At 54.6% G+C, this 56,918-nt stretch carries 56 protein-coding genes, 1 other RNA gene and 1 pseudogene (1 of these 58 running past the window's edge); 27 read left to right on the top strand and 31 right to left on the bottom strand.

The genetic code is table 11. The features are described from left to right. Positions 1-214: transposase (locus H7F11_RS02590; protein ID WP_413773184.1), on the bottom strand; the 214-nt coding region annotated here is incomplete at its 3' end. Between the two features lie 259 nt (positions 215-473). Here H7F11_RS02590 and H7F11_RS02595 point away from each other — a divergent pair. Next, positions 474-1,559, top strand: a pseudogene (locus H7F11_RS02595) (IS630 family transposase). Here the strand turns inward: H7F11_RS02595 and H7F11_RS02600 are convergent. Both H7F11_RS02600 and H7F11_RS02605 read right to left on the bottom strand, forming a co-directional pair. Then, complete coding sequence (locus H7F11_RS02600) at positions 1,551-2,255, bottom strand: ATP-binding protein (RefSeq protein WP_193651050.1); 705 nt, start codon at positions 2,253-2,255, stop codon at positions 1,551-1,553. The pseudogene H7F11_RS02595 and the gene H7F11_RS02600 sit on opposite strands and share 9 nt — an antisense overlap. Positions 2,256-2,392: 137 nt before the next feature. Further along, a complete protein-coding gene (locus tag H7F11_RS02605) occupies positions 2,393-2,899 on the bottom strand; it encodes a hypothetical protein (protein ID WP_227485206.1) in 507 nt (168 codons plus the stop codon). 401 nt (positions 2,900-3,300) lie between these two features. On the opposite strand from H7F11_RS02605, the gene tnpA reads away from it, so the two are divergent. The 9 genes from tnpA to H7F11_RS02650 all read left to right on the top strand — a co-directional run bounded on the left by tnpA (position 3,301) and on the right by H7F11_RS02650 (position 12,751). Continuing rightward, the gene (gene tnpA, locus H7F11_RS02610) at positions 3,301-3,732 is read left to right on the top strand and encodes an IS200/IS605 family transposase (RefSeq protein ID WP_193649316.1); all 432 of its coding nucleotides are present in this window, start codon (positions 3,301-3,303) and stop codon (positions 3,730-3,732) included. Positions 3,733-3,884: 152 nt separating this feature from the next. Next, positions 3,885-4,769: a shikimate dehydrogenase gene (locus H7F11_RS02615; protein WP_193649725.1), complete on the top strand. Its 885-nt coding sequence runs from the start codon at positions 3,885-3,887 to the stop codon at positions 4,767-4,769. Further along, positions 4,739-6,457 (top strand): type IV-A pilus assembly ATPase PilB, encoded by a 1,719-nt coding sequence (gene pilB, locus H7F11_RS02620; RefSeq protein ID WP_193649726.1) that lies wholly within the window; start codon positions 4,739-4,741, stop codon positions 6,455-6,457. Before H7F11_RS02615 ends, pilB begins: the two co-directional genes overlap by 31 nt. A 32-nt stretch (positions 6,458-6,489) precedes the next feature. Next, positions 6,490-8,103 carry a two-component system sensor histidine kinase NtrB gene (locus tag H7F11_RS02625; protein ID WP_193649727.1) on the top strand — a complete coding sequence of 538 codons (1,614 nt, stop codon included), beginning with the start codon at positions 6,490-6,492 and terminating at the stop codon, positions 8,101-8,103. Beyond that, entirely contained in the window at positions 8,103-9,458 is a 1,356-nt protein-coding gene (locus H7F11_RS02630; protein WP_193649728.1) for a sigma-54-dependent transcriptional regulator, read from the top strand. Before H7F11_RS02625 ends, H7F11_RS02630 begins: the two co-directional genes overlap by 1 nt. Beyond that, complete coding sequence (locus tag H7F11_RS02635) at positions 9,455-10,255, top strand: prepilin peptidase (protein ID WP_193649729.1); 801 nt, start codon at positions 9,455-9,457, stop codon at positions 10,253-10,255. The genes H7F11_RS02630 and H7F11_RS02635 overlap by 4 nt, the downstream gene beginning before the upstream one ends. A gap of 6 nt (positions 10,256-10,261) precedes the next feature. Continuing rightward, the gene (gene coaE, locus H7F11_RS02640) at positions 10,262-10,870 is read left to right on the top strand and encodes a dephospho-CoA kinase (protein ID WP_193649730.1); all 609 of its coding nucleotides are present in this window, start codon (positions 10,262-10,264) and stop codon (positions 10,868-10,870) included. A gap of 95 nt (positions 10,871-10,965) precedes the next feature. Beyond that, positions 10,966-11,712, top strand: a complete 747-nt coding sequence (gene zapD / locus H7F11_RS02645; RefSeq protein WP_193649731.1) for a cell division protein ZapD — start codon at positions 10,966-10,968, stop codon at positions 11,710-11,712. 34 nt (positions 11,713-11,746) lie between these two features. Next, positions 11,747-12,751, top strand: a complete 1,005-nt coding sequence (locus H7F11_RS02650) for a class 1 fructose-bisphosphatase (RefSeq protein WP_193649732.1) — start codon at positions 11,747-11,749, stop codon at positions 12,749-12,751. Positions 12,752-12,840: 89 nt separating this feature from the next. Here H7F11_RS02650 and H7F11_RS02655 read toward each other — a convergent pair whose 3' ends face one another. Further along, complete coding sequence (locus H7F11_RS02655) at positions 12,841-13,587, bottom strand: complement resistance protein TraT (protein WP_193649733.1); 747 nt, start codon at positions 13,585-13,587, stop codon at positions 12,841-12,843. A gap of 312 nt (positions 13,588-13,899) precedes the next feature. On the opposite strand from H7F11_RS02655, the gene H7F11_RS02660 reads away from it, so the two are divergent. Continuing rightward, the gene (locus H7F11_RS02660; protein WP_193649734.1) at positions 13,900-14,319 is read left to right on the top strand and encodes a ClpXP protease specificity-enhancing factor; all 420 of its coding nucleotides are present in this window, start codon (positions 13,900-13,902) and stop codon (positions 14,317-14,319) included. Beyond that, complete coding sequence (locus H7F11_RS02665; RefSeq protein ID WP_193649735.1) at positions 14,316-14,996, top strand: transglycosylase SLT domain-containing protein; 681 nt, start codon at positions 14,316-14,318, stop codon at positions 14,994-14,996. Before H7F11_RS02660 ends, H7F11_RS02665 begins: the two co-directional genes overlap by 4 nt. Here H7F11_RS02665 and H7F11_RS02670 read toward each other — a convergent pair. The 6 genes from H7F11_RS02670 to aroQ are packed head-to-tail and all read right to left on the bottom strand — an operon-like array spanning position 14,978 to position 19,027. Then, positions 14,978-15,220, bottom strand: a complete 243-nt coding sequence (locus H7F11_RS02670) for a helix-turn-helix domain-containing protein (protein WP_010641203.1) — start codon at positions 15,218-15,220, stop codon at positions 14,978-14,980. The two genes, H7F11_RS02665 and H7F11_RS02670, sit on opposite strands and share 19 nt — an antisense overlap. 11 nt (positions 15,221-15,231) lie before the next feature. Continuing rightward, a complete protein-coding gene (locus H7F11_RS02675) occupies positions 15,232-15,864 on the bottom strand; it encodes a zinc-ribbon and DUF3426 domain-containing protein (protein WP_193649736.1) in 633 nt (210 codons plus the stop codon). Between the two features lie 3 nt (positions 15,865-15,867). Then, positions 15,868-16,746 (bottom strand): 50S ribosomal protein L11 methyltransferase, encoded by an 879-nt coding sequence (prmA, locus tag H7F11_RS02680; protein WP_193649737.1) that lies wholly within the window; start codon positions 16,744-16,746, stop codon positions 15,868-15,870. Next, on the bottom strand, positions 16,743-18,089 hold the full coding sequence (gene accC, locus H7F11_RS02685; protein WP_193649738.1) for an acetyl-CoA carboxylase biotin carboxylase subunit: 1,347 nt from the start codon (positions 18,087-18,089) through the stop codon (positions 16,743-16,745). Before accC ends, prmA begins: the two co-directional genes overlap by 4 nt. 1 nt (position 18,090) lies before the next feature. After that, entirely contained in the window at positions 18,091-18,561 is a 471-nt protein-coding gene (accB, locus tag H7F11_RS02690) for an acetyl-CoA carboxylase biotin carboxyl carrier protein (RefSeq protein WP_193649739.1), read from the bottom strand. A 19-nt stretch (positions 18,562-18,580) separates the two neighbouring features. Then, positions 18,581-19,027: a type II 3-dehydroquinate dehydratase gene (aroQ, locus tag H7F11_RS02695; protein WP_413773186.1), complete on the bottom strand. Its 447-nt coding sequence runs from the start codon at positions 19,025-19,027 to the stop codon at positions 18,581-18,583. A gap of 247 nt (positions 19,028-19,274) precedes the next feature. Here aroQ and H7F11_RS02700 point away from each other — a divergent pair, with 247 nt between their 5' ends. Both H7F11_RS02700 and H7F11_RS02705 read left to right on the top strand, forming a co-directional pair. Then, positions 19,275-20,132 (top strand): diiron oxygenase, encoded by an 858-nt coding sequence (locus H7F11_RS02700; protein ID WP_193649741.1) that lies wholly within the window; start codon positions 19,275-19,277, stop codon positions 20,130-20,132. Positions 20,133-20,192: 60 nt separating this feature from the next. Then, on the top strand, positions 20,193-20,576 hold the full coding sequence (locus tag H7F11_RS02705) for a hypothetical protein (protein ID WP_227485207.1): 384 nt from the start codon (positions 20,193-20,195) through the stop codon (positions 20,574-20,576). A 16-nt stretch (positions 20,577-20,592) separates the two neighbouring features. Here H7F11_RS02705 and ftsZ read toward each other — a convergent pair whose 3' ends face one another. The 17 genes from ftsZ to rnpB form a co-directional block, all read right to left on the bottom strand. Then, positions 20,593-21,771 carry a cell division protein FtsZ gene (ftsZ, locus tag H7F11_RS02710; protein WP_193649743.1) on the bottom strand — a complete coding sequence of 393 codons (1,179 nt, stop codon included), beginning with the start codon at positions 21,769-21,771 and terminating at the stop codon, positions 20,593-20,595. A 41-nt stretch (positions 21,772-21,812) separates the two neighbouring features. Continuing rightward, positions 21,813-23,102: a cell division protein FtsA gene (gene ftsA, locus H7F11_RS02715; RefSeq protein ID WP_193649744.1), complete on the bottom strand. Its 1,290-nt coding sequence runs from the start codon at positions 23,100-23,102 to the stop codon at positions 21,813-21,815. 30 nt (positions 23,103-23,132) lie between these two features. Further along, entirely contained in the window at positions 23,133-23,984 is an 852-nt protein-coding gene (locus H7F11_RS02720; protein WP_193649745.1) for a cell division protein FtsQ/DivIB, read from the bottom strand. After that, complete coding sequence (locus tag H7F11_RS02725) at positions 23,977-24,903, bottom strand: D-alanine--D-alanine ligase (RefSeq protein WP_193649746.1); 927 nt, start codon at positions 24,901-24,903, stop codon at positions 23,977-23,979. The genes H7F11_RS02720 and H7F11_RS02725 overlap by 8 nt, the downstream gene beginning before the upstream one ends. Further along, positions 24,896-25,783: a UDP-N-acetylmuramate dehydrogenase gene (gene murB / locus H7F11_RS02730; RefSeq protein WP_193649747.1), complete on the bottom strand. Its 888-nt coding sequence runs from the start codon at positions 25,781-25,783 to the stop codon at positions 24,896-24,898. Before murB ends, H7F11_RS02725 begins: the two co-directional genes overlap by 8 nt. Then, the gene (murC, locus tag H7F11_RS02735) at positions 25,780-27,174 is read right to left on the bottom strand and encodes a UDP-N-acetylmuramate--L-alanine ligase (RefSeq protein WP_193649748.1); all 1,395 of its coding nucleotides are present in this window, start codon (positions 27,172-27,174) and stop codon (positions 25,780-25,782) included. The genes murB and murC overlap by 4 nt, the downstream gene beginning before the upstream one ends. Further along, complete coding sequence (gene murG, locus H7F11_RS02740; RefSeq protein ID WP_193649749.1) at positions 27,167-28,249, bottom strand: undecaprenyldiphospho-muramoylpentapeptide beta-N-acetylglucosaminyltransferase; 1,083 nt, start codon at positions 28,247-28,249, stop codon at positions 27,167-27,169. Before murG ends, murC begins: the two co-directional genes overlap by 8 nt. Beyond that, positions 28,242-29,429, bottom strand: coding sequence for a putative lipid II flippase FtsW (gene ftsW, locus H7F11_RS02745; RefSeq protein WP_193649750.1), 1,188 nt, complete (start codon positions 29,427-29,429; stop codon positions 28,242-28,244). The genes murG and ftsW overlap by 8 nt, the downstream gene beginning before the upstream one ends. Next, positions 29,426-30,775, bottom strand: a complete 1,350-nt coding sequence (gene murD / locus H7F11_RS02750) for a UDP-N-acetylmuramoyl-L-alanine--D-glutamate ligase (RefSeq protein WP_193649751.1) — start codon at positions 30,773-30,775, stop codon at positions 29,426-29,428. Before murD ends, ftsW begins: the two co-directional genes overlap by 4 nt. Position 30,776: 1 nt before the next feature. Then, positions 30,777-31,859, bottom strand: a complete 1,083-nt coding sequence (mraY, locus tag H7F11_RS02755) for a phospho-N-acetylmuramoyl-pentapeptide-transferase (RefSeq protein ID WP_193649752.1) — start codon at positions 31,857-31,859, stop codon at positions 30,777-30,779. Then, a complete protein-coding gene (locus tag H7F11_RS02760) occupies positions 31,859-33,211 on the bottom strand; it encodes a UDP-N-acetylmuramoyl-tripeptide--D-alanyl-D-alanine ligase (RefSeq protein WP_193649753.1) in 1,353 nt (450 codons plus the stop codon). Before H7F11_RS02760 ends, mraY begins: the two co-directional genes overlap by 1 nt. Beyond that, positions 33,208-34,659, bottom strand: coding sequence for a UDP-N-acetylmuramoyl-L-alanyl-D-glutamate--2,6-diaminopimelate ligase (locus H7F11_RS02765; protein WP_193649754.1), 1,452 nt, complete (start codon positions 34,657-34,659; stop codon positions 33,208-33,210). The genes H7F11_RS02760 and H7F11_RS02765 overlap by 4 nt, the downstream gene beginning before the upstream one ends. Beyond that, positions 34,646-36,424, bottom strand: a complete 1,779-nt coding sequence (locus H7F11_RS02770; RefSeq protein WP_193649755.1) for a peptidoglycan D,D-transpeptidase FtsI family protein — start codon at positions 36,422-36,424, stop codon at positions 34,646-34,648. The genes H7F11_RS02765 and H7F11_RS02770 overlap by 14 nt, the downstream gene beginning before the upstream one ends. Further along, positions 36,421-36,684, bottom strand: a complete 264-nt coding sequence (ftsL, locus tag H7F11_RS02775; RefSeq protein WP_193649756.1) for a cell division protein FtsL — start codon at positions 36,682-36,684, stop codon at positions 36,421-36,423. Before ftsL ends, H7F11_RS02770 begins: the two co-directional genes overlap by 4 nt. After that, positions 36,674-37,633 (bottom strand): 16S rRNA (cytosine(1402)-N(4))-methyltransferase RsmH, encoded by a 960-nt coding sequence (gene rsmH, locus H7F11_RS02780; RefSeq protein WP_193649757.1) that lies wholly within the window; start codon positions 37,631-37,633, stop codon positions 36,674-36,676. Before rsmH ends, ftsL begins: the two co-directional genes overlap by 11 nt. Next, a complete protein-coding gene (gene mraZ / locus H7F11_RS02785) occupies positions 37,630-38,085 on the bottom strand; it encodes a division/cell wall cluster transcriptional repressor MraZ (protein WP_024893345.1) in 456 nt (151 codons plus the stop codon). Before mraZ ends, rsmH begins: the two co-directional genes overlap by 4 nt. Positions 38,086-38,406: 321 nt before the next feature. Next, positions 38,407-38,751: RNase P RNA component class A (gene rnpB / locus H7F11_RS02790), an RNA gene on the bottom strand. Between the two features lie 137 nt (positions 38,752-38,888). On the opposite strand from rnpB, the gene H7F11_RS02795 reads away from it, so the two are divergent. Next, the gene (locus H7F11_RS02795; RefSeq protein ID WP_193649758.1) at positions 38,889-39,155 is read left to right on the top strand and encodes a hypothetical protein; all 267 of its coding nucleotides are present in this window, start codon (positions 38,889-38,891) and stop codon (positions 39,153-39,155) included. Here H7F11_RS02795 and H7F11_RS02800 read toward each other — a convergent pair. From H7F11_RS02800 to H7F11_RS02810, 3 genes are read right to left on the bottom strand one after another with little or no spacing between them, the layout of a single operon-like run. Next, complete coding sequence (locus H7F11_RS02800; RefSeq protein ID WP_193649759.1) at positions 39,127-40,467, bottom strand: CCA tRNA nucleotidyltransferase; 1,341 nt, start codon at positions 40,465-40,467, stop codon at positions 39,127-39,129. The two genes, H7F11_RS02795 and H7F11_RS02800, sit on opposite strands and share 29 nt — an antisense overlap. Before the next feature lie 4 nt (positions 40,468-40,471). After that, positions 40,472-42,205 carry an AMP-dependent synthetase/ligase gene (locus H7F11_RS02805; RefSeq protein WP_193649760.1) on the bottom strand — a complete coding sequence of 578 codons (1,734 nt, stop codon included), beginning with the start codon at positions 42,203-42,205 and terminating at the stop codon, positions 40,472-40,474. Between the two features lies 1 nt (position 42,206). Continuing rightward, complete coding sequence (locus H7F11_RS02810) at positions 42,207-42,827, bottom strand: glutathione S-transferase N-terminal domain-containing protein (RefSeq protein WP_193649761.1); 621 nt, start codon at positions 42,825-42,827, stop codon at positions 42,207-42,209. A 292-nt stretch (positions 42,828-43,119) separates the two neighbouring features. On the opposite strand from H7F11_RS02810, the gene lpxC reads away from it, so the two are divergent. After that, entirely contained in the window at positions 43,120-44,034 is a 915-nt protein-coding gene (lpxC, locus tag H7F11_RS02815) for a UDP-3-O-acyl-N-acetylglucosamine deacetylase (protein WP_193649762.1), read from the top strand. On the opposite strand, the gene H7F11_RS02820 is transcribed toward lpxC, so the two are convergent. Beyond that, entirely contained in the window at positions 43,974-44,489 is a 516-nt protein-coding gene (locus tag H7F11_RS02820; RefSeq protein ID WP_193649763.1) for a DciA family protein, read from the bottom strand. The genes lpxC and H7F11_RS02820 overlap by 61 nt on opposite strands. A 50-nt stretch (positions 44,490-44,539) precedes the next feature. On the opposite strand from H7F11_RS02820, the gene secA reads away from it, so the two are divergent. The 11 genes in view from secA to H7F11_RS02875 are tightly spaced (at most 22 nt apart) and all read left to right on the top strand, a layout consistent with a single transcriptional unit that may run on beyond the window. Next, positions 44,540-47,296 carry a preprotein translocase subunit SecA gene (gene secA, locus H7F11_RS02825; RefSeq protein WP_193649764.1) on the top strand — a complete coding sequence of 919 codons (2,757 nt, stop codon included), beginning with the start codon at positions 44,540-44,542 and terminating at the stop codon, positions 47,294-47,296. Between the two features lie 9 nt (positions 47,297-47,305). Next, positions 47,306-48,532 (top strand): bifunctional glutamate N-acetyltransferase/amino-acid acetyltransferase ArgJ, encoded by a 1,227-nt coding sequence (argJ, locus tag H7F11_RS02830; RefSeq protein WP_193649765.1) that lies wholly within the window; start codon positions 47,306-47,308, stop codon positions 48,530-48,532. Next, a complete protein-coding gene (locus tag H7F11_RS02835; protein WP_193649766.1) occupies positions 48,532-49,521 on the top strand; it encodes a Nudix family hydrolase in 990 nt (329 codons plus the stop codon). Before argJ ends, H7F11_RS02835 begins: the two co-directional genes overlap by 1 nt. Then, positions 49,522-50,490 (top strand): glycosyltransferase family 2 protein, encoded by a 969-nt coding sequence (locus H7F11_RS02840; protein ID WP_193649767.1) that lies wholly within the window; start codon positions 49,522-49,524, stop codon positions 50,488-50,490. Beyond that, positions 50,490-51,206, top strand: a complete 717-nt coding sequence (locus H7F11_RS02845) for a polysaccharide deacetylase family protein (RefSeq protein WP_193649768.1) — start codon at positions 50,490-50,492, stop codon at positions 51,204-51,206. Before H7F11_RS02840 ends, H7F11_RS02845 begins: the two co-directional genes overlap by 1 nt. After that, entirely contained in the window at positions 51,203-52,282 is a 1,080-nt protein-coding gene (locus H7F11_RS02850; protein WP_193649769.1) for a glycosyltransferase family 4 protein, read from the top strand. Before H7F11_RS02845 ends, H7F11_RS02850 begins: the two co-directional genes overlap by 4 nt. 22 nt (positions 52,283-52,304) lie before the next feature. Beyond that, entirely contained in the window at positions 52,305-53,399 is a 1,095-nt protein-coding gene (locus tag H7F11_RS02855) for a glycosyltransferase family 9 protein (protein ID WP_193649770.1), read from the top strand. Beyond that, complete coding sequence (locus tag H7F11_RS02860) at positions 53,396-54,586, top strand: O-antigen ligase family protein (RefSeq protein ID WP_193649771.1); 1,191 nt, start codon at positions 53,396-53,398, stop codon at positions 54,584-54,586. The genes H7F11_RS02855 and H7F11_RS02860 overlap by 4 nt, the downstream gene beginning before the upstream one ends. Before the next feature lie 11 nt (positions 54,587-54,597). After that, on the top strand, positions 54,598-55,353 hold the full coding sequence (locus tag H7F11_RS02865) for a glycosyltransferase family 2 protein (RefSeq protein WP_319803335.1): 756 nt from the start codon (positions 54,598-54,600) through the stop codon (positions 55,351-55,353). After that, on the top strand, positions 55,350-56,411 hold the full coding sequence (waaC, locus tag H7F11_RS02870; RefSeq protein WP_193649772.1) for a lipopolysaccharide heptosyltransferase I: 1,062 nt from the start codon (positions 55,350-55,352) through the stop codon (positions 56,409-56,411). The genes H7F11_RS02865 and waaC overlap by 4 nt, the downstream gene beginning before the upstream one ends. Further along, on the top strand, positions 56,408-56,918 hold the 5' portion of the coding sequence (locus H7F11_RS02875; protein ID WP_193649773.1) for a protein tyrosine phosphatase. It continues 170 nt past the right edge of the window; 511 of the gene's 681 nt are visible here — the first part of the coding sequence; the start codon lies at positions 56,408-56,410; its stop codon lies off the right edge, out of view. The genes waaC and H7F11_RS02875 overlap by 4 nt, the downstream gene beginning before the upstream one ends.

Raw genomic sequence — 56,918 nt, forward strand, 5'->3', positions numbered from 1 at the left:
CGTTGGCATAGCCGTAGACCAGAATCGCCAGGAGGGTGGCCGGGTGATAGGCCTTATGGCCACGACCCGCATATTGTTGGACCAGCAGCGAGAGATCGAGCTGATCAATGACTTCCACGATAAATCGCGCCAGGTGCCCTTCCGGAAGCCAGTCGTCCATGGAGGGGGGCAGAAGATAATCGGTCTTGCGGTCAGCATCGAGGAAGTGGGCCATAAAATCACTCATCACATTGAATCATAAGTAATTATACGATAATTTTAGGCAAAATGAAAGTCCGACAAGCTGCTAGTGTCGCCAGAATCGGTGCCGGATCTGCTAGGCCAGTGGTTTCCAGGATAACCCGCTTAAACGGCGGTAGTTCTTCGCGCTGGCGAGCGGCAAATAGCGCTAGTGTAGTGTTGCATTCTTGGTGAACCTTAAGGTTAATGATGATAAAATAGCTCCATGTTGAGGGTATGAATGGAGTCGAGCCTTGCGAGTTGCGCCCACAGTCATTTTAACCAGCGAAGAGCTGTCCGAGTTGTCCCGTATAGTCGCCTCCCGATTAAGCAGTGTCCGCTTGTCATTACGGGCACGGATGATATTGCTGGCGGCAGAGGGCTTGCAGAACAAAGAAATTGCGGAGCGCCTGGGGGTGGATCGCCTGCAAGTCGCACGTTGGCGCAAGCGTTATCTGGAACACCGCTTGTCGGGTATTGAACGCGATTTACCGCGCGGCGCCCCTCCGGTGAAAGTGGATGTGGCCCGCCTGGTAGAATTGACCACGCAGAGTAAGCCGGAAGCGATGACCCATTGGAGTACGCGCAGGATGGCGGCAGAACTGGGTGTCAGTGCCGCCAGTGTGTCTCGGCATTGGCGCAAGCATGGCCTCAAGCCTCATCTGCTGCGTGGTTTCAAGGTGTCACGAGACCCGCATTTTGTGGAAAAGCTGGAAGATATTGTGGGGTTGTATATGTCTCCCCCGGAGCATGCCTTGGTGCTCTGCGTGGATGAAAAAAGTCAGGTACAGGCCCTGGACCGGACCCAACCGGGACTCCCCCTCAAAAAGGGCCGCGCAGAAAGGATGACCCACGACTACAAACGTAATGGCACTACGACCTTGTTTGCCGCACTCAACGTGCTGGATGGTCAGGTCATCGGACAGTGTTAACAGCGCCATACCCATGTGGAATGGCTGAAGTTCCTGAAGAAAATTGATCGGCAGACGCCCAAGGACAAGGCTCTGCATTTGATCGCCGACAACTATGCGACCCATAAACGCCCGGTAGTACAGGCGTGGCTCGACAAGCACCCGCGTATTCACATGCACTTTACGCCCACTTCGGCATCCTGGCTCAACATGGTCGAGCGTTTCTTTCGGGATATCACGACCCAGCGGTTACGTCGTGGGGTGTTCACCAGTGTCTCCGAACTCATCCAGGCCATTGAGGGGTACATCGACCACCACAACACCCATCACAAACCCTTCATCTGGACCAAAACCGCCCGCGACATCCTGCAAAAGGTCATTCGCGCCAACAGCCACTTAAGCAGCAAACAGAATGCAACACTACACTAGTGGGAAAGTGAGCATAACGAGGAGACCTCCTTCAGGATGGTTGCTGAGGGATACGTCCCCACCTTGATGGCGCATCAATCGCTCGACAATAGTCAGACCGAGCCCAGTATTTGCGCCCTTGCCGGCCATAAAAAAGGGCTTGGTCACATCCGCTATTAAATGGGCTGGGATGCCTGAACCATGGTCACGGATTTTTACGATCACCCGATTCAGAGACCGGTCTACTATGAGTTGGATTTCTACCGGCCCAAGTCCGTGCTGTACAACATTTTCCAGAATATTGCTGAAAATCCTTTCGCAACCCGTTTTACCCAGATGTAGATCAGGAACCGGGACCGCTTGCAAGGACACGTCAATCGCGTGGATTTCCTGAAAGCGTTCTATGGTATTCACTATCAAAGTGACCAAATTGGTGGGCTCCAGTTTTTCTTCGGTCCCTTCCCGAACATAAGCTATAACGCGCTGAATGATCTCAACCATTTCACGAACGTTTTCGATAAGATCGTCGCGCAGGTCCGATTGACTTTTCTCAAGGAGCTCCACGGCAAGGCGCATGCGCGTGAGTGGTGTACGCAGGTCGTGGGAAACCCCCACCAGCACCAGTTCCCGCTCATCAATCAACGCATCAATTTCCGTAACAAGACGGTTGAAACGCTCAATCAACTGACGGATATCACGCGGTCCTCGCGCAATCAACGTGGATTTTTTTCACCGTGCCGGAATTTTTCCAAGCGGTCGACCAGACGAATCAGTGGACGCGTACTCTGGCGCGCGGCCAAGAAACCACCGATCAAGAAGACCAGCAGAATCGCTAACAATTGGATCCAAGGCAGCTATTTAGGAATGGCTTCGCGCATAGGCAACTTGACTTCTACAGCGCGTGGCCCAGCCCAGAACAAGCGGATAACATGTTGTGCGGGATCGGCCTCAATACGCATACTCGACCCCAGGATGCCCCTTAAATTTTGTGAGACCTGAATCAGGAATGGATTCGGCTGAGGTTGCGGCACAGGAAATTTGTCAGGATGACTAATGGGCATGTGCACACATTCGTCCGCCCCAGCGTCGAGAACGGATATGCAATCTCTTGTGCCGCCGTACTGGAAAAGAAAAAGCAACGGCGCATCAAAACCCCAGGATCTCATTCGATGAATCAATGGCTCACTATTCTGTGAGCCAAAAATCAGGCACGCACCAGGCAGGGGCATATTTTTAGGAGGAGGACCATACACCGCCGTTTTGTTCAGATGACGGAGGTCAAAGCCTCTATCCCGTAAATAGTCTGCGAGCAGCGCGGATTGGATATCTGTACAATTCACCAGCCAGAGTAATGGGTTCATTACACCACCATCCTTTCTGTCATTGAAACCCAAATTGCCTGTATGGACTGCTAGAAGAAAACGCATGCACGCGCTGTTTTTGCGCCGACGAGAGCAGCGCATCCAACTTTGTGGTCACTCGCGCCACTATCTGACCAATCATTTGGCGATCCTCCTCCAAGGCCCGGGAAAGGTCTGGAATATCCTGTTCGTGATTTCCGGTGGTAATCGCGTTGTGTAGGGCTGCACCATGTAAGAGTGACCGCTGAAACTGCCGTCGATATTGCAACCAATAGCTCCGTTTAACCAAAAATAGGAAATCCCCCGGCTCTGCCGGGGTGACAGTAGATGTTTGACATATAGGGGAGTCCATCGGAGAACCGACGTTGTGAGCCGCCAAGCACACGATGAAGGAGAAACCGATGGACGAAGGATTGAGCCTAAGGCACAGCAAGTGGGAGTGCAAATATCACATAGTATTTATTCCGAAGTGCCGACGTAGGGTGTTGTACGGTCAGTTACGGAATGATCTTGGGGAGGTATTTCGGGCTTTGGCCCGGCATAAGGAAAGCCGGATAGAAGAAGGGCATCTGATGGTAGACCATGTTCATATGCTGATTTCGATACCGCCGAAGTACGCAGTATCCAGTGTGGTGGGTTACATCAAGGGCAAGAGCGCGATCCATATAGCGCGGACTTACGGTGAACGGAAGCGTAATTTCGTGGGCCAGCATTTTTGGGCGCGTGGGTATTTTGTATCGACGGTGGGTAGAGATGAGGCGATGATTCGAGATTATATTCGCCATCAGGAAAAAGAGGATGAACGAGTAGATCAGTTGAACATATGGAGTTGATCCGGGCCACCCAGTGGTGGCGCCAAAACTGAGGGGCCGCGTTAGCGTCCCCGTTTTAAGCCGCTTTGAGCGGCTCACGAACTAAAGCTCCCGGCTTTGCCGGGAGATATTTACTTTAAGTGCTGCAGCATTGGGTTCATGAGGAGCAGATTTTGGTAACAGCAGTAGAAACATGGCATCCCGGCGGAGAAACTGCCGTCTACGGAATCATTGGTGACCCGGTAAAACACAGTTTGTCCCCCTGGATGCATCGGCTGTTTGCGCAACAACTGGGGATCGACATGGTGTATGTGCCATTTCCCGTGATGGCTGCTGACTTGCCCAAAGCGCTCAAAGGATTGGCGGCAGCTGGTGTATTGGGACTCAATGTCACGGTGCCGCATAAAGAATCCACAAAGATTCTGATGGACGAACTCAGTCCAGCCGCAGAGCAGATTGGTGCAGTGAATACGGTGCATTATAGAGCGGGCCGTTTTATGGGAGACAATACCGATGCCGTTGGATTTCAGCGGGCTTTGGAGCGTCATGCGGGGGACAGTTGGCGCTCTGGCCCCGTTCTGGTAATTGGGGCGGGTGGGGCAGCCCGGGCCATTATTTATGCCTTGGGAACGGCTGGCTGCCCCGCTATTTATGTGGCCAACCGCCATGCCGAACGCGCCGAAAAACTGGTGGCTGAATTTCCCCAATTCCCCTTGCATCCGCTTCCACTGGAACGGCAACGCATTGCCCGGATTTTGCCGCAGACACTGTTACTGGTGAATACCAGCGCCTTGGGTTTGCATGGGGAAGGTCATCCGGAACTGAATCTGGAATTGTTGCCAAATCATGGCAATGTGTACGATGTCGTCTATAACCCCTTGGAAACCCCATTGTTACGCGTAGCTCGACAATATGGGCGATGTGCAATTGACGGACTGGGTATGCTGGTGGAACAGGGAGCTGAAAGCTTCCGGATCTGGACGGGTGTTTTGCCGCAAACCCAAGCTGTGGAGGATACATTACGTCGATGGCTGCAAACCCGGAACAAATTGCTTTAACGCCCGTATTGCGGGCACTGGTCAGTAATGGGCTGGGTAATGAGGCGCAATTGGTCTCTCTTGCCAGTGATCCCGGGCGGGGGAAAAAACCATTGCTGTTTTATGCGGTAGAAAAAGGTGCTGTTTCTGCGCCAGCGCTGATGGCACACCTATCGCAGCGCTACAATATGCCGATGCTTGACCTGGATGCGGTCATGATTGATGACCTGTTGGTGCGCCGGATTGATAAAAACCTGATGAGCCGTTATTTCGTTCTGCCCCTATCCAAGCGTGGCGAGACTCTCTATCTGGCGATGGCAGATCCGACCGACTTCAAAGCTGTTGAAGATATCAAGTTCAATACTGGTTTGCAGGTTGTGCCGATACTCGTGGAAGCCAACAAGCTGATGCGCGCGGTACACCTGGCCAATAATGCCGGAACAGGAATTGATGATGTATTCCTTGAAAAGTCACCAGATGTTGATGCGGATGGTGCCCAGGAAGAATTTGATTTATCCAAGGATAGCGACGGAACTGTGGAGGATGCACCGGTGGTGCGTTTTGTGCAGCAACTGCTTTTGGACGCAATTCAGCGTGGCGTATCGGATATTCATCTGGAACCCTATGAAAAGGATTTCCGGGTGCGTTACCGCCTGGATGGGGTGTTGCAGGACGCTTTGCATCCACCATTGGCTATGCGGGATGGGGTTACGTCGCGGCTGAAGATTCTTTGTCGTCTGGATATTTCGGAGCGGCGTTTGCCTCAGGATGGACGCTTACGGGTGCGCGTGCCTCCTGCTCGGGTCATTGATTTTCGCGTGTCTTTCTTGCCAACCAGTTTCGGGGAAACCATTGTCCTGCGTCTTCTGGATCCTGCCAGTTCCAGGGTACCCATCGAACAACTGGGTTTTTTACCTGAACAACGCAAAGCCTTTGAGGAGGCTATTCACCGCCCCTATGGCATGATTCTGGTAACAGGACCTACTGGCTCTGGTAAAACCACGACTTTATACACCGCATTGAACATTCTCAATACTGGTGACTGCAATATCAGTACGGCGGAAGATCCGGTAGAAATTCCGGTGTATGGTATCAATCAGGTGAATATCAATGAGCGGATCGGCTTGAATTTTGCCGCTGCCCTGCGTTCATTTTTACGTCAGGATCCTGATATTATCATGGTCGGTGAGGTGCGTGATCTGGAAACCGCAGAAACTGCGATAAAGGCTGCCCAGACCGGACATTTGGTCTTGGCCACGCTCCATACCAATGATGCACCTCAGAGCCTGACTCGCCTGGAGAATATGGGTATTCCTACTTACAACATTGCTGGTGGGGTGCATCTGGTCATGGCTCAACGGCTGGCCCGCAAGCTGTGTATGCATTGCAAAAAGCCGGTTCGCATCCCCGATCAGGCGCTTGTGGAAGCCGGATTTGCTGCGGATGATCTGCAAGGCTGGCGCCCCATGGGTCCTACGGGTTGTGATGAATGTAATAAAACAGGCTACAAAGGGCGTACGGGGCTCTATCAGGTCATGCCAGTCAGTGAAACAATGCGCGAAATCATCATGCGGGGTGGCACCGCTATGGATCTGGCACGGCAGGCAGCCAGTGAGGGAGTGCTCACCATGCGCCAGAATGGTCTACGCAGAATCAAGGAAGGCATAACCAGTCTGGAAGAAGTATTGAGGGTCACCAATCTGCAATGAATAACTGATGCAGCACCACAAAATTCAAATTCATGGTATCTGAGTCCATCCAGCAGGACGGATCCTGGCGGCGTCTGTGGGGCGTTTCGGCTTATCGCCTGTTGATTGCCTCTGCAATTGCCATATTGGTGCAGTTACCAGTCAGTAAAAATTTCCTGGATATAGGTGCGCGCAATCATCCGCTGAGTGTCGTAACTCTCGTCGCTGCCGGGATGAGCATGCTTTATCTCTTGCTCCTGCTGATGAGATTCCCCGGCCAGGCGCGCTGGCATCTTTGGTCGCAAGTATTAGTGGACACTGTTCTGGTATTGCTGCTGCTGCATTATGGCGGTGGAATAAACGGTCCTTTCAGTATTCTCCCTTTTCTGCTGTTGGTGTCAGTAGCCAGTTTATTGCGGGGTAAGGGCGCGTTTTTATTTGTCTGGGTATTGCTGCTGCTTCTGGTGATTGAATCTTTGCAGGGTGGCATGGCAAGCGTGCACCCACTTTTTGGCCAGTTATTTATTTATATTCTGGCACTGATTGCGGTAGCCGTTCTGGCGGATAGCCTGGTGCGGAGTCTGGATCGCGGTAATCGTTTAGCCATACAACGTGACCAGGAGCTGTTCAACCTGAATGTGCTTAATCAGGAAATCGTTCAGCAGATGGATGTAGGCGTGTTGGTCCTGGATCAGTATAACCGGGTTATCCTGAGTAATCCGATTGCACGCAAACTCTCTGGTTATCGGTTTTGGGGAAATGTACCCGTTGCCATAGATCTGGTACAGGCGCGTCTGGCCGCAATGTTGATTAAAAATCAGGGTGACGACAATGAAGTCCTGGTTCCTTTGGGTTCAGGTGATCCGGCTTTAAAGGACCAGACGCAGTCGCTGATGGTGCGAAAAATTGCGCTTCCGGGAAGTCCCTTCCGTCTGCTGCTGTTAAGAGATGCTTCTGTTTTGCGGGCAATGGAGCGCGAGGCGCAACTCGCCGCATTGGGGCGTCTGGCCGCGAATATTGCCCACGAAATCCGTAATCCGCTCAGTGTCATCCGTCACGCAGCCAATCTTCTGGATGAAAGCATGGAAAATGCCAGTTCTCGCCATTTGTTCGAAATCTTGGAAAGGGAAACGGTGCGTATTAATGCCATTGTCGAATCGGTGCTGGAAATGGCGCGACCGGGACCCGCCCATCTGGAGCCCATCGCCTTATCCAGCTGGTTGCCAAAATTGATTGCCCAGCTTCAGACCGATCCGCAGTTGGCGGACATGCATGTGCTGGTTCAGGATATCTCGATGAGCTTGCTGATCTACGCGGATCCTGCACAATTGCGTCAGGTTGTCTGGAATTTGCTGCATAACACAGCCCAGTATGCCGTTGACGAAGATGGGCTGGTGCGGGTAGAAATCAGTGCAGAGCGTTATGGAAAAGAACAAATTATGCTGACGTTAAGAGATTTCGGCTCCGGTATCCGACCGGAAGTCATGGAACGTATTTTTGAGCCTTTTTTTACGACCAACTCTCGGGGTACCGGATTGGGTTTACCAATGGTGCGCGAGTTGATCCAAATGAATAGTGGACAGGTAATTTGTGAGAATCACCCTGATCGTGGTGCCGTATTCAAAATATTGCTGCCCTGTTGGGACCCCCATGAGGAGGTGGCATAATGGCGAATCGACCTGGCCCCTTGGCGTTGGTAGTGGATGACGAGCCCAGTATTGTTGAATTGTTACAGATTACTTTGCAGGGTATGGGGCTGCAGGTGTCTGGCGCAGGTTCTCTGGCAGAAGCGCATGTCCATCTATCCCATGATCTCCCCTCTCTGGTGCTGAGCGATTTACGCTTGCCAGATGGTTCAGGCATTGATCTGGTGCGACATTTGCACAATGCCTATCCACACATTCCAGTGGCCGTCATTACGGCTTATTCATCAGCGGATGGCGCTGTAGAGGCCATGCAGGCAGGGGCTTTTGACTATATGTCCAAGCCCATTGAGTTGGCGCGCCTGCGCCAGTTGGTGACCCAGGCGCTCAAGCTGAATCATCCCCGGGGCGTGGAGCAGGATGCGACGAACCGGCTGATCGGTCAGTCTTTCGTAATGCAGCAATTAAGAGCAGATATTCGCAAACTGGCCCGTAGTAATGCGCCTGTTCATATTACGGGCGAATCGGGAACCGGCAAGGAGCTGGCTGCCAGGGCTATTCATGATTCCAGCCTGCGTCATGACAAGCCTTTTGTGGCGGTGAATTGTGGGGCTATTCCGGAAGGGCTGATTGAGAGCGAATTATTTGGTGCCGAAAAGGGCGCCTATTCTGGTGCAACCCAGTCCCGCCAGGGGCTTTTCCAGACGGCTAACGGAGGCACGCTTTTTCTGGACGAAATTGCTGAGTTGCCCATGTTGATGCAGGTCAAGTTGCTGCGTGCCATTCAGGAGCGGGTGATCAGGCCGCTGGGTGGAGCGCGCGAAATTTCTTTGGATCTGCGGTTTATTTCGGCGACGCATCGCGACCTTGGCGCGATGGTGGAGGCTGGGAGCTTTCGTCAAGACCTTCTATATCGGCTGAATGTGGTGCAGTTACACATGCCGCCATTGCGGCAACGACTGGAAGATGTTCCCCAGCTGGTTGAGGCGATTCTTCAGCGCATCAATGGGCCAGGAGATCATGGTCAAGCCGTTTTGGCGGAAGATGTGCTGGAAAAGCTGCAGGAGTATGATTTTCCGGGTAATGTGCGCGAACTGGAGAATTTGCTGGAGCGTAGTCTGGTATTTCCGGACAAGAATATTCTTGAAAATGGAAATCACGTTGCTCCGAACCAAAATGCGGACCGATGTTTTTCTCCTGTTGCCCCGAAAACAGAATCCGGGGTTGCCCGTACCCTGGATAGTGCCGAAGCCGATTTGCTCCGATCCGTGCTTGCAGAGTTTTCGGGAGACCCGGTGGCAGCGGCGACACGACTGGGTATTTGTCCACAATCTTTTGCACTCAGATTGACCCGTGCCGTGACTGGGAGGGGGAGGTGACGCCACTTTTTCCCGTTGCCGAATACGTATTTGTGGGACTGTTCGGGTTGCTGATTGGCAGTTTTCTCAATGTGGTCGTGCACCGCGTTCCCCGCCGGGAATCAATCATTCGGCCTTCTTCCCACTGCCCACAGTGTGGGCATGTGCTCCGCGCCTGGGAGAATATTCCGGTGCTGAGCTGGTTATTGCTGCGCGGTCGCTGTCACGCTTGTGGTAGTTCCATCTCCTGGCGCTATCCGGCCTTGGAGTTGTTAACGGCGATATTCAGCGTAGTGGTTGCCTGGCAATGGGGATTCCGTTGGTCATTAATTCCTGCACTGCTTTTCACCTGGGCTTTGTTGGCGCTTACCCTGATTGATCTGGAAACTCAATTGCTCCCGGACCGCATTACCAAACCGGGTATGCTCCTCGGCCTGCTCATCAATGCTTCCGCTTTTTTGGGGTCGGGACTGGCCCTGACCACGCCATTGAATGCCCTCCTCGGTATTGTTCTGGGATACGGCAGCTTATGGTTGCTGGCGACCGTGTATTTGAAAATGACCGGACGGCATGGCATGGGTGGTGGTGACCTCAAGCTACTGGGTTTAATCGGAGCCTGGCTGGGTTGGCAGGCAGTATTTCTGACACTATTCATAGCGGCAATAAGCGGAGGGCTGGTAGCCATTGTTTTCCTGCTGGGCGGGAAAGGGCGGGACTATGCCATTCCCTTCGGTCCCTATCTGGCTCTGGGAGGATGGCTCATGCTGCTCTGGCCTGAGGAGATTGTGCATGCATATCTGCATTTGCTGGGAGCCTGATCCATCATGCGCATAGGACTGACCGGCGGAGTTGCCAGCGGTAAAAGTACTGTGGCGGAGATGTTGGGGGCCTTGGGTGCGCATATTCTGGATGCGGATCTCATGGCCCGTGAGCTGGTTGAGCCGGGCCAGCCGGCCTACGCGGAGATTGTCCGGCACTGGGGGCCGCAATATTTGCTGGCGGATGGTCGTTTGGATCGGTCTTTGTTGCGGGAGCGGATTTTCAGTGATCCGGCCGCCAAAAAATGGCTGGAGTCCCTGTTGCATCCCCAGATTCGCCAACTTTTTCTGGACCGCAGTCAAAGTCTGCAAAAGGACCAGCCCGAAGCGGCCATCGTCTGGGTAGTGCCGCTTCTTGTCGAAAACCATTATCAGGCGCTGCTGGATCAGGTTCTGGTTATTGATTGCCCAAGTTCTTTGCAAATTGAACGATTACAGTCGCGTCCCGGCTGGTCCAACACGCAAATTGAGGCTGTTCTGGCGGCGCAACTTCCGCGTGCCGAGCGCAATGCCGCTGCCGATTACGTCATTAACAATGAAAAAGACGTGCAGGCTTTGCATGAAGCCGTTTTGGTTTACTGGGACACAGTTCATAAAGCCCGTGGATTTGCCTAGAAAAATTGCCTGTGGCAACCTGTCAGGCAATGCCCGAAAATGGTGCATTAATTGCTGTCACTATGAACGGTTTTTACGGATAAAAAAGGACAGGCATGGCAGTTTATGAGCATCCCCTCCACGAGCGCGCCCGATTGCTGTTGCGCATGGAGAGCGTTTTTGCGCAGGTGCAGCGCATTCATGAGGGAGATTTGCGTCAGGCATTGCGTTCATATAATGAACTGCTGGATTTTTGCAGTCGACCTGAGTTGCGCCTGGATTTGATTCTGGAACTGGAGCGACTTGCGCAAAGCCTCAGTATCTGGTCCCAAAGTCCCGAGGTGGATGAGCGGCCCCTACAGGCCTGGCAGTTTCGCATCAATCAGCAACTCAAATTACTGCGCGAACATCGGGAAGCTTTTGGAGAGTTATTACGACATCAGGAAATCATTCAGCTGGCGCGGGGTCGTATGGGGGTGGCTGGTGGTTTGGCAGACTGCGACTTACCCCTGTTGGCTTTTTGGAGTCAGCAGGCGCCGGAACGCGCGAAAATGCTGCTTGGTGGCTGGGAGAAAGGGTTGGAATTATTGCAGCATAGTGTGGATTTGATTCTGGCTTTGCTGCGGGATTCCTGCGCATGGTCACTCGTGGATGCTCAGGAAGGGCGCTATGGTTCTGCCCTTGATCCGCGTCGACCGCCCTCATTGATCCGTCTGGAAATTACCGATGATATGGATTGTTACCCCAAAATCAGTGGAGGTATTCATCGTTTTCACATTCAGTGGTTGCAATGGTTGGACCAGGGTGCTGGCCGCGCGATAGAATCCACCATCACCTTCAGGCTGGGTCTGAGTGCCCTGTAGACAAATTTTCATTGCTTAATTAAAGGATCGGCGCATGCATATTGGGACTACCCTGACACAATTCATTACGGAAGAAACACGACGGCATCCTCAGGCCTCCGGAGACTTTGCTGCACTTTTGAATGATCTGGCAGTTTCCTGCAAGTTTATTGGTGCACAGGTTTATCGGGGTGCCCTGGTAGGTGCCCTGGGAAGTGCCGGGACTGACAATGTCCAGGGCGAAGTACAGAAAAAGCTCGATATTATTTCCAACGATGCCATTTTGCACGCCATGGACTGGACCGGGCATCTCGCGGGTATGGCTTCCGAGGAAATGGATGATCCTTATTCCATTCCCAATAGTGTTCCCAGAGGTAAATACCTGCTTCTTTTTGATCCTCTGGATGGTTCCAGCAACACGGACGTTGGGATCAGCGTCGGAACGATTTTCAGCATTCTCAGAGCGCCAGTTGCGGGACGGGATGCCAGCCTGGAAGATTTCCTGCAGCCGGGCGTGGAGCAGGTGTGTGCCGGCTATGCCCTGTATGGGTCCAGTAACATGCTGGTTTACAGTACGGGGCATGGTGTCAATGGCTTCACTCTGGACCCGTCCATCGGCGAATACATTCTCACCCACAAGCAAATGACCATTCCGGAAGACACCAGTGAATATGCCATCAACATGAGCAATCATCGGCACTGGCAGAAACCGGTACAACGTTATATTGATGAGCTGAACCAGGGTACAGAAGGTCCGCGCGGGCGGAATTTCAACATGCGCTGGGTGGGTTCCATGGTCGCGGATGTTCACCGCATTCTTTGCCGGGGCGGAATTTTTCTGTATCCCTTTGACCTGAAAGACCCCAAAAAGCCCGGTAAACTCAGGTTGTTGTATGAAGCCAATCCCATGTCCTACCTGGTGGAGCAGGCGGGTGGTGCAGCAAGTACCGGGACTGCACGGATTCTGGAAATACAGCCGGAGGGGCTGCATCAGCGGGTTCCCGTCATTCTGGGCGCGAAAAATGAAGTCGAACGGGTGCTCAGCTACCATCAGCACTGATTTTTTTCGGCCGAACTGAAAAAGCTCCCGATTTTGGTCGGGAGCTTTTTTGCGAGTGGTCCAGAGCGTTCCGGACCTTTACCGGCGGGTTAGAGAATGCCGGACAGACTGTGCACTAATTGCCCCTGCAATGCGGGAACGGCGTCCTTGAAGTCCAGATTGACCTTGTTGGCTGTGGAAACAACACGGGTCCGGTAATACATCCAATGGTTGGTACCACTGATCTGCTGGGTGGTCGTGCTGCTGGTACCCTGCTGCAAGCTGGAATTGGTCTGCTGGTTGACGGCCTGCTTGCTGCGTTCTGCCACCTGAACGTCAGTGATCATCGCGTAGGTCACATCCTTGACGAGGGAGTTGGCAATGAGCCCAATTCCTTCACCAACCAGTGCTCCCGCACCTGCGCCAGTCCAGCTCTGACCAATAACTGCTCCGGCGGCGGCCCCAAAAGCAGCACCACCAAAACCGTTGGTCAATGATTTTTGAGCGGCGGCTTCGGACATTTTGCCGACGGATAATACGTTAATCTGCAACATGTAATGTGCCTGATTGTAAGGAACGATGCGGTATCCCTGATTAGTCAGGTTGGCGTCAATTTCCTGCTCCAAAGCGGCAACGTTCAGGGTTTTATCCGAAGTATTCTTAAACTGTACATAAACGGTCTGTTCGGAAGGTGGAACCGGATTCAGGAAAATGGTGTTGGACATTTTTGTCTGGACACTCAGGTCTTTATGTTCCAGAGCAACCTGGGTAGCGGCACAACCGGAAAGCGCGATGGCACTGGCAGCGGCGATGGTATAAGTAACAAGCCGAAGTTGTTGACGTGTGGCTAACTGCATGGGTTCCTCCGAACGTGAGTTATAAACCCCAAAATGGGGATGATCGTAAAGCGCATATTATGATTTCTATTTTAGAGATTACTGTAAAGGAGGCAAGAAATATTTACCATTCAACTTTTAATCTGAGGTCATTTATAAATAAGAAAAAATATAAATTTAGAATTAAAAAATTTTAGTGAGTGTAATATATTTATCATCGATCAAGCTGGTGCTCAGAATAGCTTGAAGATTCGTAAAATTCAGCTATATAGTTCCTTTAGTGTTTAGTCTGGAAGATAGTCATCCAGACCCAGCGTGAATGGAGAGTGCAACTTGTTGCCTGAAAGTGCCAAGCCTTATTTGCTGAATAGTGTTTATCAATGGTGTGTTGACCAGGGCCATACGCCATATATTCTGGTGGTGGTTGCCTATCCGGGGGTAGCGGTCCCCGGCGGTTATGAAAAGGACGGGCGCATGATTCTGGATATTTCCCCGAATGCCTGTCACAACCTCAGCATGGCCGATGGCTGGATCAGTTTTAATGCCCGCTTTGGTGGTGTGGCACGGACGGTGGACGTACCTATGGCGGCCGTGGCGGCCATTTATGCTGCAGAAACCCAGGAGGGTATGGGCTTTGCAGAACCGGATCTGCCTGATGCTCCACCGCCGGGATCCGACCCTGAAGATCGGGCAGGACGCAGTGCTGATGCTCAGGAAAAGCCGGAGAGACCCTCTTTGCGGGTCATCAAATGAAAATTCAGGCGGGTTTCTGTGGTCTGCTGTTGCTCCTGTGCGGGTCTGCAGCCGAGGCAAATATATACGCCTATACAGATAGCCACGGGGTCGTGCATCTGACCAATGTTCCGGCTGGAAACCGCGCGTATCACATGGTCATGCGCACCCCGAAAATGCCGGTAGCCACCGCCCGCGCCGACTTCAACCGGATAGCCAAACAGCAATATCAGTCGCTGATTCACGCAGCGGCCAGTCATTACGGCGTGAGTCCCGCTTTGGTCAATGCCGTCATTTCTGCTGAATCCGGTTATAACGCCGGTGCGGTTTCACCCAAGGGAGCCATTGGTCTGATGCAGTTAATTCCGGCTACGGCGGCCCGTTTCGGGGTTTCCAACTCTTTCAGTCCGGCAGAAAACATCAATGGCGGTACCGCTTATCTGGCCCATCTGCTGCGTAAGTTCAGCGGTGACCTGAAACTGGCAGTAGCTGCCTACAATGCCGGTTCCGGTGCGGTTATTCAGGCGGGTTATCACATCCCTCCCCTTGCTGAAACCCAGGCTTATGTACCCCGGGTATTGGCTTATTACCAGCGCTATCTCGATGGCAGCAGCTCAGGCCCAAACCTGGGTGTCATTGGTCATGTGCCCACTCCGGTTTCAGCCTCTCCGCAGCTTATTCAGGTGTCCAGCCCGTAGTTTTGCAGTTTTTTTCGCAAGGTATTGCGATTGATACCCAGCCATTGGGCAGCCGTACCCCGTTGTCCGTCACATTTCTTCAGGGTGTGTTCGAGCAGGGCACATTCTACTTGTTCAATAACCTGAGTATGCAGGTTTTTTGGCGCTTCGCCCTGCAGATCGTCCAGGTAACGATCCACGATCATGACCACGCAGTCACTCAGAGTCATCGATTCTGTTGCCATGATCCTGCTCCTCAGGGTTGACTGAGAAGAGTGACCTGATAGCCTGCAGCGGCAATCAGTTTGGGACTCTTGATGGAGAACTGAACGGGTGTATGGGATAAAAAACCGGATATGGTCTCTTCCGGCTTTGCCAGATATTCTTTTGGCGTGAATTGCAGATGGGCAATGGGTGCACCGTAAACATTACTCAGAGTGACCTGGATGGCCGGGTATGCCTGTACGTGCCCCGCCAGATTCTCCATTTTTCCGGTAATTTCGGCCAGGTGATTATCCAGCGCCGTGACATGGCTATCGACAATGCGCATTTCCTTATTGGGTCCCGGCCAGGAAATCTGAGTACCTATTGCATTGGCACTATGGATCATGGCACGGCGGATGGGCGCACTATTGGCCGCATAACTGTAGACGCCCGTTGACCAGAGGATTTGTCCAATCAGCGCCAGGACCAGCAGGAAAATAATCAACAGGAGTAAATAACGGCCCAGACGCTGCCCCAGATGGGCACCAGCTGTGCTGGTTTCGTTGTCCAGGTCCACCTGGAAGACCTGCTGGCAGACGCCACACTTGACCTGATAATGATGTTTTTGCAGGGCGTTATGATCAACGCCAAAAGTGGACTCGCAACGCGGGCAGGTTATTTCCATGGTTCAGTCTCCGGATTTTCGCTGGCCATACAGCAGGGACCAGTCTTCTTCATGTTGCGGGGCGGCTAAATTAAAATAGGGCGCGTAGGCATTTTGAATGCCGGTTTCCTGGCTGTGGAGAATGCCGGAGAGGGCAATCCATCCTCCCGGCCTGGTCAATGCAGCCAGTGTCGGGGCAAGACTGAGCAGGGGGCCGGCCAGAATATTGGCAACCAGAATATCCGCCAGGGGCAGTGGGGTTTCATCGGGCAGGGACAGTCGCAGTCGCTCCGCGACGCCATTGTGTTGGGCGTTGTCCATGGCTACTTGCAGCGCAATAGGGTCGGTATCGACCCCATAAGCTTCTTTCGCACCCAAAAGCAAAGCAGCAATAGCGAGAATACCTGAGCCGCAGCCATAATCCACAATGCACTCGCCACCCTGAATGTGGCTTTCCAGAAAGTGCAGGCAGCGCGAAGTGGTAGGATGCGCCCCGGTACCAAAAGCCTGGCCGGGGTCGAGGTGCAGTTCATAGCGGGCATCTTGTGGCGCTTGATCCCAGCTGGGAACCACCCAGAGTTTTCCAAACTGACGGGCCGGAAATTGTGCCTGGGTACTGGATACCCAATCCTGATCTTCCAAAGCCTGGACAGAGGCCCCATAGTTTTGCCAACCGGACCTGTTTACTAAGGCATGAATGGTGGCTTCGCTGTGATTTTGGACAGCAAAAAGCGCCTGACACTGACTTTTCTGCCAGAGCTCTCCTTCAATAAAAAGCGCCTCGCTGGTATCCAGCTCCAAAAAAGTGATGGCGTCAGCACCTGCCTCCAGCAATTGTGTCTCCACCTGTGCGGCAGAGTCGGCGGGAACCTGAAGGCTCAGTTGCCACCATGCAATATTCATAGCGCGAGCAGTGCCTCCAGATAATGGATATTTACTTCACCAGCCGCATATTGGGCTTCTTCAAGAATACGGCGATGCAAAAGAATGTTGGTCTGGATGCCTTCAATGCTGGTTTCACGCAGGGCGCTGCGCATACGCATCTGGGCTTCTTCCCGATCATTTCCATAGGCGATGATTTTGCCGATCATGGAATCATAGAAAGGCGGTACCCGATAACCGGCATATATATGGCTGTCTACCCGAATCCCCGGACCGCCGGGTGGGTGCCAGGCCGTGATTTGCCCGGGTGAGGGCATGAATTTTTCAGGATCCTCAGCGTTGATGCGGCATTCAATGGCATGTCCCTGCAAGCGGACATCTTCCTGCCGGAAAGGGAGAGGCTTGCCTGCCGCAATCAGAATCTGCGCTTTGACAATGTCCACACCAGTAATCATTTCAGTCACTGGATGCTCTACCTGGACGCGGGTGTTCATCTCGATAAAGTAAAAGGTTTTACTGCCGGGATCGTAAAGAAACTCAATGGTTCCGGCACCGCGATAGCCCATGTCTGAACAGGCTTTGACCACTGCTGCACCAATTTCGGCACGTTGTTGATCGGTAATGCCCGGAGCCGGTGCTTCCTCGACGACCTTTTGGTGACGCCGTTGTACGGAGCAGTCCCGCTCGCCGAGGTGTACGCAATGGCCGTGAGCATCGCAGAGCACCTGGAATTCAATATGGCGGGGTGTTTCCAGAAACTTTTCCATGTACAGGGTCGGGTTACCAAAAGCTTTGCCCGCTTCTGCCCGGGTCAGGTTGGCGGCGTTGATTAAATGTGCCTCGGTGTGGACAACGCGCATGCCGCGTCCGCCACCGCCCCCGGCAGCCTTGAGAATGACCGGATAACCAATATCCTTCGCCAGTTTTTTGAGGGCATCACTGTCATCGGGTAATGGACCATCAGACCCGGGAACGCAGGGTACCCCGGCTTTTATCATGGCGGCCTTTGCCGCGATTTTATCTCCCATCAGACGAATGGTTTCTGCACGGGGACCAATAAATGCAAAGCCACTATTTTCCACCCTTTCGGCAAAATCGGCATTTTCCGACAAAAATCCATAGCCGGGATGAATGGCTTCTGCGTCGGTGACTTCTGCAGCAGCAATGACCGCTGGGATATTCAAATAGCTTTGATCACTGGGAGCGGGGCCAATACAGACCGATTCGTCGGCCAGCTTGACGTGCATCAGATCACGGTCGGGTTCGGAATGTACGGCCACCGTGCGGATTCCCAGCTCACGACAGGCACGCTGAATGCGCAGGGCAATTTCGCCCCGGTTGGCGATGAGGATTTTTTCAAACATATCAATCCTCTGGGGCGATAATAAAGAGTGGTTCGCCGTATTCTACGGGCTGGCCGTTACTGGCCAGTACCTTGATGATTTTGCCGGAGACATCTGCCTCGATTTCATTCAGCAATTTCATGGCTTCGATAATGCAAAGTGTCTGGCCGGCCTTGACGGTGCTGCCTTCTTCAACAAAAGGCGCGGCTTCCGGTGAAGAAGCCCGATAGAAGGTGCCGACCATGGGGGACTTGATCATGTAGCCCTGTGGTGGAGCGGTTTCAGGGGATGGCGCCGGTGCAGGCGGTTGCGGCGCTTCCGCTGCCGGCATCGGCATCGGGGCCGGCTGCGCGTGATAGGTCACATTTTGCGGGGCGACGGGTGCCGCATGTCGGGTAATACGAACCTTACTTTCACCTTCCACAACTTCAATTTCGTCAATGGCACTTTTTTCAAGTAATTCGGCAAGGCGACGAATGAATTGGATATCCATGCTTTTCCTTATTATGCGTTTAGTCAGGGCGTGAGAAACGCCGGTAAATGGCTTCCAGGGCGAGGAAGTAGCCATCAGCACCCAATCCGGCAATAACCCCCTGGGCCATGTCGGAAAAGTAGGAATGCTGACGGAAGGGTTCCCGCGCATGAATGTTGGACAAATGTACCTCAATGAACGGAATCGCCACGGCACTCAGGGCATCCCGCAGGGCCACGCTGGTGTGGGTAAACGCAGCGGGATTGATGATGATGTTGGTGACACCCTGGTTGGGGGCAAGCTGCACGGCATCTATCAATTGATGCTCGGCATTACTTTGCAGGCTGCTCAAGGCCCAACCCCAGGCATTGGCCATGGCTAACAGTTTGGCGTTTATGTCGGCCAGGGTGCTGCGGCCGTAGTGTGCCGGTTCACGCTGACCCAGAAGGTTCAGGTTCGGTCCGTGCAGTACCAATATGTGAGGAATAGATACAGCCATGGCTTCCGCGTAACATCAAGAATAGACTGAAGTCTGCCGCAAATGCGCGCATAAATCTAGGTCGGAGCGCGACTCAAGGGCCTCGCGGTTTTTTACAGGCATCGCCCCACGCGTTGATTTGACGTAGAATACACTCGATATGTTGTTCATACGGGTTGCTGGCAGTATGGTGCAGCCCAGACGGGTCGCTGCAGACCTATTGTAATTGACGACGCCGGAGAGAGGTGGCTTTGCCATGTTATACCCTGAACTATTTAAATCCCTGGAGGCCGCGCGTTGGAATATGGCGACAGATATTCCCTGGGATCAGTTTGATCGGAGTCTGGTGAGTGATGAGCAGCTGCGCACCATCAAGATGAATGCCGTGACCGAGTGGTCGGCGCTTCCGGCGACGGAAATGTTTTTGCGTGATAATCGCGATGATTCGGATTTTTCAGCATTCATGTCCATCTGGTTTTATGAAGAACAGAAGCACGCGCTGGTTTTGATGGAATACCTGCGCCGCTTTGCCCCCGAGTATCTCCCGACTGAGGAAGAGCTGCACAAGGTGCGATTTGAATTTGATCCTGCTCCCGCCATGGAAACCCTGATGCTCCATTTTTGTGGAGAAATTCGTTTGACGCATTGGTACAAATGCGCGGCGCAGTGGCACAGCGAGCCGGTCATTCGTTCCATTTACGAAGTGCTGTCCAAGGATGAAGCGCGGCACGCGGGCATTTATCTCAAATATATGCGCCGGGCTATTGAGCGCCTGGGAGACACGGCGCGCCTGGCTTTTGCCAAGATTGGTGTATTGATGGCCAATACCAAGACGGCAAAGGCTCTGCATCCAACCAACTTGCATGTGAATAAAGAGATGTACCCTGAGGATAGTGTCCAGAGTCACTTGCCGGATCCGGGCTGGCTGGAGCAATGGCTGGATACCCAGATTCATTTTGATGCCATCTGGGAAGGCAAGGTCATCAATGGCATTTTGCGCAATCTTTCCACTTTGCTTGAAATTCCCATCCAGAGTGCCAAGGATCTGAGCCGTTATCGTAAGGCCATGTCCAGTGCAGACCGCGAAGCATCCGGGCATATGGCCGCTGGCTGACATCAGGAACGTTTAAGTATGTCAGATGCGTCCTGGCGGAGTATGAGCCTGGAGGAAAGGTTGAAATGGGCACTGAGTCCTGAACTGCCCGGTCACTATCGTCCCTTCCTGCTGAGGGAGCAGTGGGTACAGACGCGCTGTTACTTTGCCAGACGCGCGGATTTGCTGCCCGAAGAAGTAGCTGCATTGGCTCGGGATGACGACTATGTAATCCGCTTGTGTATTGCGAAAAGACCGGATTTGTCAGCGGAACAGGTGGCGGAGTTTTGTGCGGACCGGGATCCCAATGTGCGTTATGCCATTGCCCGAAATCCCCTGCTGAAGGACGTCCAGCGCGCCGGGCTGCTTGCCGATGAGGATGAGTTGGTAAGAACAGCCGCAGCCAGGGGGCCACGGCCTAGTCAGGAACGTTGTCGGCCGGGTCAGGCGCCGTTATTGCGCTGACCCGGTGGTACCGACCTTAGTCAGCCTGGCGGCGCAGAAAGGCAGGGATATCCAGATCGGCAAAATCCTGAACCCCACCGGTGCCATTGTTGCGGTTTGAGGCTGAAACCGATGCCGGACGTTCGTTATGACGCATACCCACGGGTATGTCGAGATTGCGCCAGTCCGAAGGTGTGCTCGGATTGCCGGCACTGGTAGCCCCACGACCCCGGATGTTCTCCACGGCCAAACGCACGGGTTCCCGCTGCAAACCTGTAGCCACTACGGTGACGCGCAATTCCCCATCCAGGTCAGGATCCAGCACCGTACCGACCTTCACATTGGCGTCATCTGCTGCATAACCGCGAATCAGCTCGCCGACTTCCTGGAATTCTCCCAGGGTCAGGTCCATACCTGCCGTGATGTTGACGAGAATGCCACGTGCCCCGGAGAGGTTGATGTCGTCCAGTAACGGGCTGGATGCGGCACGGGTCGCCGCATCCCTGGCGCGGTTTTCACCCTTGCCACTGGCGGCGCCCATCATTGCCAGACCCATACCCGACATGACCGTACGCACATCGGCAAAATCCAGGTTCATCAGGCCGGGACGGGTGACCAGCTCGGAGATACCCTGCACCGCACCCAGCAAAATGTTGTCTGCTGCCTGATAGGCATCCTTGAGACTGATGGATGTGCCCAGAACGGCCAGCAGCTTCTCATTGGGAATAATGACCAGAGAATCGACATGCTGGGAAAGTTCGTCGATACCGGAAAGCGCATGCTGCTGGCGTTTTTTGCCTTCAAAATTGAAGGGCTTGGTTACCACACCAACCGTCAGAATGCCCATGTCCCGGGCAATGGCCGCAACAACAGGAGCGGCACCCGTACCTGTTCCGCCGCCCATGCCGGTGGTGATGAATACCATATCCGCTTTTTCGAGGGCTGCACGAATATCGTCGCGGCCTTCTTCCGCTGCCTTGCGGCCTACTTCCGGATCAGCTCCTGCGCCCAGGCCACGGGTAATCTGCGCACCCAGCTGAATGGTGCGGCCGGCCAGTGAGTGACGTAAAGCCTGGGCATCCGTATTGGCGGTGATGAATTCCACCCCTTCCAGACCCGCCCCACACATGTTGTTGATGGCGTTACCTCCACCACCGCCGACGCCGATGACCTTGATGACGGCGCCGTCCTGTTCGCATTCGTTCAATTCATACATGATATTTCTCCTGATTCGTTAAGTATGGGTGTTGGTGGGGATCAGCCGAAGCTGGTCTGGACCCAGTTGCGCATTTTCCGGAAAACACCGCCAAAGCTGGTGTCCATACCGGCATGTCCCTGACTGTGATCTTCATAGGCCGCCCTGGGCTGGGCGACAACGGCGGCTTCGCCTTGCCCCGCAGGTTGATTATGTAATCCGTACATGACCAGGCCTACGCCCGTGGCATGTCCAGGTACCCGAACCACGTTTTCCATCCCCGGCAAATGCATGGGTTCACCGACGCGAACCGGCAGATGAAGGATTTCTTCAGCCAGTTCGGCAATGCCTTCCAGACAGCTGGAACCGCCGGTAATGACGACACCAGCGGCAATCAAATCTTCATAGCCGGTGCGCCGCAGTTCTGCCTGGATGAGTTCAAACAGTTCCTTGATGCGGGGCTCAATGATGTCACCGAGAATGCGTCGGGAAATGGTGCGGGGCGGGCGGGTGCCGACACTGGGGACCGAGATTTCATCATCCTGCTGAATGAGATCACCCAGGGCGCAACCGTATAATTTCTTGATTTGCTCAGCTTCGACGGGTGGGGTGCGAAGACCCAGGGCAATGTCATTGGTCACCTGATCTCCGGCGATGGGAATGACGGCCGTATGGCGGACGGCCCCATCGCGGAAAATGGCGATATCGGTAGTCCCGCCACCGATATCCACCAGACAAACACCCAGTTCTTTCTCGTCCTGGGTAAGCACGGCGTCTGCCGAGGCCAGCTGTTCGAGGACCAGATCCTGGACTTGCAGTCCGCAACGTTCCACACATTTGGCGATATTCTGGGCGGCACTGACAGCACCCGTAACAATATGTACCCGGGCTTCCAGGCGTACTCCCGACATGCCGACCGGTTCGCGAACCCCTTCCTGGCTGTCAATCATGAATTCCTGGGGCAGAATATGAATGACGTTCTGATCCTGGGGAATGACGATGGCGCGCGCCGCATCCATGACCCGACCTACATCATCATTGCTGACTTCCTTGTTTTTGATGGCGACAATACCGTGGCTGTTGTAGCCGCGGATATGCCCGCCGGCAATGCCGACCACCGCGCCATGAATCTGCACACCGGCCATGAGCTCGGCTTCCTGCACGGCACGGGTGATGGCCTGAACCGTGGATTCAATATCCACGACAACGCCTTTTTTCAAGCCCCGGGAGGGATGCTGACCAACCCCGATGATTTCTGCTTCACGACCACCTTTGGACTGCGCAACAATACAGGCCACTTTGGAAGTACCAATATCCAGGCCGACGATGAGTTCCTGATGTCCACGTTTCATTTGCTTTCTCTCCTTCGGATCCAGGATCCGTTACTGACTGTTGACGGTGGTCGCTGAGGGCATGGCGACCGCAAAACCATTTGTATAGCGAAGATCCATTGTGGCTCCGGCTACCAGGTATTCCTTGACCTGGGGGGCAATGGCCACCCAGCGTTTTAAAGCGGGTATCACGTCCTCGCTGCCCAGCAGCAGGCGGACCTGATTATTGAGAATGCAGCGCCATCCACCCCTTTGGTCTTCCTGCAGGGAATCGACCTTCAGGCCCAGTGGGGCAACAATGGAATTAAATTTCGCCAGTTGCGCGAGGAGTTGGCTGCCACTATCGGCGGGTCCGGCCAGATTGGGGAGTCCATTGGGTACTTGTGCCGGGGGAACGCTGAATACCTTTCCCTGGGCATCGACCATTTGCCCGGCACCACCCAGCCAGCGGGCGACCGGCGTGTAGGGTTTGATACTGACCGTCAGGCGGTCGGGCCAGACCCGCCGCACCTCGGCATCGGCGACCCAGGGCAGGGCATCCAGAGCATGGCGGATTTGTTCGGGGTTCGCCCACAGAAAGCCACGTGCCGCATAGGGCTTGAGAACCGTGTTGATTTCGGCCAGAGGAATTTTGGGAGAACTGCCGGTAATGGTCAGGGTATTGATGGGCATCAGGGAGGGTTGCTGGAGCCATTGCCATCCGGACCATCCTCCCCAGGCGAGAATGCTGATACTCAGGCCACCCGCAAGGACCTTTCCATAAAGTTTCCAGGGCAGGGGCTTATGGGCTTTGGCGGCGGTCTTGACGGGTGCCGTCCGGGGAGCTTTGGTTTTTTCCTTCAGGGTGGCTGCAGGCCGTTGGGGCTGTTGTCCGTGGCGATAATCACGCATGACACTAACCATGATTCACTCTCCTCTGCGCCGTACGCAGTATGGTCTTGCATAATTCGGGGAAATCCATGCCCACAGCTTTGGCGGCCATGGGTACGAGGCTGTGGCTGGTCATGCCGGGAACACTGTTGATTTCCAGAAGATGTATTTTTCCCGATGCACTGATCATGAAATCGACCCTGCCCCAGTCTCTGCCACCCAGTTCGGCAAATGCGCGGAGAGCCATGGCCTGCAGTTCGGCATCTTTGGCGGCACCCAGTCCCGAAGGCAGCAGATAACGGGTATCTTCGGCAAAATATTTGGCATCGTAGTCATAAAAGGCGTGCGGGGTTTCAATGACAATGGGTGGAAGGGCTTTACCATCGACAATTCCGACTGTGGCTTCATGACCAATGACAGCGGCTTCGCAGAGGATTTCATCTTCGAGAGCAAAAGCATCCGTTATGGCTTTATCCAGTTCTTCCGGCCCATTCACCCGGCTGACGCCGAGGCTGGAGCCACCATGATTGGGTTTGATATAAAGCGGCCAGGTAAAATTTGCCGCGAGATCAGGTCGCGGATCGTGACGCCGCATCAGAATCCCTTCCGTTACGGGGAGGCTGGCGGCTTTCCAGATCTGCTTGGAACGCCACTTGTCCATGGCCAGTGCCGAACTCAAGACGCCGCTCCCGGTGTATGGAATGGCGAGGGTTTCGAGCACGGCCTGGAGGAGGCCATCCTCGCCGATGGCGCCATGGCAGACATTGAAGGCGAAACGGATGCGTTCGTCCTGCAACTGCTGTTGCAGACGCGCTGGTTCAATATCAATGCCCAGCACTTCCATGCCGCTGCTGCGCAGGGCGTCGAGGACTGCCGAAGCACTCAGCAATGACACCTCGCGTTCGCCGGAAGGACCACCGTAAAGTACGGCTGTGCGGATGGATTCAGCCATGTTTCGCCTCCCCCAGAATGCGCATTTCGGCTTTCAGCCTGATGCCGAACTGTTGCTGCACTTGTGTTTGTACGTCTTCCACCAGGGCCTCAATATCAGCGGCCTGGGCATCGCCCCGGTTGATGATGAAATTGGCATGCTGGCTGCTGACTTCGGCTTGCCCACGGGCTTTTCCCTTTAACCCGGCCGCTTCAATCAGGCGGGCCGCGTGGTCACCCGTCGGGTTACGGAACACCGAACCACAACTGGGCCATTCGAGAGGCTGAGTGGCGGCGCGTTTTTCCTGCCAGGCGCGCAAGCGTTGCATGACTGCCGTACTTTCTTCGGGGATCAGGCGGAGTCCGGCCGCAACAAAGCAGGCGTCACCATGGCCGTACACTTCCCGATAGCCAATCTGGAAATCCTGAGGAGCAAGACGCTGGATTTCACCATGGGGATGAATGACTTCCACCCATTCCACCAGACTCCAGGTATCGCCGCCATGAGCGCCGGCATTCATGCTCAGGCAGCCCCCCAAGGTGCCGGGAATGCCTGCCAGAAACTCTGCGCCGGCAAGTCCTGCCTTGGCTGCAAAATGGGCAATTTTTACCGCACCCGCACCGGCCCCGACCCGCAGCAGATCATTTTCTGCCAAAACGATCTGATCCAGGGTATTGGCGAGGCAGATGGTGGTCCCGCGCAGTCCGGCATCGCGCACCAGCACATTACTGCCCAACCCTATCCAGGTGAGCGGAGGAACCGCAAAATGTCTTAAAAATCCTTGCAGATCTTCCAGGGTGCCGGGGAGATAGAAGCGATCAGCCGGTCCTCCAACCCGCCAGCTGGTATGGCGCTGCATGGGTTCTCCCAGGCGCAGGCGGCCACCAATGACCGGCATCATGGGGTGGCCTCCGCAAATACTTCAGCCCATTGACCGGCCAAATGGGCAATGCTGCCAGCGCCCATGGTGAGTAGCACCGCGTTCGCAGGCAGGAGTGAGCGAATCTGCGCCGGGGCATTGAGCAGCTCCGGTAAATAGTGAACGCTTATTCCCTGGGCAAGCATGGCCGCGCTGAGTGCCTGACTGCTGACTCCGGGTAAGGCTTTTTCGCCCGCACTGTAAATATCGGTGAGTATGACCAGATCCGCCGAGGCCAGACTGTGGACGAAATCGCCAAACAAGGCCTGGGTTCGGCTATAGCGATGGGGTTGAAAGGCAACGACCAGAGGGCGATCAGGCCATACGGCCCGGGCGGCGCTGATGGTGGCGCTCAGTTCGCGGGGGTGGTGACCATAATCGTCAATAATGGTGATGCCGGCAAACTCGCCGACCTGTTCGAAACGTCTGCCTACCCCGCGAAAATCTGCCAGGGCACTGCGAATGGTCTGCTCACTCACCCCGACCTTGCTGGCAATACCGATGGCGGCAAGGGCATTGAGTACATTGTGCTGTCCGGGAATCCCCAGATCTACATCCAGCCAGTGCACATAGTCATTATCCACCCGCCGCCAGACTTCAAAGTGACTGCCCACTCCCCTGACGGTCACATTACGGGCCTGCAGGTCCGCATCTGCACTGAATCCATAACGCAGTACCGGGGTGCGTAATTCTGGAATCAGGCCAGCTACCATGGGCTCGTCAGTACAAAGAACGGCAAGACCATAGAAAGGCAGGCGCTGCAGAAACTGCAAAAAGGCATTGCGCAAATTGTCGAGACTGTCGCCATAGGTTTCCATGTGGTCGGCATCAATATTGGTGACGACGGCCATGACCGGAGCAAGATACAAAAAGGAGGCGTCCGATTCATCGGCTTCAGCCACCAGGTATTCACCGCTACCCAGAGCGGCATGGGTGCCGGCACTTTTCAACCGGCCGCCAATCACAAAAGTGGGATCCAGACCGGCTGCACCGAGAATGCTGGCGACCAGGCTGGTTGTGGTCGTTTTGCCGTGGGTTCCGGCAATGGCGATGCCCTGTTTGAAGCGCATCAACTCGGCCAGCATTTCGGCGCGCCGAATCACGGGAATACGTAATTCCCGGGCTGCCTGTACTTCTGGATTGCTGTCGGGAATGGCCGAAGAGATCACAACGACATCAGCGCCGCGCACATTGGCGGCTTCGTGACCCGTGAAAATCCGCGCACCCAGATCCGTAAGGCGCAGGGTCGAACTGCCTGGCTGCAAATCAGAACCGGAAACAGCATAGCCCAGATTGAGCAAAACCTCGGCAATACCGCGCATGCCGCTGCCACCTATTCCAACCATATGAATCTGTCTGACCCAGTTACGCATGGTTTACTCCTTCCGGGTGCATACAAATTTGGGCGACGGCTGCAGCCGCGTCACCCCGGCTTTGTTGTCTGGCCGCTTCTGCCCAGCGCAGGCGTAAAGCCGGATCGTTGAGCAGGGGGCTGAGAATATCCCGCAATTCCCGGGCATGGAGGTTTTCCTGGCGAAGCATTCGGGCGGCCCCGGCGCTTTCCAGAAACTGCGCGTTGGCTGCCTGGTGATCATCCACGGCAAAGGGAAAAGGTACGAGAATGGCTCCCAGCCCTGCCGCTGCCAGTTCGGCGACGGTGGCAGCGCCAGCGCGGCATAGCGCCAAATCGGCCCAGCCCAACGCGACACTGATATCCGGGATGAAAGGCTCGACGCGGGCGTCGATGCCTGCCGCCGCATATTCGGCTCGGGTGCTTTCGCAATGATCCTTGCCGGTCTGGTGCCAGATTTGTGGGCGTTGTTCCGTGGGCATGGCCGCTATGGCGGCGACACTGACGCTATTCAGCGCCTTGGCTCCCTGGCTGCCGCCCATGATCAATAAGCGGACAGGCCCCTGATGACTGGCGAAGCGCTCCTGCGGCATGGGGAGTTCGCGGATACTGCGGCGTACCGGGTTACCGACCCATTCACCCCTGGGCAAGCGCGCCCCGGGAAATCCCAGAAAAACATGTTTGGCCAGAGGAGCCAGCAGGCGATTGCTCAGCCCGGCAATGGCATTCTGTTCGTGCAGGCACAGTGGACAACCCATACTCCAGGCCGCCAGTCCTACGGGGGCCGTCACATAGCCGCCCATACCCAGCACCGCCTCGCTGCGGGTTTGTTGAATGATTTTCCGGGCCTGAACAACGGCCTTGCTGACCCGCCAGGGCATGCGCAACCAGCGTCCCAAGCCTTTTCCGCGAACGCCTTGCATGTCGATGGTATGTAGAGGATAGCCGCGTTCGGGAACCAGACGCGCTTCCATCCCGGCATCGGTTCCGGCAAAGGCCACTTCCACCCCCTGATCGCGTAACATGTCGGCGACCGCGAGAGCCGGAAATACATGCCCGCCAGTACCGCCTGCAGCAATGAGGACGCGTTCAGCCATGCTGTACCTCCTTCTGCATCTGGTCCATCTGGTCTGTCTGCTGCTGAGCAGAAAGCGCTGGATAACGCCGGCTGACGGCCAACACAACACCCAGAGAGGCACAGAGAAATACCAGCGCACTACCGCCGTAACTGATCAGTGGCAGGGCAAAACCCTTGGTGGGAAGAGCGCCAAGGTTGACGCCCATGGACATGACCGCCTCACCGCCGAACCAGGTCAGTGTGCCGTAGCAGAACAAGGCAAAAAAAGCATCTCCGGCGGCAGCGGCGCGGCGTCCGATCCGATAAATACGCCAGCAGGCCACACTGTAGAAAATGGCCAGTGCCCATACCCCGATCATGCCCAGCTCTTCACCGATCACCGCCAGAATGAAATCCGTATAGGATTCAGGAAGATAAAAGTATTTCATGATGCCATCGCCGAGGCCGACCCCGAAAATACCACCCCGACCAAAAGCAATCAGGGACTGTACCAACTGAAAACCCGCCCCGTAGGGATCTGCCCAGGGATTCTGGAAAGCAGTGATGCGGGCGAGTCGGTAGGGGGCTGATACGGCAAGGATTCCCAACGCGCCACCGGCAACAATGCCCGCCAGTAGAACGTAAGCAATGGGTAATCCGCCCAGGAACAACATGACGCCGGTGAGCAGTACCACCATCGCAAATGAGCCAAAATCGGGTTGTAGTAACAGCAGCAACCCCAGCAACCCCAGCACCACAAAAATCGGCCAGAGTCCTTCCTTGAATTTGCCGAGGAGCTCGCCTTTGCGCACCACATAGCGCGCGAGGAATAAGAGCAGGGCAAATTTCAGCAGTTCTGAAGGCTGCAGGCGGACAATGATGAAATTGATCCAGCGATGCGAGCCGTTGACGGCAACGCCGATGACCGGCAAAAACACCATCATCAGGGCGATCAGGGAAATGATCATGAGGGGAAAGGTCATGCGTTCCCAGAAGTCGAGATCAATGCGGCTAAAATAATAGAGTACAGCTGCGGCCAGAATGACATAAAGGCCCTGACGTTCGGCAAAAAAGAACGGATTACCGGTTTCATGCTGGGCAATGGGCGCGCTGGCGGAGTACACCATGATCAGGCCAAAACCCAGCAGCACCAGAATGATCCACCACAGAATGGTATCTGCCGGGCCGTTTTCGGCCAGCCACCAGCTCGGACGTTTCATGACTTTCCTCCAGACAGTTCCTGGACAGCAGCGCTGAACTGCTGCCCCCGATCCTGATAATCCCGGAACATATCGGTACTGGCGCAGGCTGGTGAAAGCAGAACCTGATCTCCGGCCATGGCTCTGGATGCGGCTTTAAGAACCGCATCCTGCATGCTGTCGGCATAATCTACCGGAATGATATTTTCCAGCAGTTGCGCGATTTTTTTGGCATCTTTGCCGAGCACAACTGCTGCACGCTGATCGCGGCAGGCTTGCTGCAACGGACTGAGATCTGCCCCCTTGGCATCGCCACCGAGAATCATCACCAACGGTCCGGATAAGCCGCTCATGGCTTTGATTGTGGCGCCCAGATTGGTTCCCTTGGAATCATTGTAATAGTTGACTCCCTGATACTCGGCAACCCAGGCCAGACGGTGTGGGAGACCGGAAAACTGGCAAAACACTTCCTGAATGGCGGCAAGTGGGAACTGGGCAGCTTCGGCCAGGAGCGCTGCTGCCAGGGCGTTTTCGATATTGTGTCCGCCCTGCATACGCAGGTCGGCAATGGCAAGCAGGGCTCCGCTGTTGCGCAGCGTGAGCCGGTCATGCAGTACATAGGCATCACTGCGCTCATCATGAACAGCAAAGCAACGGATGGCCACGGAGTCTGGGACTTGCCCGGGCAAGCTCGACGTAAAGGCATCTTCACCATTCAAAACCAGGACATCACCGGCATTCATGTTCTGAAAAATCCGGGCTTTGGCGGCCCCGTACTGCGTGTAGTCACCATGCCAGTCCAGATGGTCGGGACTGAGGTTCAGAATGGCAGCCACCCGGGGTCGAAAAGTCGTACAGGCATCCAGCTGAAAGCTGGAGAGTTCGAGGATATACCAGGCCGGTTCAGGGCCAGATTCTGGTAATAACTCCAGTGCCGGAGTCCCCAGGTTGCCACCAGTCGCAACCATTATCCCGGCTTTTCGGGCAATTTCGCTGACTAGCGTGGTAACAGTGCTTTTACCATTACTGCCGGTGATGGCAATGATGGGTGCCTTGGCCAGCCGCGAAAATAATTCAATATCACCCATGACGGTGATTCCCGCCTTTCTGGCCTTTTGCAAGGCCGGCAGGGTAGGAGCAAGACCGGGGCTGAGTAGAATCAGATCGCTGTCGAGCAGCAGATTTTCAGGAAGGGCTCCGAAATGAAAAGTGGCTTGGGGATATTGTGTACGGAGGGTATCAGCATTTTCCAGGTGGCGGGTATCCGCCACCTGACAATGTCCACCCAGGCGCAGGGCGGTGTTCAGGAGCGATTGTCCGGTTTTGCCGAAGCCGAGGATGAATACCTTTTTGCCGTCGAGTTTCATGTCAGCGGATCTTCAGACTGGAAAGGCCGATGAGCACGAGAATCACGGTAATAATCCAGAAACGCACGGCTACCCGTGGCTCTGGCCAGCCTTTTTTCTCGAAATGATGATGAATGGGCGCCATGCGGAACACCCGTTTGCCCGTCAGCTTGAAGGAAGCCACCTGAATCATCACCGACAGGGTTTCCATGACAAAAACCCCACCCATGATGACCAATACCAATTCCTGTCGGGCAATGATGGCGACAATGGCCAGGGCGGCACCGAGCGCCAGTGCGCCGGTATCGCCCATGAATACTTCGGCAGGATAGGTGTTAAACCAGAGAAAGCCGAGCCCGGCACCGACCAGTGATCCGCAGAAAATCAGCATTTGTCCGGAACCCGGCACCCAGGGCAGATCCAGGTAATGGGCGAATACAGAATTCCCTGAAACATAAGCAAATATTCCCAGGGCTGCAGCCACCATAACGGTTGGGACGATGGCCAGCCCGTCCAGGCCATCGGTCAAATTGACGGCGTTGGAGGTGCCGACAATGACGAAGTAGCTGAAAATGATGAAGCCGAACCCCAAGGGAATCAGGACATGAGGTACAAAAGGAATAATCAGGCTGGTTTCTACGGATTTGTTGGCCAGTCCATACAATACTCCGGCTGCAGCCAGGGCAAACAAGGACTGCAAACCATATTTGGCGCGGGCGGATAAACCCTTGGTGTTTTTACGCCGCAGCTTGCGCCAGTCGTCAATAAAACCAATGGCGCCAAAGGCAAAGGTGGTGATGACTGCCACCCAGACCAAAGGATTGCGCAAATCTGACCAGAGCAGGGTGGTAATAATGACGACCAGCAGAATCAGGGCCCCACCCATGGTCGGCGTCCCCTGTTTGCTGAAGTGGGTTTCCGGCCCATCGCTGCGTACCATCTGCCCGATTTTGTAATAGCGCAGACGGGCAATGAAAAAAGGACCGATCACCAGGGAGAGGACCAGCGCGGTCAGTATCGCCAGTACGCCGCGCAGGGTCAGATACTGAAACACGTAAAAACCGTGGTATATCTGGCCGAGTTGCATGAATAGTGCGTAGAGCATCAGGCGTCTCCGGCCACGAGTGCCTGAACGACACGTTCCATGTGTGCGGCTCTGGAACCTTTTACCAGCACCACCGTTTCCGGATTGAGCTGGGGCAGCAGGGCATCAATCAGGGGGGGCAGTTCCACAAAATGCTCTGTACCGGCTGCAAACGCTTCAGCGGCTTCGGCAGCCAGTTGCCCCAGTCCGTAAACCGCATCAATGCCCAGCTGTTGGGCCAGAATTCCTGCCTGCCGGTGATAAACTACCGTATCAGGACCCAGTTCGCCCATATCTCCGAGAATGAGAATACGCTGGCCGGATTGGGCGGCAAGAACACGTAATGCGGACTCTAATGAAGCTGGATTGGCGTTATAGGTGTCATCCAGAATGCGGCAGCCGCCCCTGCCGTTGCGCCATTGCAAGCGACCGGGGATGGCCTCTAATGTGGCCACAGCACGCTGAATTTGGGGAATGCTGATATCCAGGGCCAGTGCGGCGGTGACAGCAGCCAGGACATTGGCACCATTATGTCTTCCAGGTAGCGGAACTTCGAGGGTGAATTCACCCTGGGGGGCGCGCACATCCAGTTGGCCGCCAGTTCCTGAACGATCCTGCCAATGTCCCCGGACGCGTACCGGGAGGTTGTTCAGACTGAAGCGCCACACTTCGCCCGGAGCTTTTTCTGCCCAGAAGTCGGCAAATTGATCGTCACCATTCAAAATGCTGATGCCACGATTGTCCAGTCCCGAGAGAATTTCTCCCTTGGCCGCCGCGACTGCCTTTACACTTCCGAGCCCGGCCAGGTGGGCGGGGCCCGCATTGTTGATAAGGGCCAACGTTGGTTTGGCCAGAGCACTGAGTACGGTGAGCTCGCCAGCATGGTTCATGCCCATTTCCAGAACCGCATGGCGATGTTCCTTGCCCAGTCTTGCCAGGGTCAAGGGCACGCCAATATGATTGTTCTGATTGGCTTGAGTGGCCAGTACGGGGCCGCTTTCAGTGAGGATGGCGGTCAGGACTTCCTTGACCGTGGTTTTGCCACAGGAGCCAGTAACTGCCAGCACCGGTACGTTGAAACGCTGCCGCCAATGCTGTGCCAAGTCTTGCAGGCTTTGTAATGTGTCCTTGACCACTATTCCAGGGGCATTCACCTGACGGTTGCTGAGTACAGCGGCCGCGCCTTGCGCTAAAGCTGCCGGAACAAAATCGTTACCATCAAAGTGTTCTCCGGCAAGTGCAACAAACAGTTTGCCAATCATGGGTTGGCGGCTGTCGGTGGCAATGCCGTTTATTTCGTCTTTTCCCTGGCTGTCAGGCAGAAGTTGACCACCGGTAATGCGGGCTATTTCGTTGAGAGAGTAGCGCATCATGGGCGCAGTGCCTCCATCACTACCTGCTGGTCATGAAAGGGGATTTTCTGACCCATGATTTCCTGGGTGCGTTCATGCCCTTTACCGGCAATCAGCACCCAATCCCCTGTTTTGGCCTGGTGGATGGCCTGGTGGATGGCCGCCGCCCGATCATGGATGATCTCAACGGCTTCAGGGCGCTGCATGCCAGCGAGAATGTCGCGGATGATATGGGCGGCATTTTCACTGCGGGGATTGTCATCGGTGAGGATGACCTGATCGGCCAGACGTTCGGCGACTTCTCCCATCTCCGGACGTTTACCTCGATCCCGATCGCCGCCGCAGCCAAAAACCACATGGACCTGTCCTTTAGCGACGGCGCGAATGTCCCCCAACACACGTTCCAACGCATCGGGAGTGTGGGCGTAGTCAATCATGACCTGCGCCTTGCCGGACGTGGCCGGGAGGCGCTGATAACGTCCTTCGGGCAAGTTGAGTTGGTGAATGTCAGCGTCGCTGACCTCCCAGCCTAGACCGTTTGCGGTGCTCAGGGCGGCCAGGAGGTTTTCGACATTGCTCTGCCCAATGAGCGGGCTGCGTAGTTGCCGAAGACCTTCCGCTGTGCCCAGGGTCAGAAGCGTGCCGCTGGCCCCGGCATGTATTTCTCGGACCTGAAAATCGCTGGCACCCGATCCAAAACCCAGAATCTTTACGGAGGGATCTATTTGCTGCGCAATTTGTGCGGAAAACGGATCATCCTGATTCAGTACGGCCAGCTTCAGGTCGGGGAATTTGAACAAACGGGCTTTGGCTGCGCCGTATTGATCCATGTCGCCATGAAAATCCAGATGATCACGGCTGAGATTGGTAAACACCGCTGCAGTGAATGGTACGGCGGCTACCCGCTCAAGGGCCAGAGCATGCGAGGAGACTTCCAGAGCAATGACTTTGGCACCCTGATCCCGGAGCAGGGCCAGAGTTTCCCAGAGACGAACGGCTTCCGGGGTGGTGTTGGCATGGGGAACGAGCGCATCAACCGGCCCGTAGCCCAATGTTCCGATAATCATGGCCGGTTGGGGGGCGAGTTCGGCAATCAGTCGCGTGACGCTACTTTTGCCATTGGTCCCGGTCACGCCGATCAATAGCGGTGTTGCCCCTTCATCCCAGCCATGCCAACGGCGCAAGGCCTGGCCGAGCTTGTCGCGGAGGTCGGGAGTCTGCCAGCAAACAGGGCTATCGCCTTGCGGAATAACGGTCTCGTGCCCGGCTTCCAGTACGGCGGCCACGGCCCCCGCCTTCCAGGCTTCCGCCAGAAACTGATCGGCATCGCCACGATGATTGTGTAATCCTACGTAGAGCATGCCCGGCTGCAAACGGCGGGTATCTGTTTCGATGCCAGTTACAGCCAGTTCCCTGAGGGCGTCAGGTACGGCATCAAATAGCCGGGATAGGGGTTCAGTGCGCTGCATCACCCGCTCCTTCTGCCCACTGCTGGGCCTCGGTGACAGTGCGGTATGGATGTGCGGCAGTATTTCTCAGAAGGCCCGGGTCTGGTTGAATGCCCATGTTTTGCAGGGCAGCTGCCATGGTCACCCGAAATACCGGCGCTGCCACGACTCCGCCATATCGCCATCCCCGGGTCGGGGCGCGTACCACGACGGCCATCACCAGGCGCGGGTCCTGGGCAGGTGCAAAGCCTACAAAACTGGTGTTCACCAGGTTTTTATGGAAGCCACCTTTGCCGTTGGCCATGATGGAAGTCCCGGTTTTTCCCGCTACCTGATAACCCGGGATGCTGGCCAGAAAACCGGTGCCGCCTGGACTGGTAACGCCGCTCAGCCATCGGCTCAGTCGTGCGGCAGTGCTTGCAGGCATAATCCGGATCCCGTTTACTGAGCTGGTATCCTGACGGATCAGGGTGGGTGCTACATAAACACCTTGATTGGCAATGGCCGCATAAGCGGCCGCCAGTTGCAGGGGAGTTACCGACAAACCATATCCGTAAGCCATCGCTGCCCGGCGGGCAATATCCCAACCCTGCCAGGCCGGCAGCATTCCCGTACTTTCTCCGGGGAGCCCGAGGCCGCTGCCTTGTCCAAAGCCAGCCTGATGGAGCATTTGATAAAGATCCGCCGGAGGGGTGCGCAAGGATATTTTTGCGGCCCCGATGTTGCTTGAATATTTAAGGACTTGCGCCAGATCCAGATTATTGTGACGGACGTCATCCTGGATACAGAAACGGGCAACTCGAAAACAGTTGGTGTTGACGTTGAAAGTACTGTCGGGCTGGATACTGTTATCGTCCAGTGCCGCCGCAATGGTGAAGGGTTTCATCACGGAACCGGGTTCAAAGGTGTCGGCAACGGCCCGATCATTATAAAGACCAGCCTGATAATCACGACGATCATTGGGGTTGAAAGCAGGATAACTGACCATGGCCAGCACCTCACCGGTCCGGGCATTCATGAGCACCGCTGCCCCGGATCGGGCCTGGAAGCGTTGTACGGCCGAGGCCAGAGCGGTGTAAGCCACATACTGAAGATTGCGGTCAATGCTCAAAGTCAGGACTTTGCCGGGCTGGGCAGAACGGGCTGGGCCGTGCAGGCTCAGCGGGTGGCCGTAATTGTCACGCAACCCGGTTTCTTCCCCCGCCTTGCCGGTTAACCACTGATTATAAGCCAGTTCCAAACCTTCAATGCCTTTGCCATCTACATTGGTAAAGCCGATCAGTGGTGCCGCAATGCTTCCGGCGGGATAATAACGGCGATTCTCGGTGAGGCCATACAGGCCGGAAATATGCAGTGCCGTTATTTTTTCGGCTCGTTCGGGACTGATCTGGCGGGCGATAAAGGCAAAGTGGCTACCACCCGCATGGACACGGGCATCGAGTTCGTTGACCCTGATTCCCAGGGCGGAAGCCACAAGCGGCCATTGACTTTCCTGGTGGGTGAATACTTGCGGATCTACCCAGAGGGTTTTGACCGGTACCGACAAAGCCAGAGGTTTGCCCTCGCGGTCAACAATGGGACCGCGTTGCACCGGCAACGGAAAATGACGCAAATAGCGTTGGGCTCCCTGGTCGCGTAAAAATGGACCATGTTCCACCTGGGCACGCCAGGCCTGAGCCATGACTGCAGCAAAGGCAAGGGTTACGGCTGCCCAAACGGCCGTCGCCCGCCACGCCGGTAATGCGCGTGCGGGGATTTTAGCCTGAAAGGCAGCAGGCGAATTCACTGCGCTTTCACCATGACAATCTGATTGTTTTTGGGCGCGCTCAATCCCAGCTTCTGCCGGGCGATATCCCCGACCCGCGCATTGGAGGCGAGTGTGGCCTGCTCCAGTTGCAGCTGTCCCCAGCGATTGTCCAGGGCAAAATGTTTCGCCTGTGCTTCCTGCAAGGCAATAAACTGGCTTCGGGTGCTTTCGCGTGCAGCCACTATACCGAGCAGGGTTACCATGATGAGAATGGCGAGAATTACCGTACTACGCCGCATGACGCTCACTCCTTTCGGCCACTCTGAGTACCGCTGAACGGGAACGGGGGTTCATCTGGATTTCTTCCGCACTGGCATGAATGGCCTTGCCGACTGCGCACCATGGTAAGGGTGGGATTTCCGTGGCGCGCAAGGGCAGGTCGCTGCTGACCCGAAACGCATCTGCCCGGAAAAAGCGTTTGACCATGCGATCTTCCAATGAATGAAAGCTGATGATGGCCAGGCGTCCGCCAGCACGCAGTACCGCCATGGCCTCGGGAAGGAAATGTTCCAGCTCTTCCAGCTCATGGTTGATAAAAATACGAATGCCCTGAAAGCTGCGCGTTGCTGGATTCAGTCCGGAGTCGTGACGGGGGATGACCTCGGCAATAAGTCCGGCAAGCTCGCCAGTGCGCTGCAAGGGTGATTGCGCACGATGCCTGACGATTTTGCGGGCAATCGCGCGGGCAAATCGTTCTTCGCCGTAATTTTTCAGTACCTGGCTGATTTCTGTTTCAGGAGCGCTGTTCAACCATTCGGCGGCACTGATGCCGCTGTCGGGATCCATGCGCATATCCAGAGGACCGTCACGGAGGAAGCTGAAGCCACGTTCGGCTTCATCGAGTTGCGGGGAAGAGACGCCCAGATCGGCGAGAATCGCGTCCACATTTTCCCAGCCAAGACTTTCCACAACGCTGCGGATTTCACTGAAACGTGCCTGGCGGATCAGTACCCGGTCATCGTCGGCAAAGCGGTCTTGCAGTGCCGCGATGGCGCTGGGGTCGCGATCGAGGATTAACAACATATCCTGATGCTGAAGCTTTTCCAGCAATGCCGCACTATGCCCGCCACGTCCTCCGGTCACATCCACACAACGTCGGGCCGGGCCCTCGCTGAGGGCGGGCTGGAGCATGGCGACGCTTTCCTGCAGAAGTACCGTAATGTGAGATCCGGACGTGGGTATGTTCACAGGATGAGATCTCCCAGGCTGGCAAATCCATCGTTGTTGTTCAGACTGTTTTCCTGGTAACGATCCCAGCATTGGGCATCCCAGATTTCGAATTTGTTGATTTGACCGACGACGACCAGTTCCTTGTCGATTTCTGCGAAGCGGCGCAGATTGGGTGAAAGCAGGATGCGGGCCTGACTGTCGAGACGCATTTCTTCTGATTGCCCGACAAACATCCGCTGAAACTGGCGGGCGGCAGGGTTGTTGCTGGGGAGTTCGGCCACTCGGGCTTCTACTTTTTCCCAGGTGGGAAGAGGGTAGGCCACCAGACAATGTTCCCCCGGGCGGCTTTGCACATCGATGGTAACCACAATCTGACCGTCGCAATGGGCATTCAGCCAGTCGCGGAAGCGGGCCGGGACGTTCATGCGTCCCTTGCTGTCGAGATTATGCCGGTGCGTTCCCCTAAACATTTTGTGTTTTACTCTCCAAAACCTTCCACTTTGACCCACTTTTCCCCACATGCTGAAGAATAGAGGGCTCACATCGGGCTGTCAAGGAGAAATATTGAATAATTACGGCATGTTAGAGCATGTTGATAAAGCTCTATAAAACACTTTAAAGGGTTCTTGTAATTATTGGATTATGCAGTACAAAGTGATTTTTAACGTGTTTGCCGGAAAATCAGAAGGTTGGCTGTATGCATCATGAAGCTAAGAAAGTTTCTATTTACTTCATTGACTTGGGTCGTTGTGTCGGTATTTCTGCCGGAAGCAGATGACGCAAGGAATAAAAATTGGAGTGGGCCGATAAGCCGGGTTCTGTCGTGGACGACCATTCCTCTAGGCCTGCACTTACGCACAGGCTCCAGCAATCTACCCGCATGCACCGCGGACCACGGTATCGCATGCCTATTTGATCTTGCTCCAGGCGGGGTTTTCCCTGCCATTTCCGTTACCGGAAATGCGGTGCGCTCTTACCGCACCTTTTCACCCTTACCGGCGCTTGCGCGCTTGGCGGTATATTTTCTGTGGCACTTTCCGTAGGCTCACGCCCCCCGGCCGTTAACCGGCGCCTTGCCCTATGGAGCCCGGACTTTCCTCCCCAGATAAATCTGCGGCGGTCGTCTGGCCCACTCCGAGGCGGATCATACGCGTTTTCAACAGGACTGTCAGAATAAAAACCATCCATTTTGCGAACTATACTCTGCTCATAAGGATGTGTGGTGTATCGGGTATCCAGTTAACCGGTACTGTTTGCTGAAGGAGTGAATATTATGATTACTGACAATTTTCTGGATGAAGCACGCGATGTCCCCTCAACCACGCCGATGGAAAGAGTGGTGGCCTGGTCCATTTTCCGCAGTCGGGAGGACGCCAGGAAACTGCTCGACCACGTACATTTGGCGCCCGGGCAGGCGCTGGTAGGCGGGCACGGTCAGGACAGTGTGGCCGCTTATTGGTGGGTTGGTGTGCAGGTGCAGGACATGAGCCAATGGGGCAATGCTACGGCGGTCAACAAGCGGGGTCGTTTGGGAGATTGATGGCGGGGATCAGGCCATGTAATGCCCTGAGTAGGGTTTCCTTGTTTTGATGGTTGCCCAAAACCTGTCTCTGGTAGGCGCTGCGCAGGGCCTTGCCGAGTTCTGGTCCCGGAAGAACGCCAAGGTCCATGAGATCGTCGCCACGGATCAGCGCTTCAGGAAGTGTTCTCCAGAGCCCCAGTTTCTGCCAGATTTCGCGGGCACGCGTGATGGATCGCAGATCACTGTGACCGGCACCACGTGCATCGGCCTGGGCAATGTCCAGGAGCAGGCTGCGGTCAGGAACACGTAGAGCCAGACGAGCGTAGGCCTGTTGTTTGGCCCGATCCCGAAACAGGGCGTGGGGAGCTCCGTGCCAACGCAGTAATGGTAAAATCTGCCGCTGTAGATGTTGTCCGGGAAAATAACGATTCAGGAAGTCGCGTGCCCGGGCAAGGGAATGCTCATGCCCTATGGCCCGCCAGCGATTTTGTGGGTCGCGCCGGGTGCTGTCGGCTTTACCCAGATCATGCAAGAGCGCTGCCAGCATCAGGATGAGGTCGCGTGCGGGCAGACCCTGGCGCAGGTTGGCGGCTTCGACAAGCACTTTTCCCGTATGTATCCAGACATCTCCTTCAGGATGCGCATCCGGACGCTGAGGTACGGCCTGCAGCGCTTCAAGGTCCGGGAATGCCCGGATGCTACCGGTGAGTGCCAGTGCATCCCAGGCTGCCCGCAGGTTGCAGCCACGCAGCAGGAGCGCCTCCCATTCCTTGCGCAGCCGTTCGCCAGGGATTTCTGACAGTTGCTCGGCCAGTTTTTGGCAATGTGGGACGCTGCTTGCTTCGAGATGAAAATCCAGTTGCCCGACCAAACGCGCCGCCCGGAATGCTCTGAGAGGGTCATCAGCAAAGGTGCCGGGATTCACGATGCGCAGTCGTTTTTTCTGCAGATCATGCAGCCCACCCACAGCATCCAGTATTTGTCCGGAGCGCCAGTCCCAGGCCAGGGCATTGACCGTAAAATCACGACGCTGGACAGCAATGGACCAGGGCAGGTGCGGGTCTGTCTCGCCGCGTGTTTGGGGCAAGGTAAACTCTGCACCGCCAGCTACCCAGACTGCACAGCGGCCACCCACCCGATGCGCAGCAAAAGGCGCCAGGCATTCTTCCAGGCGCGCTTCATTGAGCGCATGGATTTCCATATCCCAGTCATGGATGGGCAGACCTAACAGGCTGTCGCGAACCGCACCGCCGACCAGCAGCGTCCTTGCCCCCGCACGTTCCAACGCGTTGATTATTGGCGTCAGTTTTGGCGGGATGGATATTTCCATAACCCTAGTTTTTGCGCATCTCGGTTAACAATTCGGCGTAGCGTTCGGCCACAACCCGACGTTTGATTTTCAGGGTGGGTGTTACTTCACCATGCGCTTCGCTCAGTGCTTCCGGCAAAACGGCAAAACGCCGTACCTGTTCGTAGGAAGGCAAATCCTGCAGGGCGGTATGAATGCTTTCCTGAAGAGCCTTGCGCAGGGTGCCTGCCTCAGGATTGATGCCGAAAAGTTCCTGCACCTGTTCCGGATTGGGGAAAATCAGGGCACTCAGGTAGGGAAGGCGGTCTCCGAAAACGACGGCCTGGCTGATAAGCGCCTGGGCCATCAGGCGCATTTCAATTTTTTGCGGGGGAATGTTTTCGCCCGCCGAATTGACGATCAGATCTTTTTTGCGATCATAAATAGTCAGGTATCCATTTTCATCAAGGCTGCCGACATCACCGGTGTGTAGCCAGCCATCCACGATGGTTTCCCGGGTAGCACCGTCATTATTCCAGTAGCCGGACATGATGGATGGCCCGCGCACCAGGATTTCGCCATCGGCGGCAATACGACCTTGCAAATTAGGCAGGAAGCGGCCGACGGTTCCTGGTCGGATATCATCCAGAGGATTGGCGGCGATGACCGGGCTGGTTTCGGTCATGCCATATCCCTCCACCACAGGCAGGCCGATGTCCAGAAAAAAACGGGTGATATCTGTATCCAGCGGAGCGCCTCCGGAAACGAAAAAGCGCAGACGTCCTCCCAGTTTTTTGCGTAGCCCGGAGACTAAAAGGCGGCGCGCGACATACCGTTGCCATGGAGGGGCAGAGCGATCACTGTCACTTAACCCGGCGCCGCGCTGCATGAAACGACCCAGCAGGCCATGGCGTTCCTCAATACCACGCCGGACCCGGCTGTAAAGCAACTGAAAAACTCTGGGAACAGCAATGACAATATCAGGATGAGCCGCTTCCATATCGCGCAGAACAGTATCAGGGCGTTCAGCATAGGCAACTTCCAGTCCGAGCAGGTAAGCACCAAAATGCCCGGTCCCCCGCTCAAACACATGTGACAGCGGCAGGATGGACAGCAGTCGCTGGCCGCGCCGCAAGGGGACTAAAGGCAAAAAACCGGCAATATTGCTGAGAATATTGCCATGACTGAGCATGACGCCTTTGGGCCATCCGGTGGTTCCGGAGGTATAAACAATGCTGGCAATCTGCTCACGCTGCAAGCTGCCCAGGCGTTCTGTCAGCTCCTGTTTGTGCAGCGCGGTATTGTCCTGTTCGAGTTGTGCCCAGTTTTTCAGGCCGGCGCTTTGGGCTGCCTCAGGATTTCTGAGTAATATGCGTTCATGCGGGACCCCCCAACCCTCGCCACCCATTTTTTCCCACTCATTACTGCCCTCCAGTAACACCAGTCCGGCACCACTATCCCCCAGAACGTAGTGAATTTCCCGGGGACTAAAACTGGGGTATAGAGGAACCGTGATGGCGCCTATGCTGAGAATGGCGAAATCCATAATGGCCCAGTCCATGGAGTTGGGTGCCATCAATATGACCCTTTCTCCCCTTTTGACGCCCAGGCGTAACAAGCCCTCAGCGCGCGCCCGTACCCGGGTCTGAAAATGGGCGGCACTGACTTTCTGGAAGCCCTGTGGCTGACGCTCCAGGGCAATACAGCCTTCTGGATCCAGTGTGCAACGTGCGAACAGTCCTTCGGGCAGACTCCGAAAACGATCAAGGTCTGCCATCATTTCAGCGCATGGCCTTTTCGGCAGGGGTCAGGCTGCGCTTGAAACTCTCCATTTGAAACAGGCGGTCCATATATTCCTGGGTAGCCTTGGCCGCTGCGGGCAGGCTGATGTCGAGTATGGGGAGGCGCCAGAGCAGGGGGGCAATGGCACAATCAAGAATGGACAGATCATCGCCAAAAAGAAACCGCTGTTGCGTAAAAATGGTGCTGAGTCCTGCCATGGTGCTGCGGATTTGTTCTTTGGCCGCCTTGATTTGTTCCGGACTGAAGCCTGGCTGGAAGAGCGGCGCGAACCAGTCCTGGTCAAAGCGCAGCAGCCCCAGACGAACTTTTGCCCTGGAAATGGGATCAACAGGAATAAGAGGAGGGTGCGGAAAGCGCTCGTCCAGATACTCCATAATCAACACCGATTCATGGATGGCGAGGTCCCGGTCAAGGAGGGTGGGAACCTGGTTATAAGAATTGAGTTCAGCGAGTTCTTCAGGCTTCTGGGCGAGGTCAACTTCAATGGTCTGATATTCCATTGCCTTTTCTTCCAGAACAAAACGCACGCGCTGCGCATACACGCAATCGTCGCTGGAATACAGTGTCATCAGGGTTTTTTTGCTGCTGGGCGTGGCCATATTAAACTTCCTTGATCGCAAGTAGAGTATATCTTCAGCATGAAACCCGTAAGGGATTTCATCGGCTCGTTGATTATACATGACTACCGCATTGTTGGGGTATTTCCGTGAGGGCAGAGTGCCCTATGGGAAAATATTAAATGTTAATGAATGTCAATAGGTCTTGCCGAGGACTGTGGGTCGCTGTAAACTTCCTGACCAGTCGGTTAGTTGTATAGAGACAACAAAAGTTGTAACCTAAACCACAACTGTATGGGAGGGCGGTCCTGAGGATCGCATAGGAATTAAAATCATGATCCGTCAGCGCACACTTAAAAATATGATTTGGGGCACCGGAATCGGCCTGCACAGTGGCCGCAAGGTTTATCTGGGTCTTCGTCCTGCCCCGATTAACACCGGCATTGTTTTTCACCGGAGTGATATTGAGGGTGGCGCCTGGATCAAGGCTGATCCTCTCCATGTAGTGGATACCCGTCTTTCCACCAATATTGGCGACGGACAGATTCGTGTGGGCACCATTGAACATCTGATGTCAGCTTTGGCTGGCTTGGGTATTGATAATGCCTATATAGACCTGGATGGTCCGGAAGTGCCGATTATGGATGGTAGCGCGGCGCCTTTTGTTTTTTTGATTCAATGCGCGGGCATTGAAGAGCAGAATGCACCCAAGCGTTACATCCGTATCACCAAGCCGCTGCTTGCCGAAGACGGTGATCGTTGGGTGCGTCTGGAACCTTTTGATGGATTCAAGGTGAGTTTCACCATTGATTTTGACCATCCGGTCGTCAAGAACGGTGGCCAAGACGTGACAGTGGATTTTTCACGCACCTCTTACCTGAAAGAAGTAGCGCGGGCCCGGACTTTTGGTTTCATGCGGGAAGTGGAAACCCTCCGCAAAATGGGCCTGGCTTTGGGTGGTAATCTGGATAATGCCATTGTGGTCGATGATTATCGCATCCTCAATGAAGAGGGTCTGCGTTACACCAATGAATTTGTCCGTCACAAGGTTCTTGATTCCATTGGGGATTTGTATCTGCTGGGACATCCTCTGGTGGGACATTTTTCCGGGCATAAGGCAGGTCATGCCCTCAATAACAGCCTGTTGCGGGCCTTGTTGCAGCGCCAGGATGCCTGGGAATTTGCGGATTATTCCGAAAACTCTGCGCCCTTTTCCTTTGCAGAAACCCTGGTGGCTTCTCCCGCCTGAGCTTTTTCCAGAGTCTCTGCCAGGCGCAGCATGGCCCGGGCGATGGCTGGAGCCATCTGCTTGCTATTTTGTTTGAGGGTTTCGGCAGCCTGATCCGCGTAGATTTCAGGTTTTTTCTGTACTTTGGTCTGGGCGGGCAGTTGGGCATGCCAGTGCCTGATGCTGGACTGGATCTGTTGCACCGGATCTTCGGGAAATTCTTTGTTCCAGCGTTTAATCACTTTTTTTTCATTGCGCCGTAACCACGCGTGCCAAACCGGACTTTGGCAAAGCACCTGTAAAGTGTTATCCGACCAGGCCACCAGCCAGGTGTGGTCCTGAATTTCCAGATCGAGCATGGCATTCCAGGCAGGCTGACGTTCCCGCAGCAGGCGGGCATGCTGAACGATGCTGCCGACATGTCCTGAGTGGCGTAGTGTAAATGGGCGTTGTGGTCGCTGTCGTTTATCATTCATGGGCTTTCATGCTAACCTGCAAAATATTTTTTACCTAGGTTTGTCTATTCATGTTTGGAACCATCATCCGTCATGTGGTTGGTAGTCGCAATGAGCGTCTGATTAAGAAAGCCCGTGCTGTAGTGGTCAGAATCAATGCGCTGGAAGAGCAATACCAGGCCATGGACGATACCAGTCTGGCCGGGCAGACAGCTATTTTCAAAGAGCGTATCGCCCGGGGTGAAAGCCTCGATGCCTTACTGCCCGAAGCCTTTGCCGTGGTTCGCGAAGCTACCCGGCGGGTGATAGGTATGCGCCACTATGACGTGCAGCTGATTGGCGGATATATGCTGCATGAAGGCAAAATCGCAGAAATGCGGACCGGCGAAGGCAAGACACTGGTCGCTACGCTGCCCGCCTACCTGAATGCCTTGACGGGCAAGGGTGTGCACGTAATTACCGTCAATGATTATCTGGCCAGCCGTGATGCGCAATGGGTTGCCAAAGTACATAATTTTCTGGGGCTTAGCGTGGGCACCATCATTTCCGATCTGGCTACGGAAGACCGGCGTGCAGCTTATGCAGCCGATATTACCTATGGTACCAATAACGAATTCGGCTTCGATTATTTGCGCGACAATATGGCTTTTTCGCCTGCTGACCGGGTCCAGCGTGGCTTGCATTATGCGATTATTGACGAAGTGGACTCCATCCTCATTGATGAAGCGCGGACTCCCCTTATTATCAGTGGCCCTACCGAAGAAAATACGGATTTATATTTCCGGGTAGACAAGCTGGTAGGGCAATTTGTCGTCGAGGAAGATTACACGGTTGACGAAAAAGCCAAGCAGGTGATGCTCACCGAGGAAGGTATTGAAAAGGCCGAAAGGCTCATGGCTGAACATGGCCTGCTGACTGAAGATAATCTTTACGATCTGGCTAATGTCACCCTGGTGCATCATCTGAATCAGGCGCTGCGGGCGCATGTCATTTATCATCGCGAAACCGACTACATTGTCCGTGATGGCGAAGTTTGCATTGTGGATGAATTTACCGGTCGTATGATGACCGGGCGGCGCTGGTCCGACGGATTGCATCAGGCGGTGGAGGCCAAGGAAGGGGTCGAGGTCCAGAATGAAAATCAGACGCTGGCTTCCATTACCTTCCAGAATTATTTCCGGATGTACGACAAGCTTTCCGGAATGACCGGAACGGCTGATACTGAAGCGTTTGAACTGAATCAGATTTACAATCTGGAAGTGGTGGTTATCCCGACCCACAAGCCGGTTCGGCGTCTGGATATGGCGGATCTTATTTATCGCACGGCGCAGGAAAAATGGACGGCCATTGTTGGGGATATACGTGATTGTCATCAGCGTGGGCAACCGGTGCTGGTGGGTACGACTTCCATCGAGCATAACGAGTTTCTCTCGCATCTGCTCAAGCAGGCGAAAATTCCCCATGAAGTGTTGAACGCCAAGCAACACCAAAGGGAGGCGGAAATTATCGCCCAGGCGGGTACGCCCGGAGCGGTGACCATTGCCACCAACATGGCCGGTCGGGGCACGGACATTGTGTTGGGCGGCAATGTGGGGCATCAGGTGGATATGGTGCTGGCAGATCCGGATATGGATGAAGAACGTAAAAGTGAGCGCGCCGAAGCCCTGAAAAATGGATGGCAAGGCTTGCATGATCGCTCAATCGAAGCGGGTGGTCTGCATATTATCGGTACTGAACGCCACGAATCCCGGCGTGTGGATAATCAGTTGCGGGGCCGTTCCGGCCGGCAGGGTGATCCGGGCACCACCCGCTTTTATCTGTGCCTGGAAGATCCGCTGATGCGGATTTTCGGCAGTGACCGTTTGGGTGGGCTGATGCAGAAGCTGGGGATGAAAGAGGGCGAGGCCATCGAACATCCCTGGGTCACTAAATCCATTGAAAATGCGCAGCGCAAGGTCGAAAGTCGCAACTTCGATATTCGTAAACAACTGCTGGAATATGATGATGTAGCGAACGAGCAGCGTAAAATCATTTATCAGCAGCGCAATGCCTTTATGGATGCGGATGATGTCAGCGAGGAAATCCAGGTTTTACGTGAGGATGTACTGGATGCAGTGCTGGCGGATTACACTCCTGCCGGAGTCATGGAAGAAGAATGGGATGTTCCGGGTCTGGAGTCGGCCCTGCAGCGGGTGTTCGGGCTGGAAGCCCCCGTCGAGCAGTGGCTGGAACTCGACAAGCGTTTGAACTACGAAGGGCTGCGCAGCAGGATCATGGAGATGGTGCAAACGTCTTATGCCGAGAAAGAAGCCTTGATGGGTAGCGAAATGGCGCGCCATTTTGAAAAGTCCATCATGCTGCAGGTGCTGGACAGCCAGTGGAAAGATCATCTGGCAAGTATGGATCATTTGCGTGAAGGCATTCATTTACGCGGCTATGCGCAAAAAAATCCCAAGCAGGAATATAAAAAAGAGTCCCTGGCGATGTTCAACAGCATGTTGGCGCGCATGCGCGAAGAGGTCATCAGTACCTTGTCGCGTCTGCATGTCAGTCCAGCGGCGGAAACCATGGATTGGGACGCCCTGGCGCGCGCTGCCGCGCCGCAGCACATACAGTTTTCTCACCCTGATTTTGCGGGTGAGCCGCTGGCTGAAAATCCGGGTTTGAGCGCATTAGCCGAGGGGGTCCTCGGAGAATATCTGGCAGATTCGTCCACTCGTTCTCCTGCGCAATCACCCCTGATTGGCGATGACAAAATTGGCCGGAATCAGCCCTGCCCCTGTGGATCAGGCAAAAAATACAAGCATTGTCACGGACGCTTACAATAAGGAGCTGCTATGGCTGTTGGCCTTCTTCCTCCCCACGATTTGCTGCCTGTAGCCGGTTTGCGGCTGGCGGTCACCGAAGCGGGCATCCGCTATGCCGGACGCCGTGACCTCACCCTGATTGCTGTGGATGAAGGCACTCAGGTAGCGGGAGTGTTTACGCGGAACCGCTTCTCGGCGGCGCCGGTATTGGTGGCCCAGCGGCATTTGTCCTCGGGAACCTCCATCCGGGCGCTGGTCATCAATACGGGTAATGCCAATGCGGGTACGGGGGCTGCAGGCTTGCAGGCGGCAGAAGATTCCTGCCGGGTTGTTGCTGTCGCTTTGGATTGTCCTTGCGAGTCGGTGCTGCCCTTTTCCACCGGGGTGATAGGTGAACCGGTAGATCTGGCCGGAAAAATCTCTGCTGCGCTTCCCGCCTTGAAAATACATCTCGATGAAAATCATTGGGAAATGGCTGCCGCTGCCATCATGACTACCGATACTATCCCCAAGGCCTGCTCGCGGCAGCTTGAACTGGATGGTGAGCGGGTAACGGTAACGGGCATGGCCAAGGGTTCTGGCATGATTCGTCCAGATATGGCGACCATGCTGGCCTATCTGGCTACCGATGCCCCCCTGCAGGGAGAAGCCTTGCAGCAGTGTCTGCAGGACGCCATGGCGCAATCGTTCAATCGGATTACGGTAGATGGAGACACTTCTACCAATGACGCCTGTATGTTGATGGCGACGGGCAAAATTGCCGCTGAGCCCATCAGCAGTGCCGAAGATCCGCGCTATGCGCCGCTCTGTGCAGCGATCACCGAGGTGGCGCAATTTTTGGCCCAGGCCATTGTTCGGGATGGCGAGGGAGCCAGCAAATTTATTCCTATCCACATTGCAGGGGGGCGCAATGAGGAGGAATGTCTGCAGGTGGCTTATCGCATGGCGCACAGTCCTCTGATCAAGACGGCCTTTTTTGCTTCAGACCCCAACTGGGGGCGCTTGCTGGCCGCCATTGGTTCGGCCGGGGTCGATGATCTGGAAGTGGATAAGGTTCAGGTCAGCCTGGGGGAAACGCGTATTGTCCGGGATGGTGCCCGAGACCCTGATTACAGCGAGGCTGCCGGGCAGGCGGTGATGGCCGAGGCGGAAATTCCGGTGCGGGTGGATTTGGGTCGCGGGCAGGCGAGCGCGACGATCTGGACCTGTGATTTATCCTATGACTACGTGCGTATTAACGCCGATTATCGCAGCTGATGACCGTCGTTCCTGTAGCCACGGGCATTCTTGAGGACGAAAAAGGTCGTCTGCTTGTTTCCCTGCGCCCTGAAGGCAAACCCTGGCCGGGGTTTTGGGAGTTTCCCGGTGGCAAGGTGGATCCCGGAGAAACAGCCGTGGAGGCTCTGCATCGCGAGTTATGGGAAGAAATCGGCATCCGGGTGCAGGATGCGGAACCATTCCGGACCCTGGATTATACCTACCCCGAGCGGACGGTGCGCCTGCATTTTTATCGGGTGCGACGCTGGAATGGTGCGGCTCATGGTAAGGAAGGGCAGCAGATTCGCTGGTTGTACCCCTGGGAAATTCCGGCGTTGGAGTGTCTGCCCGCCAACCTGCGGATGACGGCAGCCGTACTGGAAGAATCTTTGCCGCACCCGCCACTATGCCTGATTGTAGATCCGGCCCGTGTGGAGCCCCAGGCATTCGCTCATGCCTGGCGGGAAGCGCTGAGAGCCGGCCTGCAATGGGTGATTCTGCGTTGCAAAAGCGCTATGGATGAAGAGCGCGCGAAGTTGTTGAAATCCCTTTGCGCAGAATCCCTGGCCGCAGGTGCGCAGGTCTGGCTGAATCATGCTGAACCTCTGCCGGACTGGCCGCATAGTGGTCGGCATTTGACGCAATCCCAATTGGAAGCTGGCTTGCGCCCTTCGGAGCCCTTTGGTGCTTCCTGTCACAATGCCGGGGAAATCCACCAGGCGGCCCAGGCGGGGGCCCGTTATGCCTTGCTTTCCCCATTGTTTTCCACCCGCTCCCATCCGGATACGCTGCCATTGGGCGAAAAAGCATTTGCCGAACTGGTGGAAATATCGGCCATACCGCTTATTGCCTTGGGTGGGCTAACGGCAGAGCGTGTTCCTGCGGCCGTGGCTGCCGGGGCCAGTGGGGTTGCCATCCTCTCGGGAATTCTCGACGCTCCTGATCCTTTTGTTACCACCAGTGATTTTCTGCGCTATTGGAGACCCTGAGTGCCCCGAATTTCCGTCGTTATCCCGCTGTACAACGAAATCGACAACGTCACACCGCTGTGTGATGCCCTGAGTGCGGCGCTGGCGGGAGCAGATGCTGAAATCATCATTGTCGATGATGGTAGTCGTGATGGCAGTGCGGCGGCCCTGGACCGGGAAGCCGCAGCACGCGGAAACCATTTCAAGATGATTCATCTGCAAAGAAATTTTGGCCAGACAGCGGCCATGCAGGCGGGAATTGATGCTGCCCAGGGGGAGGTCATCGTGACCCTGGATGCGGACCTGCAAAATGATCCTCAGGATATTCTCCCTTTGGCTGAGCGCTTGCTGGCTGAAAATCTGGATGTTGTAGCGGGTTGGCGCAAAAATCGCCAGGATGGTCTGTTTTTGCGCAAAATACCTTCGCGTATCGCCAATCGACTCATTCGCCGCTTTACGGGGGTACGTTTGCATGATTATGGCTGCACGCTCAAAGCCTACCGGGCTTCGGTGATCAAGGGGGTGCGTCTTTATGGAGAAATGCACCGCTTTATTCCGGCCTGGTTATCGACCCTGACTTACACCGATCGTATTGTGGAAGTGCCCGTGCGTCATCATGCGCGTGTGGCAGGCAAGAGCAAGTACGGGATTTCCCGAACTTTTCGGGTGCTGGTAGACTTATTGTTCGTCAAGTTTTTTCTGGGTTACAGCCAGCGACCCATGCATTTTTTTGGTACTGTCGGGCTGTTTTCGCTGTTTGTAGGCTCTGGCATGCTGATTTATCTGTTTATTGATAAATTCGCCGAAGGCGCAGAGATTTCCGGTCGGCCCATGCTCATTGCGGGCGTCCTGTTTTTTCTGGGAGGACTGCAGTTTTTGAATACGGGTATTGTCGGAGAGATGTTGTCGCGGATATATCATGAATCCCAGGATAAAAAGACTTATGTGATTCGCCATACGGTGCATCTTGACCCGGGTGCCGAACCCTGATGGCCGTTCCTATTTTGATGTATCACAATATTGACCGCGCACCCAAAGAGGTGAAATTGCGCGGTCTTTACGTTTCTCCAGAACGATTCCGGCGCCAGATGGCATTGCTGCATCGCTTTGGTTATCAGGGTTTGTCCATGTCTGCGGCCTTGCCCTATATTCATGGCGAAGCCAAAGGAAAAGTGGTTGCCATTACCTTTGATGATGGCTATCGGGATAATCTGGAAAATGCCTTGCCGGTTTTGCAGCATTATGGATTTACGGCGACCTGTTACATGGTCAGCGCGGCCCTGGGTGCGGACAATGCCTGGGATGCGGCAGAACTGGGCGTACACAAGCCGTTGATGTCCGCAACAGAGTTGCGGCAATGGCAAGCAGCCGGGATGGAAGTCGGCGCCCATAGTCGTCATCATCCCCGTCTGCCGGATCTGACGGAAGCGGATCTGCTCAATGAAATGGCCGGTTCACGACAGGATCTGGAAAGACTGTTGGATGTTCCCGTCACGCAATTTTGTTACCCATACGGTGCCGCAGGGCAGCGCGAGCGGAAAGCGGCAAAACAGGCTGGGTATTTGGCGGCCGTGACCGTGCGCCGGGGGCGCGCCCGAGCGGGGGTGGAGGACCCTTTTGACCTTCCCCGAGTCATGGTTGGCGGACATCATGGCCCCCACGTATTTCCCATGCAGATCTGGACAGCGTATGAGGATCGGCATTGAGCACCACTGGGCGGCGTTTGCTCTGGGTAGGTACAAATCCGGGGGGGGGAGGGACAGAAACCCATATGATCACCATGTGTCGGGCTTTGGCGGATGTCGGCGTGGACATGCACGCATTTGTGCATCCCCGGGGACATATTGGCGAGGCTTTGTCTGACAGTTTGGTCAAGTTGCACTATGGGGTGTTCCGTAACAGTGCCGATGCGCCAGCCATGCGCAAGCTATGGAAAATTATCCGTCATGTGCAACCCGATTGGCTGATCGGGAGTTTCAGCAAGGAATACTGGCCACTCGCCATACTCAGTCGAATGAGTGGCTGTCCTCTGGTATTGTTCCGGCATATGGATTTACGCCTCAGACCCAGCACACGCTGGCTTTTATCGCGCTGGCCCTTGCGGCTTTTCGCCATATCCGAATACTTGCGTCGTCGTCTGATAGAACAGGGCATTCCTCCGGAGCGGGTAGAAGTACTCCTGAATCCCATCCATCTGGCAGAATTCCATCGGGATGCTGAAGCCCGTCACAATGGGCGAAGTGATTTAGGGCTGACTGATGCGGATTTCCTCTTGGGTTTTGTGGGTGCATGGCATCGGGGTAAAGGCGTTTTCATGTTGGCCGATGCCATTGATGCCGCCCACGCACAAAATGCCCATGTTCATGGCCTATGGTTAGGTGGTGGGGCGCACGAGGAAGAATTGCGTTCCCGACTGGTCAATAAACCCTGGCATCATGTGCTGGGTTGGCAAAATCCGGTAATGCCTTGGTATAGTGTGATGGATGCTTTGACCCTGCCGTCCATAGAACCCGATACTTTCGGCCGGGTTTGCCTGGAGGCCCAGGCCTGTGGAACACCAGTGCTGGGCGCGGACATAGGGGGTATTCCTGAGAGTTTTGTGGATGGTGAGGGAGGTTGGTTGTTGCCGGCTGGAGATGTTTTGCGCTGGGAAAATGCTCTGCTGAGTTTGTTGGCGGATCCGGCGTTGCGAGAAAATTCTGCTGATGCAGGACCTGTTTACGCAACAGGATTTGCCTCGGAAAACATTGCCTGCAATTTTTTGCTGGAGTTGCAGCAATGATTGCTGGTTTTGTGGGCTAAACATGGCGCGTGCTATTCCTGCCAATCCCCAGCGTATTTTACTGATCAAATCCCACAGCGCGGGCATAGGTGATATTCTCCGCAGCTCTGCGGCTTGGGCCGTCCTCAAAAAACGTTGGCCCGATGTCGAGTTGCATTTGCTGTTTTTAACGCGCTGGCCAGGATATCCCAGTGAAGCGTTGATTCGTGAACATTTCCTGCTTTCCAGTGCACATTTTCTGCCTATGCAGGAAGGGCGTTTCTGGGGGATGCGTGGAGTGGGGCCTCGAACCTGGAGACGTCTGTTGCCGGAATTGAGGAAAATTGCCGAGCAGATTCAGCCTGATTTAATTATTGATCATGAACCTCATGGTTTGGAAACAGCTCTTGTGACCCGCTTTCTGAGATATAAGCTCCATGACGTAGCGACTATCGGCGTGGCTCAAGTGCCTGGACGGGGATTTTTGTATGATCGCGCTAGTATCTCCTTCAAAGAATATGTGCGAGAAAGAAATATCCTTTGGCCGATGGATTATACCGAGCGAGATTTTGTTGCTTTGACAGCTTTGGGTTTGGCCCGTCACGGTCAACCTATATCACTAGTTTGCACTAATGCAGGGAAAAATTGGCAGGTAAATAAATTAAATAAACTTGGCACAAGTAGGTTATTAGGACTTAATATTGGCTGTGGAACAAAGGGAGCTGAATCTCGACGACCACCTGTCGAATTGCTCGTTGCATCTTTGGGGCCTCAATACCTTCCTGACGATGTAACTATTTTACTTAGCGGATCTGCAGAAGAACAAGTTATTAATGAAAGCTTCGTTGAGCAATATCGCCAGAGTTGGGGAGAGTCCAGAACTATCATGGATTTCGCAGGTAAGCTTTCTCTCTCTGAACTTACCGGACTAATTAATGCGTGCCAGGTTTTTATTTCCAGCGATTCTGGGCCCTACCATATGGCGGTCGGTTTAGCCATTCCAACAATTGCGCTGTTTAATTTTGAAGAACCAACAGCATATCATTGTGAAAAAAATATTCAGATACTGGTCGCACCCACGATCGAGCAGCTGGGTGTATGTTTGTTTCGTTATTTCCAGGACGAGAGGGCCTCATGAAAAGGTTGATCCATGCCCGGGTGGTTCCACATTTTTATGGACTTCCCCTCTTTTTGTTTCCGATTACTACTGCGGGTTCAGGTATCGCATTGGGACTGTTGCTGCTTGTCTATGGACTCAGTAATGAGTGGCAAAACTGGCGAGAGATTGGTCTACGGCGTTGGGCTTGGCCGTGGGCCTTATTCATCTTTTGGACTCTCATCGGTCTAGCGTGGACAACTAACATGTTCTTCGGGCAGAAAGTAGCCGTAGCCACTGGTTATGGCCTGTTAGCCTTTTTGGGCGCCACTCTGAGCTGGAATCAGGCAACAATAAAGATTGTTATTCGTTATTTTCTTTTTGGCATTTTACTGAATGAGCTAATTGCCATCATGATGACCTTGCAGCTCTTGCCCTGGCCGAATGGGGACGGGCCTATGACCGGTCTATGCGATCATATTTTTTTGTCGTTCATCCTTGCCCATGCCCTTTTTTGGCTCAGTTATGACTGGAAACACCAATGGTGTTTCCCTCGCTGGATAACAACCCTCTTATTTCTTTTATTCATTCTCCAACTTTTTATCGCCCCTGCGCGCTCCGGGCAGTTGACATTTGTTTTGTTCTTTCCGATTGCTCTCGCTATTTTATATCCGGGGCGTTGGCGTTGGGGGCTTCCAGTTTTAGGTTTGGCATTGATTCTGGTGGTAGCATTTACACCGGAACTGCGTGTTCATTTCTCTCAAGGTATTACGGAACTGCTGCACTTCAATCTGGGTAAGAATGATATTAGTAGCAGTTGGGGATTACGCTTGTTGGCCATGTGGGCAGGACTATTAATGTTCTTTAATCATCCCTTGGTAGGTGTTGGTACCGGAAACTTTTATCCTGCAGCATTGCAATTGATGCACGCTCACATCATACCCGGAGACGGCGGGTTCATTATGAACACTGCCGCCAACAGCTTTTTAAGTGTGGCAGCCAGTCAAGGCAGTATCGGCTTGATACTTTTCCTGTTGGTGATCTGGTTTGTCGGCCGGGAAGCCTGGTTTGCACGGAATACTCCTTGGGGATGGTTTGCATTGAGTTATTTCATTATCTATCTGGTGGGCGGCCTTTTTGATTCTCTTAACTGGGGTTATGCAGATGCCATCACTGTAGCCCTCATGGCTGGGTTGCCATTGCATAGGCGAGAGAGGGCTGAGCTCTGATCCCGCTATCCATAGTCTATCTTACATATAATTCCAGTCGTACTTTACGTGCTTCTTTGCAAAGCATTACTGGAATAGGGCAAGAAGTTCTAGTTGTCGATTCTGGTTCCAGCGATGATACTCTGGAAATCGCCAATTCCTTTGGCGCACGAGTTTTAAATCATTCTTGGGAAGGCTTCGCGAAACAGCGTAACTGGGCTTTGGCGCAAGCAATTAATGACTGGGTGTTAATGATGGACAGCGATGAAGTGCTGACCTCCGATGGTAGGGAGAAAATTCAGCAACTACTGCAGCAAGAGCCCGCTGTATCAGCTTATTTTTTGATGCGCTACAGTGTATTCCATGGTCGGCGAATTAACTTCGGAGACTGGCGCCACGATGAGACTCTGCGTATTTTTGATCGTCGTCGAGGAGCCTATGATCCCGACGATTTAGTCCATGAGTCCTGGCACTGCGAAGGGAAAACAGGAAATCTTCCTGGTTACGCTTTAGCCCATCACTCCTATGCTTCCTTGGTACAATTGATGGAGAAAACTCAACGATATGCAGAACTGAATGCGCAATTGGTAAAGTCTAGGGGGCATGCTATATCGTCTTGGACTCCGACGACTCATGCATTTTGGACTTTTTTCAGAGCTTATATCCTGCGCCTAGGCATTCTCGATGGTGTCGATGGTGCCGCCATTGCCTGGACCACAGCCTTGGGGGCCTTCATGAAATATGCTATTGCCCGTGAAATGCAGTTGCAGGACAAGGAAAATTCGTGAAATTGCTGCTGCTGCGCCTCAGTTCTTTGGGGGATGTGCTGCATACTTTGCCGGCCATGTCCGATTTGGCGGTGCATTGTCCTGATGTGGAAGTGGACTGGTTGGTGGAGCCTGCTTTCGCTCCAGTTGTTGCCTGGCATCCGAAAGTCAAAAATGCCATTCCTTTTTCTCTGCGAGCCCTGAAAAAAACACCACTTACTTTTCCTGCCGCACTGCGCCAGCTCCGTAACATATTGCTTTCGAATCAATATGATGCGGTGCTGGATAGTCAGGGGCTCTATAAAAGTGCATTGCTGGCCCGGTTGGCGGGTGCTCCGGTTTTGGGACTGGCGGCGGACAGTGCCAGAGAGCCTGGGGCTTCCCGCTTGTATCAACAGCGCTTTACGGTTCCCTGGTCCAGTCCTGCCATTGCGCGCAATCGCCAGCTGTTCTCGGCGGCGTTGCAATATCCGCTTCCGGATACGCCACCGGACTTTGCTTTGGCTTATCTTCGCAGGCAATGGCAGTATCAGTCGTTGGATGGTCCGCTGACGCAACGGCTCAGAAAGCCTTTTGTCATAGGTTTTCACGCGACTTCTGCCGCCTGGAAAACCAAGGAGTGGCCGGAACGGCACTGGAGGGCATTGGCTTCTCGTATGCGCGTAAATGGCTTGAATTTGGTGCTACCCGCAGCGGACGAACGCGAGCGCCTGCGGGTGGCTAGCATTCAGTCGGGTGCTGATAATGCTATAGCGCTTCCGCGCCTGAATCTGGAAACTCTGGCTATGGTCATGAGCAGAGCGCAGGCTTTTGTCGGGATGGATACCGGGCTGTCTTATCTGGGCAGTGCGCTGGGGTTGGCTGGAGTCACACTGTATGGACCTACATCTGTAGAACAGTTAGCCCATGGAGGTGAGCAACAGATCAATCTCCAAAGTCCACAATCCTGCGCCCCCTGCGGCAAAACCCGCTGTCCGTTGCCCGAGGCGCAAAATGGCCGGATACTTTGTCAGGAGGCGCTGGAGCCTGATCGGGTCTGGGCCGCTTTATCTTCCTTGCTGGAGTCGTCCGATTCATGAATCCGTCCCTCAGGCTTTTGCCGGAAGAGCGTCGTCGCTATCGTCGCCATCAATTCTGGACAGATCACGGCATCTTTCGGGAATGGTTTTATGCCAATTTCCATGAAATGGCACCGGGTGTATTTCGTTCGGCACAACCTTCGCCCAGGCAGTTGCGGCTCTGGCATAAGCGCCATGCTCTCCGGGCGGTGCTGAACCTGCGGGCCCCAGCGCCTCGGGAACCCCATTACCGTCTGGAACAGGAAATTTGTGACGCTACCGGAATGCAGCATATTGTTCTGCATGGTTTCGGTTCCCGTGATTTACCCGAAAAAGAGCGTTTGCTGGCGGCCATGGATTTATTGACAGAGCTCCCTAAGCCTTTTTTGTTGCACTGCAAATCGGGGGCAGATCGGGCCGGGTTCTTGAGCGTTCTATACATGCACTTGGTCTTGCAGCAACCCATTGCGGAAGCTCAGAGACAATTGCGACTGTGGCCGTTCGGTCATATCCGTCATGCCAATACCG

It is taken from the genome of Acidithiobacillus sp. HP-2 (assembly GCF_015100155.1).
Classification (GTDB): Bacteria; Pseudomonadota; Gammaproteobacteria; order Acidithiobacillales; family Acidithiobacillaceae; genus Acidithiobacillus.

What these genes read in the sequence shown, in the direction of transcription:
- mraY (WP_193649752.1), bottom strand. Translation starts at nt 31,859, where the DNA reads ATGCTCTACGCACTATTCATGCAACTCGGCCAGATATACCACGGTTTT.
- argJ (WP_193649765.1), top strand. Translation starts at nt 47,306, where the DNA reads ATGGCTGTTGGCCTTCTTCCTCCCCACGATTTGCTGCCTGTAGCCGGT.
- ftsA (WP_193649744.1), bottom strand. Translation starts at nt 23,102, where the DNA reads ATGAAACGTGGACATCAGGAACTCATCGTCGGCCTGGATATTGGTACT.
- H7F11_RS02845 (WP_193649768.1), top strand. Translation starts at nt 50,490, where the DNA reads ATGGCCGTTCCTATTTTGATGTATCACAATATTGACCGCGCACCCAAA.
- murC (WP_193649748.1), bottom strand. Translation starts at nt 27,174, where the DNA reads ATGCGTAACTGGGTCAGACAGATTCATATGGTTGGAATAGGTGGCAGC.
- H7F11_RS02605 (WP_227485206.1), bottom strand. Translation starts at nt 2,899, where the DNA reads ATGAACCCATTACTCTGGCTGGTGAATTGTACAGATATCCAATCCGCG.
- ftsW (WP_193649750.1), bottom strand. Translation starts at nt 29,429, where the DNA reads ATGAAACGTCCGAGCTGGTGGCTGGCCGAAAACGGCCCGGCAGATACC.
- H7F11_RS02650 (WP_193649732.1), top strand. Translation starts at nt 11,747, where the DNA reads ATGCATATTGGGACTACCCTGACACAATTCATTACGGAAGAAACACGA.
- lpxC (WP_193649762.1), top strand. Translation starts at nt 43,120, where the DNA reads ATGATCCGTCAGCGCACACTTAAAAATATGATTTGGGGCACCGGAATC.
- mraZ (WP_024893345.1), bottom strand. Translation starts at nt 38,085, where the DNA reads ATGTTTAGGGGAACGCACCGGCATAATCTCGACAGCAAGGGACGCATG.
- prmA (WP_193649737.1), bottom strand. Translation starts at nt 16,746, where the DNA reads ATGAATATTGCATGGTGGCAACTGAGCCTTCAGGTTCCCGCCGACTCT.
- zapD (WP_193649731.1), top strand. Translation starts at nt 10,966, where the DNA reads ATGGCAGTTTATGAGCATCCCCTCCACGAGCGCGCCCGATTGCTGTTG.
- H7F11_RS02720 (WP_193649745.1), bottom strand. Translation starts at nt 23,984, where the DNA reads ATGGTTAGTGTCATGCGTGATTATCGCCACGGACAACAGCCCCAACGG.
- accB (WP_193649739.1), bottom strand. Translation starts at nt 18,561, where the DNA reads ATGGATATCCAATTCATTCGTCGCCTTGCCGAATTACTTGAAAAAAGT.
- H7F11_RS02795 (WP_193649758.1), top strand. Translation starts at nt 38,889, where the DNA reads ATGATTACTGACAATTTTCTGGATGAAGCACGCGATGTCCCCTCAACC.
- H7F11_RS02700 (WP_193649741.1), top strand. Translation starts at nt 19,275, where the DNA reads ATGTTATACCCTGAACTATTTAAATCCCTGGAGGCCGCGCGTTGGAAT.
- H7F11_RS02625 (WP_193649727.1), top strand. Translation starts at nt 6,490, where the DNA reads ATGGTATCTGAGTCCATCCAGCAGGACGGATCCTGGCGGCGTCTGTGG.
- accC (WP_193649738.1), bottom strand. Translation starts at nt 18,089, where the DNA reads ATGTTTGAAAAAATCCTCATCGCCAACCGGGGCGAAATTGCCCTGCGC.
- murB (WP_193649747.1), bottom strand. Translation starts at nt 25,783, where the DNA reads ATGATGCCGGTCATTGGTGGCCGCCTGCGCCTGGGAGAACCCATGCAG.
- H7F11_RS02670 (WP_010641203.1), bottom strand. Translation starts at nt 15,220, where the DNA reads ATGGCAACAGAATCGATGACTCTGAGTGACTGCGTGGTCATGATCGTG.
- H7F11_RS02725 (WP_193649746.1), bottom strand. Translation starts at nt 24,903, where the DNA reads ATGGCTGAATCCATCCGCACAGCCGTACTTTACGGTGGTCCTTCCGGC.
- H7F11_RS02855 (WP_193649770.1), top strand. Translation starts at nt 52,305, where the DNA reads ATGGCGCGTGCTATTCCTGCCAATCCCCAGCGTATTTTACTGATCAAA.
- H7F11_RS02810 (WP_193649761.1), bottom strand. Translation starts at nt 42,827, where the DNA reads ATGGCCACGCCCAGCAGCAAAAAAACCCTGATGACACTGTATTCCAGC.
- ftsL (WP_193649756.1), bottom strand. Translation starts at nt 36,684, where the DNA reads ATGCGGCGTAGTACGGTAATTCTCGCCATTCTCATCATGGTAACCCTG.
- secA (WP_193649764.1), top strand. Translation starts at nt 44,540, where the DNA reads ATGTTTGGAACCATCATCCGTCATGTGGTTGGTAGTCGCAATGAGCGT.
- ftsZ (WP_193649743.1), bottom strand. Translation starts at nt 21,771, where the DNA reads ATGTATGAATTGAACGAATGCGAACAGGACGGCGCCGTCATCAAGGTC.
- H7F11_RS02760 (WP_193649753.1), bottom strand. Translation starts at nt 33,211, where the DNA reads ATGATGCGCTACTCTCTCAACGAAATAGCCCGCATTACCGGTGGTCAA.
- H7F11_RS02805 (WP_193649760.1), bottom strand. Translation starts at nt 42,205, where the DNA reads ATGATGGCAGACCTTGATCGTTTTCGGAGTCTGCCCGAAGGACTGTTC.
- coaE (WP_193649730.1), top strand. Translation starts at nt 10,262, where the DNA reads ATGCGCATAGGACTGACCGGCGGAGTTGCCAGCGGTAAAAGTACTGTG.
- murG (WP_193649749.1), bottom strand. Translation starts at nt 28,249, where the DNA reads ATGGCTGAACGCGTCCTCATTGCTGCAGGCGGTACTGGCGGGCATGTA.
- H7F11_RS02820 (WP_193649763.1), bottom strand. Translation starts at nt 44,489, where the DNA reads ATGAATGATAAACGACAGCGACCACAACGCCCATTTACACTACGCCAC.
- murD (WP_193649751.1), bottom strand. Translation starts at nt 30,775, where the DNA reads ATGAAACTCGACGGCAAAAAGGTATTCATCCTCGGCTTCGGCAAAACC.
- H7F11_RS02665 (WP_193649735.1), top strand. Translation starts at nt 14,316, where the DNA reads ATGAAAATTCAGGCGGGTTTCTGTGGTCTGCTGTTGCTCCTGTGCGGG.
- H7F11_RS02765 (WP_193649754.1), bottom strand. Translation starts at nt 34,659, where the DNA reads ATGCAGCGCACTGAACCCCTATCCCGGCTATTTGATGCCGTACCTGAC.
- H7F11_RS02860 (WP_193649771.1), top strand. Translation starts at nt 53,396, where the DNA reads ATGAAAAGGTTGATCCATGCCCGGGTGGTTCCACATTTTTATGGACTT.
- H7F11_RS02675 (WP_193649736.1), bottom strand. Translation starts at nt 15,864, where the DNA reads ATGGAAATAACCTGCCCGCGTTGCGAGTCCACTTTTGGCGTTGATCAT.
- H7F11_RS02835 (WP_193649766.1), top strand. Translation starts at nt 48,532, where the DNA reads ATGACCGTCGTTCCTGTAGCCACGGGCATTCTTGAGGACGAAAAAGGT.
- tnpA (WP_193649316.1), top strand. Translation starts at nt 3,301, where the DNA reads ATGGACGAAGGATTGAGCCTAAGGCACAGCAAGTGGGAGTGCAAATAT.
- pilB (WP_193649726.1), top strand. Translation starts at nt 4,739, where the DNA reads ATGGCTGCAAACCCGGAACAAATTGCTTTAACGCCCGTATTGCGGGCA.
- H7F11_RS02630 (WP_193649728.1), top strand. Translation starts at nt 8,103, where the DNA reads ATGGCGAATCGACCTGGCCCCTTGGCGTTGGTAGTGGATGACGAGCCC.
- H7F11_RS02800 (WP_193649759.1), bottom strand. Translation starts at nt 40,467, where the DNA reads ATGGAAATATCCATCCCGCCAAAACTGACGCCAATAATCAACGCGTTG.
- H7F11_RS02655 (WP_193649733.1), bottom strand. Translation starts at nt 13,587, where the DNA reads ATGCAGTTAGCCACACGTCAACAACTTCGGCTTGTTACTTATACCATC.